This window comes from Candidatus Nitronereus thalassa (assembly GCF_032191465.1).
GTDB classification, from domain to species: domain Bacteria; phylum Nitrospirota; class Nitrospiria; order Nitrospirales; family UBA8639; genus Nitronereus; species Nitronereus thalassa.
On record NZ_JAQOUE010000001.1, the window covers coordinates 1 to 57,671 of the forward strand.

At 51.7% G+C, this 57,671-nt stretch carries 50 protein-coding genes and 1 pseudogene (1 of these 51 running past the window's edge); 38 read left to right on the plus strand and 13 right to left on the minus strand.

Features of this window, described 5'->3' with window-relative positions; all coding sequences use genetic code 11:
• Positions 1-16 precede the first annotated feature (16 nt).
• The 3 genes from PPG34_RS00005 to PPG34_RS00015 form a co-directional block, all read right to left on the minus strand.
• The gene (locus tag PPG34_RS00005) at positions 17-1,270 is read right to left on the minus strand and encodes a TolC family protein (RefSeq protein WP_313831066.1); all 1,254 of its coding nucleotides are present in this window, start codon (positions 1,268-1,270) and stop codon (positions 17-19) included.
• 977 nt (positions 1,271-2,247) lie between these two features.
• On the minus strand, positions 2,248-2,427 hold the full coding sequence (locus PPG34_RS00010) for a hypothetical protein (RefSeq protein WP_313831068.1): 180 nt from the start codon (positions 2,425-2,427) through the stop codon (positions 2,248-2,250).
• Positions 2,424-2,852: a heavy metal-responsive transcriptional regulator gene (locus PPG34_RS00015; protein ID WP_313831070.1), complete on the minus strand. Its 429-nt coding sequence runs from the start codon at positions 2,850-2,852 to the stop codon at positions 2,424-2,426. Before PPG34_RS00015 ends, PPG34_RS00010 begins: the two co-directional genes overlap by 4 nt.
• Before the next feature lie 146 nt (positions 2,853-2,998).
• Between PPG34_RS00015 and PPG34_RS00020 the strand changes: the two genes are divergently transcribed.
• From PPG34_RS00020 to PPG34_RS00145, 26 genes and pseudogenes are all read left to right on the plus strand, one after another.
• Complete coding sequence (locus tag PPG34_RS00020) at positions 2,999-3,358, plus strand: hypothetical protein (protein WP_313831072.1); 360 nt, start codon at positions 2,999-3,001, stop codon at positions 3,356-3,358.
• A gap of 157 nt (positions 3,359-3,515) precedes the next feature.
• Entirely contained in the window at positions 3,516-4,787 is a 1,272-nt protein-coding gene (locus tag PPG34_RS00025) for a TolC family protein (RefSeq protein ID WP_313831073.1), read from the plus strand.
• A gap of 16 nt (positions 4,788-4,803) precedes the next feature.
• On the plus strand, positions 4,804-6,153 hold the full coding sequence (locus tag PPG34_RS00030; protein WP_313831074.1) for an efflux RND transporter periplasmic adaptor subunit: 1,350 nt from the start codon (positions 4,804-4,806) through the stop codon (positions 6,151-6,153).
• Positions 6,150-9,284, plus strand: a complete 3,135-nt coding sequence (locus tag PPG34_RS00035) for an efflux RND transporter permease subunit (RefSeq protein ID WP_313831075.1) — start codon at positions 6,150-6,152, stop codon at positions 9,282-9,284. Before PPG34_RS00030 ends, PPG34_RS00035 begins: the two co-directional genes overlap by 4 nt.
• Positions 9,285-10,011: 727 nt before the next feature.
• Positions 10,012-11,283 carry a TolC family protein gene (locus PPG34_RS00040; RefSeq protein WP_313831076.1) on the plus strand — a complete coding sequence of 424 codons (1,272 nt, stop codon included), beginning with the start codon at positions 10,012-10,014 and terminating at the stop codon, positions 11,281-11,283.
• Entirely contained in the window at positions 11,276-12,649 is a 1,374-nt protein-coding gene (locus tag PPG34_RS00045; protein ID WP_313831077.1) for an efflux RND transporter periplasmic adaptor subunit, read from the plus strand. Before PPG34_RS00040 ends, PPG34_RS00045 begins: the two co-directional genes overlap by 8 nt.
• A gap of 24 nt (positions 12,650-12,673) precedes the next feature.
• Complete coding sequence (locus tag PPG34_RS00050) at positions 12,674-15,835, plus strand: efflux RND transporter permease subunit (RefSeq protein ID WP_313831078.1); 3,162 nt, start codon at positions 12,674-12,676, stop codon at positions 15,833-15,835.
• Between the two features lie 202 nt (positions 15,836-16,037).
• Positions 16,038-16,292 (plus strand): tetratricopeptide repeat protein, encoded by a 255-nt coding sequence (locus PPG34_RS00055; RefSeq protein ID WP_313831079.1) that lies wholly within the window; start codon positions 16,038-16,040, stop codon positions 16,290-16,292.
• 66 nt (positions 16,293-16,358) lie between these two features.
• On the plus strand, positions 16,359-18,230 hold the full coding sequence (locus PPG34_RS00060) for a copper resistance system multicopper oxidase (protein WP_313831080.1): 1,872 nt from the start codon (positions 16,359-16,361) through the stop codon (positions 18,228-18,230).
• Positions 18,137-19,057 (plus strand): copper resistance protein B, encoded by a 921-nt coding sequence (locus PPG34_RS00065; RefSeq protein WP_313831081.1) that lies wholly within the window; start codon positions 18,137-18,139, stop codon positions 19,055-19,057. Before PPG34_RS00060 ends, PPG34_RS00065 begins: the two co-directional genes overlap by 94 nt.
• Before the next feature lie 32 nt (positions 19,058-19,089).
• Entirely contained in the window at positions 19,090-20,454 is a 1,365-nt protein-coding gene (gene gdhA, locus PPG34_RS00070; protein ID WP_313831082.1) for an NADP-specific glutamate dehydrogenase, read from the plus strand.
• Positions 20,455-21,266: 812 nt separating this feature from the next.
• A complete protein-coding gene (locus tag PPG34_RS00075) occupies positions 21,267-21,881 on the plus strand; it encodes an RNA polymerase sigma factor (RefSeq protein ID WP_313831083.1) in 615 nt (204 codons plus the stop codon).
• A gap of 84 nt (positions 21,882-21,965) precedes the next feature.
• Positions 21,966-22,106: a hypothetical protein gene (locus PPG34_RS00080; RefSeq protein ID WP_313831084.1), complete on the plus strand. Its 141-nt coding sequence runs from the start codon at positions 21,966-21,968 to the stop codon at positions 22,104-22,106.
• 94 nt (positions 22,107-22,200) lie between these two features.
• Positions 22,201-22,617 carry a hypothetical protein gene (locus PPG34_RS00085; protein WP_313831085.1) on the plus strand — a complete coding sequence of 139 codons (417 nt, stop codon included), beginning with the start codon at positions 22,201-22,203 and terminating at the stop codon, positions 22,615-22,617.
• Positions 22,618-22,791: 174 nt separating this feature from the next.
• Entirely contained in the window at positions 22,792-23,949 is a 1,158-nt protein-coding gene (tal, locus tag PPG34_RS00090) for a transaldolase (RefSeq protein ID WP_313831086.1), read from the plus strand.
• A gap of 108 nt (positions 23,950-24,057) precedes the next feature.
• The gene (gene gnd / locus PPG34_RS00095; RefSeq protein ID WP_313831087.1) at positions 24,058-25,041 is read left to right on the plus strand and encodes a phosphogluconate dehydrogenase (NAD(+)-dependent, decarboxylating); all 984 of its coding nucleotides are present in this window, start codon (positions 24,058-24,060) and stop codon (positions 25,039-25,041) included.
• Between the two features lie 68 nt (positions 25,042-25,109).
• On the plus strand, positions 25,110-26,645 hold the full coding sequence (gene zwf / locus PPG34_RS00100; protein WP_313831088.1) for a glucose-6-phosphate dehydrogenase: 1,536 nt from the start codon (positions 25,110-25,112) through the stop codon (positions 26,643-26,645).
• Positions 26,642-27,676 (plus strand): annotated as a pseudogene (gene glk, locus PPG34_RS00105) (glucokinase). Before zwf ends, glk begins: the two are co-directional and overlap by 4 nt.
• Positions 27,658-28,659: a class 1 fructose-bisphosphatase gene (fbp, locus tag PPG34_RS00110; protein ID WP_313831089.1), complete on the plus strand. Its 1,002-nt coding sequence runs from the start codon at positions 27,658-27,660 to the stop codon at positions 28,657-28,659. Before glk ends, fbp begins: the two are co-directional and overlap by 19 nt.
• A 126-nt stretch (positions 28,660-28,785) precedes the next feature.
• Positions 28,786-29,139, plus strand: a complete 354-nt coding sequence (locus PPG34_RS00115) for a hypothetical protein (protein ID WP_313831090.1) — start codon at positions 28,786-28,788, stop codon at positions 29,137-29,139.
• A 71-nt stretch (positions 29,140-29,210) separates the two neighbouring features.
• On the plus strand, positions 29,211-29,585 hold the full coding sequence (locus tag PPG34_RS00120; protein WP_313831091.1) for a hypothetical protein: 375 nt from the start codon (positions 29,211-29,213) through the stop codon (positions 29,583-29,585).
• A gap of 78 nt (positions 29,586-29,663) precedes the next feature.
• Entirely contained in the window at positions 29,664-30,575 is a 912-nt protein-coding gene (locus PPG34_RS00125; protein ID WP_313831092.1) for a hypothetical protein, read from the plus strand.
• Positions 30,576-30,926: 351 nt separating this feature from the next.
• Positions 30,927-33,323 (plus strand): glycoside hydrolase family 15 protein, encoded by a 2,397-nt coding sequence (locus PPG34_RS00130; RefSeq protein ID WP_313831093.1) that lies wholly within the window; start codon positions 30,927-30,929, stop codon positions 33,321-33,323.
• A gap of 406 nt (positions 33,324-33,729) precedes the next feature.
• Positions 33,730-34,095, plus strand: a complete 366-nt coding sequence (locus PPG34_RS00135; RefSeq protein ID WP_313831094.1) for a hypothetical protein — start codon at positions 33,730-33,732, stop codon at positions 34,093-34,095.
• A 200-nt stretch (positions 34,096-34,295) separates the two neighbouring features.
• A complete protein-coding gene (locus PPG34_RS00140) occupies positions 34,296-36,359 on the plus strand; it encodes a 2Fe-2S iron-sulfur cluster-binding protein (protein ID WP_313831095.1) in 2,064 nt (687 codons plus the stop codon).
• A gap of 15 nt (positions 36,360-36,374) precedes the next feature.
• Positions 36,375-37,139: a hypothetical protein gene (locus PPG34_RS00145; RefSeq protein ID WP_313831096.1), complete on the plus strand. Its 765-nt coding sequence runs from the start codon at positions 36,375-36,377 to the stop codon at positions 37,137-37,139.
• A gap of 347 nt (positions 37,140-37,486) precedes the next feature.
• Here PPG34_RS00145 and PPG34_RS00150 read toward each other — a convergent pair whose 3' ends face one another.
• From PPG34_RS00150 to PPG34_RS00190, 9 genes are all read right to left on the minus strand, one after another.
• Positions 37,487-38,881 (minus strand): energy transducer TonB, encoded by a 1,395-nt coding sequence (locus PPG34_RS00150; RefSeq protein ID WP_313831097.1) that lies wholly within the window; start codon positions 38,879-38,881, stop codon positions 37,487-37,489.
• Positions 38,882-39,107: 226 nt separating this feature from the next.
• A complete protein-coding gene (locus PPG34_RS00155; RefSeq protein WP_313831098.1) occupies positions 39,108-41,381 on the minus strand; it encodes a TonB-dependent receptor family protein in 2,274 nt (757 codons plus the stop codon).
• 539 nt (positions 41,382-41,920) lie between these two features.
• Complete coding sequence (locus PPG34_RS00160; RefSeq protein WP_313831099.1) at positions 41,921-42,295, minus strand: ExbD/TolR family protein; 375 nt, start codon at positions 42,293-42,295, stop codon at positions 41,921-41,923.
• Positions 42,285-42,710, minus strand: a complete 426-nt coding sequence (gene exbB, locus PPG34_RS00165) for a TonB-system energizer ExbB (protein ID WP_313831100.1) — start codon at positions 42,708-42,710, stop codon at positions 42,285-42,287. The genes PPG34_RS00160 and exbB overlap by 11 nt, the downstream gene beginning before the upstream one ends.
• A gap of 8 nt (positions 42,711-42,718) precedes the next feature.
• Positions 42,719-43,153, minus strand: a complete 435-nt coding sequence (locus PPG34_RS00170) for a hypothetical protein (RefSeq protein ID WP_313831101.1) — start codon at positions 43,151-43,153, stop codon at positions 42,719-42,721.
• Between the two features lie 324 nt (positions 43,154-43,477).
• A complete protein-coding gene (locus tag PPG34_RS00175) occupies positions 43,478-43,774 on the minus strand; it encodes a YkvA family protein (RefSeq protein ID WP_313831102.1) in 297 nt (98 codons plus the stop codon).
• A 146-nt stretch (positions 43,775-43,920) separates the two neighbouring features.
• Positions 43,921-44,103, minus strand: coding sequence for a hypothetical protein (locus tag PPG34_RS00180; protein WP_313831103.1), 183 nt, complete (start codon positions 44,101-44,103; stop codon positions 43,921-43,923).
• A gap of 12 nt (positions 44,104-44,115) precedes the next feature.
• Entirely contained in the window at positions 44,116-44,691 is a 576-nt protein-coding gene (locus tag PPG34_RS00185) for a redoxin domain-containing protein (protein ID WP_313831104.1), read from the minus strand.
• A gap of 442 nt (positions 44,692-45,133) precedes the next feature.
• A complete protein-coding gene (locus PPG34_RS00190; protein ID WP_313831105.1) occupies positions 45,134-45,829 on the minus strand; it encodes a helix-turn-helix domain-containing protein in 696 nt (231 codons plus the stop codon).
• 322 nt (positions 45,830-46,151) lie between these two features.
• On the opposite strand from PPG34_RS00190, the gene PPG34_RS00195 reads away from it, so the two are divergent.
• The 11 genes from PPG34_RS00195 (at position 46,152) to PPG34_RS00245 (ending at position 56,486) form a co-directional block, all read left to right on the plus strand.
• The gene (locus tag PPG34_RS00195; RefSeq protein ID WP_313831106.1) at positions 46,152-46,952 is read left to right on the plus strand and encodes a cytochrome c3 family protein; all 801 of its coding nucleotides are present in this window, start codon (positions 46,152-46,154) and stop codon (positions 46,950-46,952) included.
• 614 nt (positions 46,953-47,566) lie between these two features.
• On the plus strand, positions 47,567-48,679 hold the full coding sequence (locus PPG34_RS00200) for a flippase-like domain-containing protein (protein ID WP_313831107.1): 1,113 nt from the start codon (positions 47,567-47,569) through the stop codon (positions 48,677-48,679).
• A 70-nt stretch (positions 48,680-48,749) separates the two neighbouring features.
• A complete protein-coding gene (locus tag PPG34_RS00205) occupies positions 48,750-49,145 on the plus strand; it encodes a hypothetical protein (RefSeq protein WP_313831108.1) in 396 nt (131 codons plus the stop codon).
• 139 nt (positions 49,146-49,284) lie between these two features.
• A complete protein-coding gene (locus tag PPG34_RS00210) occupies positions 49,285-49,716 on the plus strand; it encodes a tetratricopeptide repeat protein (protein ID WP_313831109.1) in 432 nt (143 codons plus the stop codon).
• Positions 49,717-50,395: 679 nt separating this feature from the next.
• On the plus strand, positions 50,396-51,157 hold the full coding sequence (locus tag PPG34_RS00215) for an RNA polymerase sigma factor (protein WP_313831110.1): 762 nt from the start codon (positions 50,396-50,398) through the stop codon (positions 51,155-51,157).
• 233 nt (positions 51,158-51,390) lie between these two features.
• Positions 51,391-52,395, plus strand: a complete 1,005-nt coding sequence (locus PPG34_RS00220; RefSeq protein WP_313831111.1) for a sugar phosphate nucleotidyltransferase — start codon at positions 51,391-51,393, stop codon at positions 52,393-52,395.
• A 33-nt stretch (positions 52,396-52,428) separates the two neighbouring features.
• Complete coding sequence (locus PPG34_RS00225; protein ID WP_313831112.1) at positions 52,429-52,641, plus strand: DUF2934 domain-containing protein; 213 nt, start codon at positions 52,429-52,431, stop codon at positions 52,639-52,641.
• Positions 52,642-52,762: 121 nt separating this feature from the next.
• Entirely contained in the window at positions 52,763-53,275 is a 513-nt protein-coding gene (locus PPG34_RS00230) for a QcrA and Rieske domain-containing protein (RefSeq protein WP_313831113.1), read from the plus strand.
• Positions 53,276-53,302: 27 nt separating this feature from the next.
• A complete protein-coding gene (locus PPG34_RS00235) occupies positions 53,303-54,619 on the plus strand; it encodes a cytochrome b N-terminal domain-containing protein (RefSeq protein WP_313831114.1) in 1,317 nt (438 codons plus the stop codon).
• 40 nt (positions 54,620-54,659) lie between these two features.
• Positions 54,660-55,169, plus strand: a complete 510-nt coding sequence (locus PPG34_RS00240) for a c-type cytochrome (RefSeq protein WP_313831115.1) — start codon at positions 54,660-54,662, stop codon at positions 55,167-55,169.
• Between the two features lie 96 nt (positions 55,170-55,265).
• Positions 55,266-56,486 carry a hypothetical protein gene (locus PPG34_RS00245; protein ID WP_313831116.1) on the plus strand — a complete coding sequence of 407 codons (1,221 nt, stop codon included), beginning with the start codon at positions 55,266-55,268 and terminating at the stop codon, positions 56,484-56,486.
• Between the two features lie 135 nt (positions 56,487-56,621).
• On the opposite strand, the gene PPG34_RS00250 is transcribed toward PPG34_RS00245, so the two are convergent.
• Positions 56,622-57,479, minus strand: coding sequence for an SHOCT domain-containing protein (locus PPG34_RS00250; RefSeq protein ID WP_313831117.1), 858 nt, complete (start codon positions 57,477-57,479; stop codon positions 56,622-56,624).
• A 77-nt stretch (positions 57,480-57,556) separates the two neighbouring features.
• Between PPG34_RS00250 and PPG34_RS00255 the strand changes: the two genes are divergently transcribed.
• A protein-coding gene (locus PPG34_RS00255; protein ID WP_313831118.1) for an NAD(P)/FAD-dependent oxidoreductase crosses the window boundary here: on the plus strand, positions 57,557-57,671 show its 5' end (the start). The gene runs 860 nt beyond the window's last position; 115 of the gene's 975 nt are visible here — the first part of the coding sequence; its start codon is at positions 57,557-57,559; the stop codon falls past the right edge of the window.

Below are 57,671 nucleotides of genomic sequence, written 5' to 3' on the forward strand. Positions count from 1 at the left end.
TAAATTTTCCTCTTGCTTACGGCTGTCCCCCAACCGCTTGCGCTAAATTCGTCTCTGCCGCACGGAACTGTCCTAGGGAATCCACATACGAAAGTTGGGCGGTGATCAGGTCATCTTGTACCACGATCAATTGCAGTAAACCGATTTTCCCCTCCCGGTAGGAAATTTCGATAAACCGGAAATTTTCATCGATTCGATCGAGCACCTCGGCTTCAAATACCTCTACAGATTGAAGAGCCGCCTGGTACGCTTGAAAAGCCGTTTCCACTTCCCGCTCGATATTCCGAGTGACGGCGACAACTTGGTGCCGGCTTCGATTGAGCTCTCCACCCTGCGTGACGAGTTCGCCTTGCTTCCGATCGAATAGGGGAAGAGGAATGCTGACCCCTCCGCCCACGATTTTGCTGGCGCCTTCAGGTCCCTCGGTTTCGGTCTGATAGAAACCTTGAAACGTGGGATTCGGCACGATAAGCCGACGGGTCAGATCCATGGCGGCTTTTACCCGGGCCACCTCCCTTTTCGCGGCTATCAGATCAGGCCGCTGCGCCTGTGCACTCTGAAGAAGGTCAGGCAATAGAACGGCTTTGGGTGAATTCCGGAGTTGGCCGCTCAACTCGATCGAGCGATCAGGCTCCCATCCCAGCAACCGCCGGAGGTCCACCAAGGCATTTTGGAATAAGGCTTCGGCCACGAAGGTCTCCTTCCGTGACTGGCCATAGCGGATTTCCGCCAAGTTGGATTCCATAATAGGCGCCACGCCGGCTTTGAACCGCGCTTTGGAGGCATTGCGGATACGCAGGTTTAATTTCTCGATTTCCTTCCTCAATTCAAGGCGTTTTTTCAAGGTGAGCGCTTGGAAGAACGCGCGTGTCACCTGCCCGGTGATAACCCGCTCGCGATCCTTGACCTGGGCTTCGACTCGGGTCACACTTCGAGTTGCCGCCTCTCTTCGGAGTCCACGTTGCCCGGCAACCTCCACTTCTTGTGACAGCGTAACCTGAAAATCCGATTCATTCCCTGATCCCGGATTATTTCGATTCCACGCCTGACCATTGAGACTTGGATTAAACCGATTGAAGAGCCGGGACCTCACTTCACGCCCTCTGGCCACTTCCACCTCTTGTCGGATAGCCAGGAGATCGGGATTGCGCTCAAGAGCAGTCTTGACAGCTTGCTCTACGGTCAACGACTCCACAGCATCGACGGGATGACTCCCCAAGCTCAGCAAGAGAAGCACAAGGAATAGGTATCTCAATTGTTTTCGCGTCATGATGTCTGTCCCTCGTAAGCGGCGGACCAATCTGCAGAATGAAAATGCCTTGACCTGTCCAAACGTCTGTTGTAGCTGCGCCATCTCATGGCGCCTCTCTCTGGCGCGCGGGAGAGGCAGCATGAGATGCTGCAGCTACAGGAGAACGTTATTTTCTACATAAAAATGAAAGGGAAGAAATGATTTTCCCTCTTGTACCATTTCAGACTTTTGAAGATTTGTTCGAGTCAGAAACTCAAAAGGAAATTAAGCGGAGAGAATTGGAGGAGCGCGAGGGGAACGTGTTGGGGGTAAACTCGAAAGTGGTGTTTTAGCGGGGGACCTGTCAATTCGAGAAATAACAGATAAGAACGGTGTTTCCGCTTCACAAGCAACAACACCATCACTAGTTGAATCCGAAGTTGAATCCGACACACAACCTTCAAGAATCGGATCGATCGAGGAATTGAGAACAGAAAAGCTGTAGGTAGAGTGCTCAAGGCCATGTGAAAGGTGGGTTGAGGAGTCAGGAGTTCCAAACGGTTCCCCTGGTGAAAAAGAATCATGATGATGTTGATGATCTTCATAGGCACAAACGGGGGTGTTAGATAAAACCGTGTGGTAGGTTCCACCATGAGTGTGACCCGACATCCCATGAGCATGATCGGCTTCAGGATGGATGTGAACCCAAGGTAGGATAACTACCCAAAGAATCAACCATGCTCTCAGAAACGTGTTAAACATTTCTTTTACCCAATATTCCTTACTAAACCTGCCAGGAAAGCCCCTTGCTTTGCATGGGGATGAATGGCAGCCCGGAGCGAACGAAAGCAATAGTTTGTTTTAGGTTTTTAAGAAGCCCCGCCCTTTGGGCGGGGAGTTTCACTTTATATCTAATCGGGTTTTCCGGCTCAGTAATTTAGACTACCACACATTGTGGAATAAAACACACAAATAAAATTCAACAAGAATGGCTGGATTTTTTGGGATCTGGCCAATCACATCTCTGCCAACTCACCTGCACGAATTTTTTTCACCAATGTGTTCCAGGCCTCTTTGTTTAGCTTCGTCAAATTTCCTTCTTCCCCAATTAAAACTTCTTCTGAACTTTGGTTGAGAACAACTTCAGGGCATGCTCCACATGCTGGACATAATGAGACTTTCTTCGATTCAATCATCTCACGACCCTCCTTTGTTTAGTTTTACGTTGTATTTTGGGGCAAATAGCTGATCCGCTTGGTTTGAAATCCGGTGGACACTTCTGACGCATGGCACCCACGAGCTTCTTTTCGATTTCTTTCAAGTCGGCAATCTTCCGACGAAGTCCTTGAAGGCTTTGCTTGAGTGTGTGTTGCACATGGCCGCATGGACAATGTCCCCGGTCAGCCAGGTCTAAGAAGGTTTTAATATCCTTTAGCGTGAGCCCAAGGGTTTGGGCTTTCTTTATAAACATCAGACGGTCAATTATGGGGAACGCATAAGTCCGATATCCTGCTGAAGTGCGTACTGGTTGGGGAAGCAATCTTACCTCCTCATAGTATCGGATGGTTTTTATGGGTACCCCCGCCTGTTTAGCGATAGTTCCAATGAATAAAGTCTTCATATTTTTGTAGTATAAACCCTCCAGCTAAGTGGAGAGTCAAGGGCGATTTGGAAAATAATTTTCCCGAGGGTTTCGACATAGATTGAATTGGACTCCTTCATTTTTCCTTGCGGAAGCAGCGTTGCGGGAATATAATGAAAAACAATATGAGAAACTCACGAAGAATTTTAATAGTGTTTCTTGTTGGTCTCTTTCTTTCCCTCAGCTTCAATGCCTATGCTTGCCTTGTTCCGATTTATGGCGGCATGAAAGTGAGCCACGGGAGTGATTGCACCACCCCGGGGGAAGAACCAGCTTCGCAATTTTGTCAGGGGTTTAAATCCCTCGCGGTCCAATCCGGACCGGATATTTCCTCTCCAGACATTCCAAATTTGGTACTTGCTGAGAAAGTTCCTTTTTTCTTTCCCGGTTTTGTTACGAGTAGTCAATTCTTACCCATAGCTACAAGAGGGCAAGTTGTGCCCCCGAAGGATACTCTTGTCCTCATTTCAGTTTTTCGTATTTGATACCCTCCTCGTTTTCTCTTCACACCCCCTAATTTTCTGAGTTAACAGATTAAAAGGCAATCTTTCTGTTGTATCAGGAAAGATTGTCGAGCCTAGTTTTCTCTATCTCCCCATTCTTTTCATAGAAGAGAAGGGCTGGTTCGGATTGGAGAATCATATGAAACCAGTAAGATTTTACTGGCAGTGGTTGTTGCTCAGCACCTTTTTGCTTGGACTGCCTTGGCCCATCTCGGCAGGGGCTCAGATTTCAAGCAAAGAGATCATACAACTTGGTCCGCTCATTCAAGAAGCGCTTGAAAACAATCCGGAATTGGTAGCGGAACAAGCCCTGGTTGAAGCGATGATTGAGCGCGTTCCGCAAAGTAAATCATTGGATGATCCCGAATTAACCCTTAGCCTATGGAATACACCAAACTCGTTGGATGTGACACGGTCGGACCGGACCATCTTCGGACTCTCACAACAATTTCCTTATCCCGGCACCTTATCTCAGCAGGAACACATTGCCGAGAAAGTCGTGGCGCAAGCGCAACAACGTTTGACGGGAAAGAAACGAGAAATCATTGCGGCAGTGAAGACAGCGTATTATGAACTGTTTTATGCCCACCAGGCCATTGAGGTTCACCATCAGGAGGCCAAGCGTCTCAAGCAATTTTTTGATGCGGCGACAGCCAAGTTCCGTGTCGGCAAAGGGACCCAAGTGGATGTATTGAAAGCTCAAGTCGAACAGTCGAAGTGGTTTCAGCACCTTCCTGTTCTTGAACAGCAAAAGCAGACAGCTCAGGCTCACCTCAACACGATTTTAAATCGTGATGCTGAGGCTTCGTTGGGTGTTCCTCTCGAACCGATGAGTGAGCCCAAGACCCTTTCATTGGAGCATCTTCAAAACCAAGCTGTTCAGCAGCGGCCGGAAATCCTCGAAGCTGCGTTGGCAGTGCAGCAATTTGATGCCACGATCAAACTGGCAGAACTCCAAACCTATCCCCACCTTCGAGTTGAGGCGCAGCGCTGGCTGAACCGCAATGAAGAAGATGGATTCGGCGGCATTGTGTCCATCAACCTTCCGTTTGCCTTTTGGACGAAGCCCAAATATGAGGCTGGCGTTCGAGAAGCCAAGGCCCACCGGGAAGTCGCACAATTCAAAAAAAGAACGTTGGAAAACCAGACGCGGTTCCAGATTCAAGACCTGATGGCACGGATAACGGCAAAGAGAAAGATTCTCGACCTGTATCAGACCACCGTTCTTCCTCAGGCCAAGCTCACGTTGAGGGCAGCTATTGCCGGCTATCGAACCGATCGCAACGACTTTTTGGATCTCATTGAAGCTGATCGGGCCTTGCTCACTTATCAGTTGGAATTTGTCCGAGCGTTCGTGGATTGGGAACAGTTGCTGGCAAAATTGGAACGAGTCGTCGGGACGGAATTATGAAAAGGAAGGTTTGGTCATGAAGACGCAAGAACGCTCTCTGAACCAAATCCGTTGGATGGCCATAGCCCTCGGGATAGTGGCCCTAGTTGGGGGTGGATGGTGGGTAAACGAAAAGCTGGGACTTTACCCCCGTGGCACTGCGACAGTGATTTCTCAGCCTGGCACTCAAAACATGCCGAAGATGGCAGGCATGGAAATGAATACCATGTCAGATCAGGCTGCTATGCAGTCTGCGCAGGCCTCACCGATGGTGTCATCTCTCAAACAACAAATGATTGGCGTGCAAACCGCACTGGTGGAGAAACGTCGTCTTTCCACGACAGTTCGAGCCGCCGGGCGTGTAACGTATAACGAACAGCACATTGCCTATGTCAATCTTCGGATTTCAGGTTGGATCGAAGGCCTTTACGTGGATTTCACCGGCAAGGCAGTTCACAAAGGCCAGCCACTTTTTACTCTGTACAGTCCTGAGTTGGTCGCCACACAGGAGGAATATCTGCTGGCCTTGCAAGCCATAGAAGAGGTTCAAGCAAGTCCAGTCCCTGATGTCCACCACCAGGCCCAACAAGTCCTTGAGGCGGCAAGAGATCGGTTGCGCCTGTGGACGTTGACTGATGACCAGATCGAGGATTTGGAGTTTCAAGGGACACCCAACCACGCCGTGACGATATTTTCCCCCATCAGCGGCCATGTCATTGACAAAACCGCGTTTCAGGGCATGTTTGTTCAACCTGAAATGACGATGTATACCATTGCCGATCTTTCCACGATTTGGGTTCAGGCTGATGTGTATGAATATGAACTGCCTTTTATCCAAATGGGACAATCGGCAACGTTCACCCTGGAAGCCTTCCCGGGAGAAACATTTTCCGGACGTGTGACCTATATTTACCCCTATCTCAACAAAGAGTCCCGCACGGTGCAGATACGCCTTGAATTTCCGAATCCACATATTCGGCTCAAACCTGACATGTATGGCACGGTTCTCATCCAAGTGGAGCGAGAACCCAAGCTAGCCATACCGGACCAGGCTGTGCTCGACTCGGGACTTCGACAAGTCGTGTTTGTCGCACAAGAGAAAGGGATGTTTGAACCGAGAGAGGTCACGCTCGGGCCAAAGGTGGGTTCCTTCTTCGAGGTGACTGACGGTTTGAAAGAAGGGGAGCGCATCGTGACATCCGGCACATTCCTCTTGGATTCGGAAAGCAAGCTCATGGCCACGAGTAACATGATGGGAGCGTTGGGGATGGGCGGTGTCAAAATGGAACAGGCCCAGATGGGCGAGATGGACATGGGCAACATGAATATGAGTGGGATGGATAAGAAGATGGATATGAAAAACGCCGAAAGGAAAGCTCCCCAATGATTGAACGAATCATAGGTTGGAGTGGGCGCAATGGTTTTTTGGTGGGGTTGCTGGTTCTCTTTCTCATGGGTTGGGGAATCTGGGTCGTGGCTCGAACGCCTCTTGATGCCTTGCCCGATTTGTCAGATGTCCAGGTGATTGTGTTTACCGAATGGCCAGGTCGCAGTCCGGATTTGGTTGAGGATCAAATCACCTACCCCATTGTCACCTCCATGTTGGGAGCCCCAAAGATTAAATATGTGCGAGGACAATCCTTCCTTGGTCTCTCCTTTGTCTACATCGTGTTTCAAGATGGGACCGATATGTACTGGGCAAGAAGTCGTGTCGTGGAATATATGCAAGGCGTGACGGATAAACTCCCTGAAGGAGTCGCTCCCACACTAGGCCCTGATGCCACAGGAGTTGGCTGGGTCTTTCAGTATGCCCTGGTAGATGAGGGCGGCCAACACAGTTTAGCCGATCTGCGATCATTTCAAGATTGGTATCTGCGCTATTGGCTCCAAAGCGTGCCAGGTGTCGCAGAGGTGGCATCGATTGGTGGGTTTGTGAAGCAGTATCAAGTGCAGGTGGACCCCGTAAAACTGCAAGGGTACGGCATTGGCCTGTCCGAGGTCATCCAGGCGATCCGCCGAAGCAACAACGAGGTCGGAGGACGGGTGATTGAGGCCAGTGAACGGGAATACATGGTGCGAGGACGAGGGTATATCCGTTCCCAGGATGATCTCCGAAGCATACCCCTTGGCACGGACCAGCACGGCACGCCGATTACCGTTCAGGATGTTGCTCACGTCACGATTGGGCCAGATATGCGGCGAGGCATCGCAGAACTGGATGGAACGGGAGAGGTGGTGGGGGGCATCGTCATCATGCGCTACGGAGAAAATGCCCTTGAAGTGATTGACCGGGTGAAACAGAAATTGAAAGAAATTAAACCGTCTATTCCCGAAGGCATTCGGGTGGTTCCCGTGTATGATCGGTCTGACCTGATCCTTCGCGCCGTCGCCACATTAAAAGAAAAGCTGATTGAAATTAGCATAGTCGTCAGCCTAGTCAGCTTGGTCTTTCTCTTTCACCTTCGGTCAGCGCTGGTGCCGATTCTTTTGCTGCCCGTAGCCGTGTTGCTGTCTTTCATTGCGATGTATTACCTGGGGATCAGCTCGAATGTGATGTCACTTTCAGGCATCGCGATCGCGATTGGGACCATGGTCGATGCGGTCATTGTCATGGTGGAAAATGCGCACCGGCGTTTAGAAGAGTGGGAGCAACAGGGTCAAATCGGGTCCCGAGAGGAAATTATTATTCGGGCGGCCCAAGAAGTAGGCAAGCCCCTCTTTTTTTCCTTGCTGATCATCACAGTCTCTTTTCTGCCCATATTCACCTTGGAGGCACAGGAAGGACGACTGTTTAAGCCGCTTGCCTATACGAAAACGTTTGCCATGTTTTTTGCCGCTCTGGTCTCGATCACCGTGGCTCCCTTGTTGATGTGCTGGTTCATTCGGGGTCGGATTACCTCAGAACGTCGAAATCCTTTAAACCGATTGCTTATTTGGATGTACCACCCCCTCGTGAAAGGCGTGTTACGTATCCGATGGCTGGTGGTAGGACTCGCGATTGGAAGCATGATCTTGGTAGTCCCCCTCTATGAAAAGCTTGGAGCTGAATTCATGCCCCCATTAAACGAAGGCACGATGTTGTATATGCCCACATCTCTTCCGGGCCTGTCAGTTCAGAAAGCCAGTCAGATTCTTCAAACTCAGGATCGATTGTTGAAGGAGTTTCCCGAGGTGGACCGGGTGATGGGGAAAATGGGCCGGGCGCGCACCGCTACAGATCCAGCTCCATTAAATATGGCCGAAACCATTGTGGCATTAAAACCCCAGGAAGAATGGCGGCCAGGCATGACATGGGACAAGCTAATTGCGGAAATGGACCAGCGGGTAAAACTTCCTGGAATGCCGAACATTTGGTGGATGCCGATTCAAACCCGAACAGAAATGCTCGCCACCGGTATCCGCAGTAGTCTGGGAATAAAAATCTTAGGACCTCAGTTGGAGGCACTGGAACGGTTGGGTTTACAGATTGAAGGCCTCCTTCAATCCCTCGCCGGAACCAGGAGTGCCTATGCCGAACGGGTCACCGGAGGATACTATTTGGACATTGACGTGAATCGCGTGGCAGCAGCCCGATACGGGTTGACCGTGGCAGATGTTCAAGATGTCATTGAATCGGCTATAGGCGGAAAAAATATTACCTGGACTGTGGAAGGCCGTGAACGCTATCCCATTAACGTTCGGTACCCTCGCGAACTGCGCCAGGATGTTGATGCCCTCAAGCGTGTTCTCGTGACAACACCCCAAGGAGAACATATTCCACTCGCACAACTGTCTACCATCTCTAAGACAACCGGTCCACCATCAATCAGGGACGAGAATGGATCTCTTGCCAGCATTGTATTTGTCGATGTCGCCGGGCAGGATCTAGGAAGCTATGTCCAGAAGGCCAAGGCACTGATTCAAGAACACGTGACACTTCCAGATGGGTACTCGTTACAATGGGCAGGGCAATACCAATATCTCGAACGGGCTCAACAACAACTTCAGATCGTCATTCCCTTAACACTATTTCTCATTTTCATGTTGTTGTACCTTATTTTTCGGTCCATACCTCGCTGCCTGCTGGTCCTTCTTTCTGTCCCATTCTCCATGGTTGGTGCCATCTGGTACTTACATTATCTTGGATATAATCTTAGCGTGGCCGTCTGGGTAGGACTTATTGCTTTGGCGGGTGTGGCAGCCGAAACCGGTGTGATCATGATCATGTTTCTTGATAACGCCTGCGCTCGTCGGCAACAGGAAAACCAACTTCAAACATTGGCCGATTTACGTGAAGCCATCATTGAAGGCGCGGTGCTTCGTGTCAGACCAAAACTCATGACCGCTTCCGCGATTCTGTTAGGCCTGCTACCTATCATGTGGAGTCAAGGGACGGGTGCGGATGTCATGAAACGCATCGCCGCTCCCATGATTGGTGGGATGGTGTCAACAATTATTCTCACGCTGTTGGTGATTCCAGCCATCTATTTTCTTTGGCGGAGTTGGGGATTGAGGCAGAAAAGAGCAGATGAGATTTAGGAAAGAAAGATTCATGTGGTATCAAAAAAATTGCGATGGTGCAAAAAAACCTGGAAGAGAAATGAGGCGTTTTGGTACGTTAGATTTTTAAAGTCTTGAGTAGAATGGCAACATTGGCTAAGGATTTTAATCACCACTTGATGTTACAACATATTGAAATGGTTCTCATGATGAACTTTGGCATTTTTTTTGCTGAATAAATTAAACATAAGGTGTAGGCTGTCCGATTAAATAAGTAACACCGTATTTTGTCAGTAGGCATTTCAATGAATAGAAAAATAATACAAAGAGTTCGGCTGATTGTTCCTTTCCTCCTCGTGGCCTTTCTGGTGTGTGGGAGTGGGTTATTCTGCCCAATGACAGAATCACCAGCAGGCACCCATCACTCCCCATCCAAATCCCACCAGTTGCCTCCCACGCCTATCAATTCAAGTGATGACTGTCTGGATCAGTTCAAAAATGCTGAAATTCAGTCCAAAGATTTAACCTATGACGTTTTTTCTCTTTTGCAATTTAAGGGATTAGACAATATCTTCGAATCTCCTTTTTCCAATTATCTCTTCACCAGCATTGCTCCCCAAACCTCTTCCTATCCCTTGCTCTTCCTCCTCTTCTCTGTCTTTCTGAATTGAGCTCCCACTACCTAGTTCCTTGCAGGGCAATGAAACCCGTCGGGTTCTGCGTCCAGTGGTCCCATTTTTTCCACTATCAACTCAGGGTGAAGGCCATGATGAGAATATATCTGCACCAGCGTTTCCACGTTCGATCCCTTGTCCTAGGGGTGCTCTTGTTCGGCGTTACGGAAATGTCAGCTCTTGCTGCGGAGCCTCCTCTCAAACTTCAAACCCTTGTCCAGGAAGCCTCTCAGCAAAACCCGGAGATCCAATCAGCTAAACAGCGATGGGAAGCGGCAAAGTCAGTTCCGTCTCAGGTCGAATCATTGCCAGACCCAATCGTGGGGTTAGCCTATCGTGGACCGGATATCATGAGAGAAGGACGCGTGGCCGTGCAGCAAGAATTCCCGTTCCCTGGGAAACTTGATCTTCGCGGAGAGGTGGCGGCCAAGGGAGCGGATCGGATTGGTGAGAGATATGAGGGAATCAAACTCCGGATTATTGCCCAACTCAAGGAGGCCTACTTTTCTCTACACTTCGTTCACAAATCTATTGAGATCGTCAGCAAGAATATTAAAATTCTCGAAGAGTTTGAGAAGACAGCCGAGGCTCGGTACAAGGTCGGCAAGGGAATTCAGCAAGACCTGTTCCGGGCACAGGTTGAGCTTTCCAGGGAACTTGAGGAACTGACGACGCTCAACCAGGAGAAAGAGACTTTGCACGCGGACATCAATCGAATTTTGAACCGACCTCCTGCCGCCCAGTTGGGGGCACCGGAGGAGCCGCAACTCACGCCCCTTCTTTACACCTTGGACGAGTTGAATGAATACGCCACGAAAAATTCGCCGGTCATCAAGGCGCAAGGCAGGGCTATTGAACAAGGACAATCCGCGGTTGACCTGGCCAACCGGGAATTTTATCCCGACTTCTTTGTGGGCCTCGGAGCCATGCAATCATTTCGGTCAGATGAACAACAAGATGCCTTTGGAATGTTGGGAATCAAAGTTCCTCTCTACTATGCGACTAAACAGCAATTCGGGGTGAAGGAATCCCTGTCTAGCCTTGAAAGCGCACGGAAGGATCATCGGACTGCAACTCAAGACGTTTTGTTCAGGGTAAAAGACAGCTTTGTCCGTGCCGAACGTGCGAAACGACTGGTCAAGTTGCTGGGAAAAGCCATCATTCCACAGGCTTCTCTGGCCCTGGAATCATCGATAGCCGGCTATAGTGTGGGAAAAGTTGATTTTCTCACGATGCTCGACAACCTTCTCAGGCTTCAACGGGATGAAATCGATTTGCATCGTGAAAAGGTTGCTCATGAAATCGCCATCGCCAAGCTGGAAGAGGCCGTCGCTATACCATTGCAAGGTGGAAACCATGAGTGAATTTAAAAAAATATCGCCTCTTCGTGAAGAGGATAATGATCGAGCTGAAACCCCGGATGACATCCGGCCATTCAGGCAGGACGAGGCGCACAGCAAACATTCCAAACGGTTCTGGATAATCATCGGAATCATCGCCGTTGTTCTAGGCTCAGGCATTGGTTTTTACTACTGGTCCACCGGCACTGAGAAACATACTGCTCATCTTCCTGGCGGGGAAACTCAAACCGCCAAATCAGAGCATCAGGGCATGGACATGTCTTCGACTGGCGGGGAAGCAGGCATGAAGCCAGAGGAACCCGAGTCGGTCATGATCAATGCTCGGAAACAACAGCTTATCGGGGTGAAAACCGAGAAGGCTAAATCACTGACAATCACGCACACCATTCGAACTGTAGCCCTTGTAGATGTAGATGAACGGAACCTGGAACATGTGAACATTAAGCTGGAGGGCTGGGTGGAGAAGCTGTATGTCCGCTTTACGGGGGAAGATGTCAAAAAAGACCAAATGCTCTTCGAGATCTATAGCCCGGAGCTGGTCTCCTCCCAGGAGGAATATTTGCTAGCACTCAAGGCCGTTCGCACACTCGGAGATAGCGAATTCTCTGAAGTAGCGGACAGCGCAAGAAGGGTATTGCAATCCACCCGAGAGCGTTTTTCTCTTTGGGACATTACCCCCGATCATATTGAGGACCTAGAGCGAACAGGCAAAGTCTTACGAACCCTTCCTCTTCATGCCCCCATTTCGGGGTATGTCCTAACGATGAATGTCCGCGAAGGCGGATACATTACGCCTTCCACAGACACCTTTGTCTTGGCGGACCTCTCCAACATCTGGGTGTTGGCAGATCTGTATGAGTTTGAGATTCCCTACGTCAAATTAGGGCAGAAAGCACAAATTACCCTTCCCTATTTTCCAAACGAAATATTCAAGGGAACCGTGACCTATATTTATCCGGTCCTTGATCCTAAAACCCGAACGGTGAAGGTCCGGTTCGAATTGCCCAATCCCGGCTGGCGGCTCAAGCCTGACATGTTTGCCAATGTGACGCTGGAAATCCCGCTGGGGGATCGACTTGTGGTTCCTAACACGGCGGTATTGGATTCCGGTACGAAGCAGGTGGTGTTCGTGGATACAGGCCAAGGGATGTTTGAGGCCAGGAACGTCACTCTGGGCGTGAGATCCCGTGAGTGGTATGAAGTGCTTGAAGGGGTGAAGGAAGGCGAGATGGTCGTCACGAGTGGCAACTTTTTGATTGATTCGGAAAGTGCCCTTGGGTCAGCAACGGGTATGATGATGCCGGGAATGGATATGGGGCCCAAAAAGGGTGACGATTCCTCGGACGCAATGTCAGATATGAAACCATAAGCGAAATTTTGAGAATGGCTTATTATGATTGAAAAGATTATCGGTGCCAGTGCGAGAAATGGCTTTTTGATCGGGCTCATGGTGGTGTTTCTGACCGCCTGGGGGATCTGGGCCATCAAAAATACCCCACTCGACGCGCTCCCGGATCTGTCTGATGTGCAGGTGATCATCTTTACCGAATGGCCGGGACGCGCCCCGCAACTCGTCGAAGACCAGATTACGTATCCCATTGTCACCACCATGCTGGGCGCTCCCAAGGTCCAAGTCGTGAGAGGGTTTTCCTTTTTTGGCCTCTCCTTCATCTACGTCATTTTCGAAGATGGCACGGACATGTACTGGGCTCGAAGTCGGATCCTGGAGTATATGAATGAAGCGTTGAAAGCCTTGCCAGAGGGCGTCCTTCCCACCCTGGGTCCAGACGCGACTGGCGTTGGGTGGGGATACGAATATGCTGTGATCGATAAGACGGGCAAGCATGATTTGTCGGAACTCCGAACCCTTCAAGACTGGTATATCCGGTATTGGCTGAAGGCGGTTCCCGGCGTATCGGACGTGGCCAGTGTCGGTGGGTATGTGAAGCAATATCAGGTCAATATCGATCCCAATGCCATTCTGGCTTATAACCTGCCGTTAGATTCAATTGTGAGTGCGATTCGAATGAGCAATAACGATGTCGGTGGCCGGGTGGTGGAATTCACCGGTCGGGAGTACATGGTCTGGGGACGCGGGTATGTGCAGTCCGTGGCAGATCTCGAGCAGGTGGCCGTGGGAACGAATGCCAAAGGCACCCCCATCCTCCTCAAGGATGTGGGGCGAATCGAACTGGGTCCTGATATACGGCGGGGGCTCGTGGAACTGGATGGCGAAGGGGAAGTGGCCGGCGGTATCGTGGTGATTCGATTCGGGGAGGACACGCTTGGGGTCATTGAACGGGTCAAGGCCAAAATTCAGGAAATGACCCCTTCGTTGCCTGAAGGTGTTGAGATTGTTTCCACCTATGACCGGTCTGAATTGATTCTGCGATCCATTGATACCCTCAAGGAGAAGCTGATCGAAGAAAGCATCATCGTCAGCTTGATCACCATTGTGTTTCTCCTTCATTTTCGAAGCGCCTTGGTCGCCATTCTGACGCTCCCTTTAGCCATCCTCATGTCAATTACCGCCATGTACTACCTGGGCATTAGCTCAAATGTCATGTCCCTCGGTGGTATTGCCATCGCCATTGGGGCGATGGTGGATGGCCCCATCGTCATGATCGAAAACGCGCACAAGAAGCTGCAGCATGGTGGTCCCGGAGGGGATCGTGTGAGTCTCATTATTGAAGCCGCAAAGGAAGTTGGTAAACCACTCTTCTTTTCCCTCCTCATTATCACGGTATCATTTCTACCCGTCTTTACCTTGGAAGCGCAGGAAGGACGGCTGTTCCAGCCACTCGCCTACACCAAGACCTTCTCGATGGGGTTTGCGGCGCTACTGTCCATTACTCTTGTCCCCTTATTGATGGTCTTGTTAATCAGAGGGAAAATTGTCAGTGAAGAGCGGAACCCAATTGCTCGCTTCCTCATCGCGATCTATAAACCCGTGGCCCATCTCGTGTTCCGCTTTCGGAAAACAACGTTACTCTTGGCCGTGTTGGGCTTGGTCGCCACTGGACCGACGTTTCTGAAACTGGGATCCGAGTTTATGCCGCCGCTTTATGAAGGGACTCTCTTGTATATGCCGGTGACGCTGCCGGGCGCTTCCATCACGGAAATGCAGCGAATCCTCCAGGTTTCCGACCGAATCATCAAACAATTTCCCGAAGTGTCCCAGGTATTCGGGAAGGCCGGCAGGGCTCGGACGGCCACGGATCCCGCTCCGTTGGAAATGATGGAGACCGTGATCAACCTGAAGCCCGAAGATCAATGGCGCCCGGGAATGACGATTAATCGTTTGGAAAACGAGCTGGACAAGGCGCTGCAAATACCCGGAGTGATTAATGCCTGGACGATGCCCATTAAAGGTCGCCTCGACATGCTCTCAACCGGCATCCGCACCCCCTTGGGAATCAAAATTTTTGGGACGGACTTGGAAACCATTCAAACAATCGGCGGGGATATCGAAAATGTCTTGCGGGATGTTCCGGGCACACGAAACATCTTTGCCGAGCGCACGGCCGGGGGGTACTACGTCTATTTCAAGGTCAACCGAGAAGAGATTGCTCGGTACGGGCTCATGGTTGGGGACGTGGAACGGGTCATCGAATCGGCAATCGGCGGAACGAATATCTCCACAACCATCGAAGGACGGGAGCGGTTCCCTATCAACCTGCGATATTCCCGTGGATTCCGCAACACGCTGGAGGACTTGAAACGAGTCTTAGTGTCCACACCGAACGGACAGCAGATTCCCATTACCCAGTTGGCGGAGGTCAGCCTGATCTCGGGGCCGACAGTTGTCAAAAGCGAGGGATCGATGTTGGTCGGGTATGTCTATGTGGACATAGCCGGACGAGACCTCGGGGGCTATGTTGATGAGGCCAAAAAGATCGTGGCTCAACAAGTCCAATTACCTAAGGGGTACTATCTGGGTTGGAGCGGGCAGTACGAGTATATGCAACGGGCCGCCGCTCGGTTGATGTATGTGGTACCCCTGACTCTCCTCATTGTCTTTTTACTGCTCTATCTCAACTTTCGGTCCATCGCCAGGAGTCTCATCGTCCTTCTCTCGGTGCCCTTTGCTGCAATCGGGGCTATCTGGTCGCTATACCTTCTCGAATACGACTTGAGTGTCGCCGTTTGGGTTGGGATTATTGCCTTGGTTGGAGTGGCAGCTGAGATTGGGATTATCATGATTGCCTATTTGGATCAGACCTATGCCAGCTGGACTGCTGAAGGCCGGCTTACCGATATGAAAGATCTGGTCGATGCCGTCATAGAAGGGAGTACGAAGCGAGTGCGTCCCATCCTCATGACCGTCGGGTCGACGATTGCCGGGTTGCTTCCCATTATGTGGACCCATGGCAGTGGGGCCGATGTCACGAAGCGGATTGCGGCCCCGATGATTGGGGGCATGGTGACGACCTTGCTGCTCACGCTCCTGGTTCTGCCGGCTATTTACATCATTTGGAGAGGATGGGAGTTAAGGAAAAAGGCAGCCATGCCAGGGTTGGAAGAACATCCCATACCTGAACATCATGAACCTTAAGGAAGGAGTTGCGATTGATCATTCACATAATGAACTCAATAAACCGGTTATTGGTAGCGTCCCTACTGGGTGCGCTGGCGGTAGAGGGATATGCTGGCCCATCGCATTCCACAAAAGAAGCACCGCTGTCCCCACCCAAGCATGCCAGTCCTTTGGGCATGCCATTGATCATCGAAGGCAATCGCCTTTCTGCTGAACGCACGTGGATGGTAGCGATCGGAAATACGAAGAAGCGATTCAATCCCAGCCCAAACTCGCAGAGGCTCATTACCATCTGGGACTGACGCTCTATCGGAAAGGGTCGCTGTTAGCAGCACAACCTCACTTTATTGAAGTGGCCAATTTAGCGCCAGGCCACCCTGCGATTTGGAATGCTCCACCATTTCGTCAATATGGAACGGTGGAACCAGAGACTCAAGAACCAGCTCAGGATGGGCACACGGGGCATCAACATTAAACCCTAGTAAAAAATCTGCAGGATGAAAAAGTCAATAACCTGGAAAGAACACAACGGAGTCTTAAAATGAGCAATCAAAATAATGTGGTGACACGGCGTACGTTATTGCAAGGCATCGGAGCTTTGGGACTGACCACGGCCATGGCTCGCCTCATTCCTTCATATGTCTGGGCAAGCGGGACACGGGCAACCCTTCCCTCACAGTTGGATGGAAACGTTATGCATCTCACCATCGCCGAGACACCCTTTCAAATTGGAGAACGAACTGGAATTGCGAAAACCATTAACGGCACATTACCCGGCCCTTTGCTCCGCCTGCAGGAAGGCCAACCAATCCGCCTCAACGTTACTAACCGTTTGAGAGAAGATACCTCCATTCATTGGCATGGATTGATTCTTCCACCGGATATGGACGGCGTGCCGGGTGTCAGTTTTGCCGGCATCAAACCAGCTTCTACCTTTTCCTACAACTATCCTGTTCAGCAGAACGGGACGTATTGGTATCACAGTCACTCTGGGGGTCAGGAGCAGTCGGGCGTGTACGGGCCGATCATTATCGATCCGATTGAACCGGAACCATTTCACTATGATCGCGATTATGTCGTGGTGCTCTCGGATTGGACGTTCGAGTCGCCGGAAGCGGTGTTCTCCAAACTCAAGAAACTAAGCAATTACTATAACTTCCAGAAACGAACGGCTTACGAGTTCCTTTCCGACGTTGGACGCCTGGGGTTATGGCCTGCACTTCAAAATTACCTGATGTGGGATGGGATGCGGATGGACCCGACGGACTTCGCGGACGTCACCGGATATGCCTACACCTACTTGATGAACGGTCTGTCACCCTCCGGTAATTGGACAGGCCTCTTTCGACCTGGCGAGCGGGTGCGTCTGCGTTTCATTGCTGCTGGAGCCATGACCTTCTTTGATGTGCGCATTCCCGGTGTCAAGATGACGGTCGTTCAAGCGGACGGACAAAACGTCCAGCCTGTGGTGGTGGACGAATTCCGCATCGGACCGGCAGAAACCTATGATGTCATCGTCGAACCCACAGAGGCTCGGGCCTATACCCTATTTGCCGAAACCTTGGATCGAAGCGGCTACGCACGCGGCACGCTGGCTCCACGCGCGGGAATGACCGGCCCGCTTCCCGAACGTCGTCCGAGGCCGCTCCGCACCATGGCCGACATGGGCATGGTCATGGAAGGAATGAACATGGGAAGTATGGACATGTCCAGCATGAGCAAACCCACTCATGATGGGGGGAGCCACTCAACCCATCAGGAAATGGGGATGCACGGGAACCAGGCTATCCAACATATGCCAGACATGCCCCATAAGTCAGCGAGAGGGTCGGACGATCCACAGCACGGGACGATACCCGGCAGTACGCCCGTCAGGCATGGGCCCGATCATCACGGAACCGGCAACCAATCCGTCGCAGAGTATTCGTGGAATCAAAGTGGGAACCCCGGCAGAGGGTTGGATAACAGCGAGTGGCGCGTGTTGGTCTATACCGATTTAAAAAGCCTGGAACCCTACCCCGACCAACGGGAACCGCAACGGGAGATCGAACTCCACCTCACGGGCCACATGGAGCGATATATGTGGTCGTTCGACGGCAAGAAATACTCGGACGCAAAGGAGCCGATCCACTTCCGTTACGGCGAGCGGCTACGCCTGACCTTCATCAACGACACGATGATGGAGCACCCCCTGCACCTTCACGGAATGTGGATGCACCTGGAAAACGGCACGGGAGCTTACCTGCCACGTAAGCACACGGTCGTGGTCAAACCAGCCGAACGGGTATCCGTCGCGATCACGGCTGACGCCCCTGGACGGTGGGCCTTTCACTGCCACTTGCTTCTCCATATGGAAGCGGGGATGTTCCGAATCGTGGAAGTAACCAGCCAAGAAGCAGAGGTGCAATCATGAACACGTCTCTTCGCCCCATTCTATGGCTGGCTGTGCTAGGTCTTTGGACAGTGCTACCTGACGCCTCAATCGTTTTCGCTCAGACCATCCCCGGGGGTTCAACTCAAGAGGAGCACACTGTACCACACGTATCACCCAAGCCTGTTTGGCCCAGTCCGGTTGCGGATCAGGAAAACCACCTGTTTTTTCTCGCCGACGTTCTCGAGTACCGTCCAAACATAGGGGGAACGGGAAGTGATAGCGATTACCGATGGGACATCGAAGGTTGGTATGGCGGGGACTACCACCGCATCTGGTTCAAAAGCGAAGGACAGCAAAACAGTGCCTTTAAAGCAGACTACGATGTCGATTCACAACTGCTCTATGGCCGTTTCATTCAGAAGTATTACGACTTTCAGGTGGGCCTTCGCCTGGAAACGCAATCATTCGAGGGAAGCAACGTCACGCGCGGGCTGGCGGTGATCGGGCTGCAGGGCCTTGTGCCTTATAACTACGAAATCGAGTCGGCCCTCTTCATTAGTCAGAGCGGCGACGTGTCCGCCCGCTTAACGGGGACCAAAGATTTGTTGTTGAGTCAACAACTGATCCTCCAGCTTCGTCTTGAAACGAATCTTGCGATCCAACGCGTCGAACGGTTCACGACAGGATCCGGACTCAACAACCTCGAAGGGGGAGTGCGCCTGCGCTATGAAATCCGACGCGAGTTCGCGCCCTACGTGGGAGTATCCCTGGAGAGAAGTTTTGGAGAGACCGCCGCTCTCGTGCGGCAAGAGGACGGAGACCCGAGTCAGGTTCGATTTGTGACAGGCGTGCGGATATGGTTTTGAATGAGAATTCTATCGCTTATGGAGAGCGCACCGTGACAACATTAGCCGAAGATATCCAAGCACAGATCGACCGATTCAACGCCGGCATACAGGAACGCAATCCCGCGGAGTACGAATTTCACCAGGCTGTTCAGGAATTTACCGAAATGGTCATGCCCTATGTACTGGAACATCCAAAATATAGAGATGGCCATATTCTGGAACGCATGACCGAGCCTGACCGTATCGTCATTTTCCGAGTCTGTTGGGAAAACGATGAAGGCAGCATCTGTTGCAACCGCGCCTGGCGGGTGCAATTCAATAATGCGATTGGTCCTTACAAAGGTGGCATGCGTTTTCATCCCAGTGTGACGCAAAGTGTGTTGAAATTTTTGGGTTTTGAGCAAGTGTATAAAAACGCGTTGACCGGCTTGCCGATGGGGGGCGCTAAGGGAGGCAGTAACTTTAATCCGAAGGGCAAAAGCGACCGCGAAGTGATGCGGTTTTGCCAATCGCTCATGACGGAACTTTCCCGTCATATCGGTGAGGATACTGACGTGCCCGCCGGCGACATTGGTGTCGGGGCAAGAGAGATTAGCTACCTATTTGGTCAGTACAAACGTCTGCAAAACCGCTTTACTGGCGTGTTGACGGGAAAGGGAGTAGCCTTTGGCGGCAGCCTGATCCGTACTGAAGCCACGGGCTATGGAGTGGTGTATTTCACGAAACATATGTTGGCTCGACACCATAAAACCCTGGCTAACAAGACCGCCATTATTTCCGGTTCGGGTAATGTGGCGTTGTATTGTGCTGAAAAGTTGGTCCAGGAGGGTGCCAAGGTATTGACCCTCTCTGACTCAAGCGGATTCATTCATGATCCGGACGGCATCGACCAAAACAAACTGGCTTGGGTTATGACCCTGAAGACGGAACGCCGAGGCCGGATCAGTGAATACACCGAACAATATCCGACATCGACATTTTATCCGGGCCAACGTCCTTGGTCGGTCTCGGCGGACTTGGCATTCCCCTGTGCGACACAAAATGAGCTGGCGGAAGGGGACGCAAAGCTTCTGGTGACAAACGGCATTCAACTCGTTGCCGAAGGGGCCAACATGCCCTGCACAATGGAAGCCGTCCGTTATATGTGCGAAGCGGACCTCCTATTGGCACCGGCCAAAGCGGCTAATGCTGGAGGGGTAGCGGTATCCGGTCTGGAACAAAGTCAAAATGCACAACGTCTCCCATGGACGCGTGAAGACGTTGATCATCGTTTACAGGACATCATGGCCCATATCCATCAACAGTGCGTGGTGTACGGTGAGGAAAAGGACGGGCATATAGACTATGTGAGGGGCGCGAACATTGCCGGTTTTGTCAAGGTCGCCGATGCCATGCTGGCGTACGGCATCGCATAAGCGTATGGCATTGCAATAATGAATGTTGCCGTGCCGACAAAAAGAATTTCAGAATTTGCTCATTGAAGAATTGAAAAGCATATAGGATTTTTTGGGGGGAAGCCCCGCCAAAAGGTCGGGGCTTCCACGTTCGTTTCGGTGATAGTTATAGTATTTTAACTTTCAAATGAGACGAATGAAGACTACTTTTTTTCAAAAGCGAGAGGTCCCGTGTTGCCTTTCTTTTGTAGCTGCACGATCTCATCGTGCCCTCTTCGAGCATTTTCATGGGTCGGGGATGCAAACGAAGAGGCGGCATGAGATGCCGCAGCTACAAATTTCATGTCCTGTCAAAGACCAGGATTCGTACGCATATTTAAATGGAGTGTATGAACGAAAAGTTAAATTACTAAACCTGCCAGGAAAGCCCCGTGCTTTGCATGGGGATGAATGGCAGCCCGGAGCGAACGAAAGCAATAGTTTGTTTTAGGTTTTTAAGAAGCCCCGCCCTTTGGGCGGGGAGTTTCACTTGCTATAGTGTGTCGTGGCATGTTCAGTTTGCCGCTCCCATTGGGAGCGGAGCCTTTTCGTTTTTATGGGGTGTCTCCTGAGCTTTGTTTTGATTTTTGCCGTACTAGCTGGTTAAGTCCGATTCGGTGAAATTTCGTCATTCGAGGAAAGTAACACTGGGGTTTAGTGACTCCTTTTGACCTGCGATTTTGCACGCAATGTTTAACAGTGTGCACTTTTCTGAGAGGCATTAAAATAACAATTATCGAAGACTTATCATGCGATTTCTTTCCGAGCTCGACCCTAAAGAAAGGTTGATACACATGCAGGTAAATCCCCTCAACAAACCTTCGAAGAACATAGCCCCAGCCGTAGCAGCAGTGCTCACGGAAAATCGGCAAGATTTCTTCCGGTTTCTCACCCATCGCCTGGGAAACCTGGATACGGCGGAAGAGGTCATTCAGGAATTCAATCTTCGCGCCATCAGCAGGGCCTCGGACCTGAGAGACCCGGACCGCGCCATCCCCTGGCTCTACCGAGTCCTGAACAGCACGCTGGCCGACTTTTTTCGCAGGGAAATCACCCGGCGTCAGGGTGAGGCCGAATATGCTCATCTGCAACCCGAATCTCAAAAGGCCTTTGATGTAGATACCGAAGCCGTATGCGCCTGCTTCCATGCGCTCCTCCCCGCGCTCAAACCCGAGTATTCCGAAATTCTGCAGAGAATTGATCTGGGCGGGGAATCACGTGAACACGTCGCCAAAGATCTGGGAATCACGGGCAATCTCGCCAGGGTGCGTCTGCATCGAGCCCGACAGGCTCTCAAGCGGGACCTCCTCCAAGCATGCGGGACCTGCTGCCAAAACCACGGATTTATGGACTGTGAATGTACCCATTCTAGTAATCTCGTGAATGTATCTCCGCCTCGCTCCCTTTAGCTGTAATGCGGAAGGCCAAATTCCGTCTTTAATCTAAAACAAGAAATAAAACGTGATGAGGCCCACCATACAAGGAGCAACGCCATGACATACAACATTTCATTCTTCATCCCCACCTTGATCACCACGACAGTGTTGATGAATACCTCTGCGGTTTTGGCTCACGAATGGAAGGCCTACTCGGCCAAGGGATTTTTCAAATTGACCAACTGTCCCAAGGAATAGAAAAAGAAAGTCGTGCAGCCAAAGCAAATAAACTTTTGGCTGAATCTGGGAAACCTCAAGACCCGGCCAAACAATGAGAGGAGGAAAACAGATCATGGATCCACTACTTTGTAAAAAATCCAAATGTAAAAACTCGATCGTGTCCATGGCCTGGATATTGGCTGCCACCTTCAGCCTGTTACTCACTTCGCCGGTGCCGGCATCAGCGCAAGAATTATTTGTGCTGTCAACGGAATCAGGATTGGAGTTGTACCAGGCTGGAAATCTGATTGAGCCGGATTTGCCCATCAACACATATCACTCAGCAGTTCCGCCCAAGATAAAGGCGGGAACGTTCAGCCTTCAACCAATCTTGGTACATTCCGGCCTTCAGACAACCCTCAACGGTCGAATACTCACAATGGCAGGCCGGATCGACTGGTATCCATCTTCAGGCGAAAATCCTTTAAGCCATGATCTTGTGGCTTCCTTGACCCTAGAAACGGCAGGTGGGCGCAAAAATGACCCGTAAGATATTGGGGTGCATCGTGAAAGAGAAAAAATCCGTGGTCACCTCGGTGGTGATAAGACAGTTTTTTATTGTGCCTGGTGCCCCAAGAGCTTGCGCGGACTTTTGTGATCCAATGAATAGTTCCCTGACCGTATGAACGTTTTGCACAGGAATATTATGAAGGAGATTCACGCCATGGTTGCTTCGCGGGTCAACACCAATCCCCTAGTCATGCTAAAGGAGTTCGGGCAATCTGTTTGGTTGGATTACATCCGGCGTAGCCTTATTACTAGCGGCGAGTTGGAACGTCTCGTGAAGGATGATGAGCTACGAGGTGTCACGTCGAATCCCGCGATTTTTGAGAAGGCCATCACCGGAAGCTCCGACTACTCAGAGGCACTAAAGAACATGGACATGCGGAAGGGGTTGGATGCCAAGGCCCGTTACGAACGGTTGGCGATCAAGGATATTCAAGATGCCGCCGATGTGATGCGAGCTGTGTATGAGCGCACGAAGCGGCGAGATGGTTATGTGAGTTTAGAGGTTTCTCCACACCTTGCCCGTGACACCGACGGCACGGTTGAAGAAGCGCATCGCCTTTGGAAGGCGGTCGGGCGTAGCAATGTGATGATGAAGGTCCCCGCGACGTCAGAAGGTATTCCCGCCATTCAACAGCTCATCAGTGAAGGGATCAACGTCAACGTCACACTGCTTTTCTCCCAAGGTGCGTATGAGCGTGTTGCTGATGCCTACGTTTCGGGATTACAAAAATTAGCAGCCCGGGACGGTGATGTGAACAAAGTTGCCAGCGTGGCGAGTTTCTTCATCAGCCGAATCGATACCGCCATTGATGCGCTCATCTCAACCCGCCTCCAAGCCTCGACAGACCAAGGCGAGCAGGCCTTACTTCGAAGTCTCATGGGGAAAGTCGCCATCGCCAACGCCAAATTGGCCTATCAACGTTACCAGGAGATCTATTCCAATCCGAGCTGGGAGGCCTTGGCAAAAAAGGGAGCCATGACCCAGCGGGTTCTTTGGGCAAGCACAAGCACGAAGAATCCGAATTATCGTGACGTCCTCTACGTGGAGGAGCTGATCGGTCCTGATACGGTAAACACCATTCCCCCCGCGACATTCGATGCCTTCCGCGACCATGGACGTCCGCGTGCAAGTCTGCTCGAGAATGTGGAAGATGCGCACGACACCATGGACACGCTCGAACGAGTTGGCATTTTCATGAAAGAGGCAACGGATACGCTCTTGGAAGAAGCGTTACGCCTCTTCAATGAACCCTTTGACAAGCTCCTGGCCGCGGTCGACCGTCAGGCCAGGAGCTCGCGTCTCTCAAGGTGAACCGTGAAAGCGATGTGGTGCCAACAGAGAGAGAATAGTTCGATTCGCACTCTGCGGGTCCTTGGCATCAAATGTGAGCTGACAGTTTTTTAAAAAGGAGTCTTAGTCATGCAAATTGGAATGGTTGGGCTTGGACGAATGGGAGCCAACATGGTACGACGGCTCATGCGGAATGGCCATCAGTGTGTCGTGTTCGATCATAATCCGGAAAATGTGAAGCAGCTTACTCAAGAAGGCGCCACTGGGACCGGTTCGCTGGAACATTTTGTGAAGCACCTGACTAGGCCGCGTGCCGCGTGGGTCATGGTGCCGGCTGGAACACCCACCGAACACACCGTGATGGCTATCGCTCGGTTAATGGAATCGGGAGATGTCGTGATTGATGGAGGAAACTCGTATTTCAAGGACGATGTGCGGCGAGCAGAAGCCCTCAAAGAGCTGGGGATTCAATACATGGATGTCGGGACCAGTGGTGGAGTCTGGGGACTGGAGCGAGGCTATTGCATGATGATTGGAGGTTCCGAGCTGTCCGTCAAACGCCTTGATCCGATCTTTAAAACCCTCGCACCGGGTCGTGGTGAAATTCCGAGGACACCCGGTCGAGAAAAAATGGGTGGCACGGCGGAGGAAGGCTACATGTATTGTGGTCCCGCCGGGGCAGGCCATTTCGTCAAGATGGTACACAATGGCATTGAGTATGGTCTCATGCAAGCCTATGCGGAAGGCTTTGACATCTTTCGTCATGCAAACACCAAAGAACTCCCGGAAGAATTTCGGTATGACTTGAACCTCCGTGACATTGCTGAAGTGTGGCGTCGTGGCAGTGTCGTGGGATCCTGGCTGCTCGATTTAACGGCTATGGCGCTTCTGGAAAATCCTACGCTCTCTACCTACACGGGGTCTGTCCAGGATTCGGGCGAAGGGCGTTGGACCGTCATCGCAGCCGTGGAAGAAGCTGTTTCCGCTGATGTCCTCACGACTTCACTGTATACCCGCTTCCGCTCACGTCAGGAACATACCTTTGCCGAAAAGGTACTCTCTGCCATGCGGCACAAGTTCGGGGGACATGTTGAACGACCCACTGGGGGTTAATCCTGAACGAAAAGTGATCAGGCCAGAATAAGGGGTTTTTTATTGTTTGAATCGAAAAGTGTGACACAATGACCACAGCAGGGACAGAGATACAGGCAAGTGAGGCGGGACCAGTTGGTCCGGCGTGCGTAATGGTTATCTTCGGCGCTTCTGGAGATCTGGCAAAGCGTAAACTGATTCCGGCTATTTACAACCTTGCCAAAAGGAATTTGCTGCCTCGAGAGTTCGCCATTGTCGGAGTGGCCCGCGAGGAGATGAGCACTGATGGCTTTCGTCACAAATTCAGGAGCGAGATTCAAGAATTCGCCACTGCCTCGATTGAGTCGGACATTTGGGAGTGGATCGAGCAGCGGCTTTACTATTTGTCCGGAGACTTCGACAATCCACAGATCTATAATTTACTCGGGGACTCTCTCGCCCATGCGGATAAACAACATGGGACACAAGGCAATTATTTGTTCTATCTCGCCACGGCGCCAAGCTTTTTTTCACGGATCATTCAACAGCTTGGCGTTGCCGGGTTAACTCATGAAAAGGATGGCTGTTGGCGACGGGTGATTGTGGAAAAACCGTTCGGACGGGATCTTGAGTCTGCCCGCTCTCTTAATGAGGAGATCTTACAAGTCCTGCATGAGCGTCAGATTTACCGCATAGACCACTATCTTGGCAAAGAGACCGTTCAGAACATTCTGGCCTTTCGATTCGGGAATGGCATTTTTGAACCCATCTGGAACCGACGGTACATCGACCACGTACAAATTACCGCGTCTGAAACCGTTGGCGTAGAGCAACGCGGGGGGTACTATGAAGGGTCCGGGGCTTTGCGAGATATGGTCCCCAACCACCTCTTCCAGTTGGTGACCCTCATTGCCATGGAACCGCCCCTTTCGTTTGATGCCGATCCAGTCAGAAATGAACAAGCCAAAATCTTGCATGCCATTCCGCAACTTACTCCTGAAGAGGTTCTCCATCGTTGCGTGCGAGGCCAGTATGAAGAAGGCAAGATGGACGGCGTGCAGGTGCCGGGATACCGCACGGAACCCGGAATTGCCAGTGATTCCAATACTGAATCCTTTGTCGCATTCAAGCTGAATATCGACAACTGGCGTTGGGCTGACGTGCCGTTTTATATTCGCACCGGCAAACGTCTGGCCAAACGCATCACGGAAATCGCCATCCAGTTCCGTCGCGCCCCCTTTATGCCGTTCAGAAAAACGGCCGTGGAGAAGCTCACGCCGAATCTGCTGGTTCTCCGCATTCACCCCGACGAGGGAATCTCATTGCGGTTTGGGGCAAAGGTGCCAGGTCCTGTTGTACGTTTGGGCGCTGTGGACATGGCCTTCGAGTATGCGGACTATTTCGGGTGTACTGTCAGCACAGGGTATGAGCGGCTCTTGTATGACTGTATGTGCGGTGATGCAGCTCTTTTTCAGCGAGCCGACATGGTCGAAGCAGGCTGGAGGGTCGTGACATCAGTGTTGGACGTCTGGAAGGCCTTGCCACCTCGCTCTTTCCCCAATTATCCAGCGGGCACATGGGGCCCCCCGGAATCTGATCAATTATTGGAGCGCGATGGCCGGCATTGGAGGTTGAACGACGAATGATTCTTGCAGGGGACATAGGAGGGACCAACACGAGGCTTGCCATCTTTGAGCCCAGAGAGGATCGGCTCAAACCGGTTGCGGCGGAAATCTTTCCGAGCCGCCAATACAACAGCCTGGATGACATTGTTGAAAAATTTCTACTTCTTCACGGATGGCCTATTACGCGGGCCTGCTTTGGCATCGCGGGACCTATCAAGCAGGGACGCTCCACCACTTCAAACCTTGCCTAGGTCGTCGATGCTGGTCGATTAGGTCGAGCGCTTCATTTGAAAACAGTGGATTTGATCAATGACCTGGAAGCCAATGCTTTTGGGATTGCTGCTCTTACGGCAGCGGATTTCCTGGTTCTTAAAGAAGGGGTTCCGGATTCTGCTGGCAACGCCGCCATTATTTCAGCCGGGACTGGTCTGGGCGAAGGCGGGCTGTACTGGGATGGCCACCAACATTGTCCGTTTGCTTCCGAAGGGGGGCATGCGGACTTCGCGCCGCGAAACGAGCTGGAGATTGAGTTGTTACGTTATTTACTGACCCTCTATCCACGCGTTAGCTATGAACGGGTGCTGTCCGGCCCGGGCCTCTATAACATGTATCAGTTTTTTCGCTTTTTGCGCCACGGGCAGGAACCAGACTGGCTCCACGAACAGTTGCGTCAGCGGGATCCTGCTGCTGTCATTTCACAGGCCGCCCTCGAAGGGAAGTGCCAGGTCTGTGTCGAATCCCTTGATCTCTTTGTTTCCATTTATGGCGCGGAGGCCGGCAACTTGGCACTCAAAGTCATGGCCAGGGGCGGAGTCTTTGTCGGTGGTGGCATTGCGCCGAAAATCGTTCAAAAGATGAAAGGCCCGAAGTTTCTGGAAGCGTTCGTTGAGAAGGGTAGGATGAAAGCATTGCTTGATGACATACCCGTACGTGTCATTTTGAACGACAAGACAGCTCTCATTGGCGCCGCTCGTTACGCCATACTTCGGGGTGAAGGGAAACTGTTTCTGGACAACATGGCAGGAGGCTTCGCATGCACACCAAAGCAATGACATTCAGCCGTCACATCCTGGAAGAGGCCAAAGTACAACAGGATATGACCGCAGAGCTTTCCAGTCTGCTGATGCAGATGGGGTATGTAGGCAAGATCCTTTCACGAGAGATTGCTCGTGCACCACTGAAGGGCAGATTGGGACTTGTTGGTGAGACCAACCCCACGGGCGATGCACAAAAAAAACTTGACGTGTACACGAATGACATCATGGTTGAAGCTTTTTCCGAAACGGGCCCGGTCGCTGGCTTGGTTTCCGAGGAGTTGGAGGAATTAAAAATACTCTCCCTCGGGCGTGAGGCCAAATATATCCTCTGTACCGATCCCCTTGATGGTTCATCCAACACGGATATCAACGCGCCTATTGGGACCATTTTCGGCATCTATCGCTGTAGCGGAAATAATCACCGTGAACTGGAGCAGAACCTCCTGAACGAGAGGATGAAACAGATTGCGGCTGGATATGTGTTGTATGGCGCAAGCACGATGTTGGTGTACACGTGTGGCCACGGTGTCTACGGCTTTACTTTAGACTGTGATCTTGGTGAGTTCTTGCTTGTCCATGAAAATATCTCGTGCCCTGCAAGAGGCCATTATTGTAGCGCAAACCTTGGCCGCTATCACGAATGGTCTTCTGATATTCAAAATTTTATCGCGCATTTGACCGTACATGACCCTTCCACGCGACGTCCTTATTCATTGCGGTATACTGGCGCACTGGTCGCGGATTTTCATCGTAGTTTGCTTGAGGGTGGGGTTTACTTTTATCCACCCGATGCCGACCACAAAAACGGCAAACTTCGATTTCTGTACGAATGCGCGCCTCTGGCCTTTGTTGTTGAGCAAGCGGGTGGTTGTGCCAGTACAGGCACACAACGACTTTTGGACCTCAAGGTGGAGTTGCTACATCAACGAGCGCCCTTTGTGATTGGCAGCACCGAAGAGGTGGCTCTCTATGAGAAATTTTTGACCGGAGGCACTTGAGTGACTTAACAGCATCATGAAAATTTATGACGACGAGATTCCCTAATACCACCTGGCTAGAAAGCCTAGATGTTTTTAACTCACAAAGATCCCTTCAGCATACTGCGGGATACTACAAGGAGGCCTATGAGCTGCAGGATTCGCATACAAATCTGGTTGACGGGAATGCTTTTTCTTCTAACCTTGACGCTGACGGCCTGCGGAGATTCGGCTCCCCCTCCACAGGCCTCTTTGATTGACCGGGCGTTGGTGGATACTTCTCTTCGAGAACAACTCATTGAACGAGGAGCCGCCGATGAAGAATTTGTCCATCAAATTTTAGAGAAGTTCAGTCTGAGTCCGGGGGGAGACGAAAAACTCTCTGAAATCCTGGCAGCACATTTCGAACACCACCCTGAAACAGGCAAAGCGGTACTCAGAAGACTGAAAACACAAAAGAATTTTCAGAAATGGCTTATTGAAGAATTGAAGGGCGGGTAGGATTGTTGTTGACGATAGTGCTTAGCTGTTCCGCCTCATGGTATCATTTGAAACGAAAAGGAAGGTTTAGGATGAAACGAGCCTCGATAGGCTTTGGCCTGATGTTCATCTTATCTATGACCGTCTTGACCGGCTGTGCTTCGAGCCATCCGAAAGAGTTGGTGGAACGCAACGATCACGCTGGATTGAAAACGTGGTATCTGGTAGAGGCGGCTACGTTGCGGGGAAAGGCAGAAGAGATGCGACAAATGGCGGCTGAATACCGAACACATCAGACCCAATCAAACCCTACATCTGAATTAGCTCAACATTGTGAAAACTTGGTTGAGCGGTACACCAAGGCCGCGGAAGACGCCGAGACTTTGGCCAACGTTCATGCCAAGCATCCTGTAAGTGGCCCAGGAAATACCCAGCCGCCAGAAGCTTTTAAACTGTTTTCTTTTTAAAAGGAGGAAATAACCATGCGATTTTTGAATAATCTTCTTGAGCCTAAAAGAAGCTTCAGATTTACATTGGTTCTTTTCATGGTTGTAGGTCTCACACCACTTACGCCGGTATATAGTCAAAACACAATACTTGGCCCTCAACAACATCAAGGCAATCAGGATATTGATACTTCAATGACCATCAGTCAGCAGTTGGTAGAATTGCGTGGCAATATTGCCCGCCTGGAAGCCGCGTTGGAACAAGATCACCGAGGGTCGGTGCCTTTGGCAAACACTCAGATGGGAATGGGCCCCATGGGGTGTGGAGAAGGAGGCTGCGGCTCACCCGGCTTGGGGATGAACACTGGAAAAATGAGTGGTATGGAGCAAGGCGGAATGGGCCCCATGGGAAAGATGGGAATGGGTTCCCAAAAAATGGGCATGGGAAGCGGTTCAGGCATGCCAGGAATGGGAATGGAGAATATGGGGATGATGGGGAAGATGGGAATGGGTTCCCAAAAAATGGGCATGGGCAGCGGCCAAGGCATGCCGCGAATGGAAATGGAGAATATGGGAATGATGGGAAAAATGGGAACACGGAAAGGCCGAATGTCGGGGTCGGCCCTTCCTGGTTTTCCCGGAGCTTCCCACCTGTATCATATCGGGGCGACCGACTTTTTCTTAGATCATGGTGAGCACATCACGCTCACGTTGCAGCAAGAATCTGCCCTCAATCAAATCAAGGAACAAGCCCTGCTATCCCAAGCGACCTTTGATCGCCAACTGGAGCAAGCCGAGCAAGAGCTGTGGGTCTTGACGAGTTCGGATCAACCCGAAATGCAGAGGATCGAGCCAAAAGTCCAGCACATCGAAAAGTTAAAGGGGGATCAACGACTCGCCTTCATCCGTGCCGTGGGCGAGGCCGCCCAAGTGTTAACCGCGCAGCAGCGACAGGTGCTGATTGGAACGGGATCGCCTCAGCCGAAGGCGCAGGGGGCTGAACAGAAATAATTTTGCGAAGGCTGAGGATTTGGAAAAACCCTCATGAGCGAATTGGAAAAATTGGATTGATAGTCGATAATAATTGGCGAGGCATCTTGTCTAGGAAATTGGAGATGAATGACGGGTGTTCCGCATCAAGCAAGCTGAGCAAAGGTTTTTCATGTTGATGGGCGTCGATTAGCCTGATACATCATCAGAGATGCACCAAAATAGCCGAGATCGAGAAACTGTTGGACTGACACGAGCACAACCTCGCCGAAGAGACTGCCATCGTCTTGTGGAACGCAGTCTCGAGCAGCATGTTCGACGTGGTCCCTTCACCTGCTCAGAATTGAATGAAGCCTGGAACGAGTGTGACCTATGAATAAGAATTCCATCGCATTTGGGGCGCCAGGGATTGAGCCACGCTGGACGTCCAGCGCCAAGGATGGCATCGGCACGGCATATCACAGCAGTGCCTGCATCTGGTTCACGCTCAGCCATGGCATCATCAACGAGATCTACTTCCCCCATGTCGATACGCCCAATACGCGCGACTTGCAGTTCCTCATCACTGACGGCGAATCGTTCTGCCACGAGGAACGGCGCGATTTGCTCCACCAAACCGAATACCCGGAGCCAAATGCGTTGTTGTACCGGCTCACCAACGCCGACCGGGCGGGCCGCTATCGCCTCGTCAAAGAAATCGTCGTAGACCCGCACTCGTCGGTGTTGTTGATGCACACGCGGCTGGAAGTCCTGGACCCGAAGCTGCGCGGCAAACTGCGACTGTATGCGCTACTCGCCCCGCATATGAAGGGCACCGGCAAGAACAACTCGGCCTGGTTGTGTGGATTGGGTGGACGGAAGCTCATCGAGGCGCAGCGCGAGGGCGTCGACCTGTCTTTCGGGTGCGCGCCTGATTTCACGCGGCGCTCCGTCGGCTACGTCGGATTCAGTGATGGCTGGCAGGACTTGATGGACAACTTCACCATGGATTGGGAATTCGACGAAGCCGCGGACGGCAACATCGCATTGATCGGGGAAGTTGATTTATCGGCCGGACTGGAGTTCACGCTGGGCGTCGGGTTCGGGCGCAGTTCGCAGAGCGCGTGCGCCCACCTCCTGCAAGCGTTGGCCACTCCTTTCGCCGACCAACGCGAGAAGTATGTTCGCCAATGGCAGCGCACTTGCGCCAAGGTCGATTTGAGCGCGCACACCAAAGACGGCGGATCGCTGATGCGCGTGAGCCAGTGTCTGTTGCTGGCGCATGAAGATAAGATTTTCCAGGGCGCGTTCGTCGCCTCGTTGAGCATTCCCTGGGGCGATACGAAGGACGACAGCGATCGCGGCGGGTATCATCTGGTCTGGACGCGCGACATGGTGCAAACCGCCACGGCACTGCTGGCCTGCGGGCAAACCGAATCGCCGTTGCGCGCTCTGATCTGGCTGGCGTGCGTTCAGGCAGCCGATGGCAGCCTGCCGCAAAACAGTTCGATTCGCGGTGAGCCTTACTGGAAAGGCATGCAACTGGATGAAGTGGCGGTGCCGATTCTGCTCGCCTGGCGCTTGCAGCAGGCGGACGCGCTCCGGCAATTCAATCCCTGGACGCTGGTCTCTCGGGCCGCGCGTTATTTGATCCTGCACGGGCCGGTGACAGCACAGGAACGGTGGGAGGAGAATTCCGGTTACTCGCCTTCGACGTTGGCGACCATCATCGCAAGCGTGGTATGCACGGCGGAATTTGCGCGCGGCAGGAAAGACCACCTCGCGGCGGACTTTCTGCTCGATTATGCGGACTGGCTTTCGGCGCACCTGGAAGACTGGATGGTCACCAGTCGCGGCGAATTGGTGCAGGGCAAACCGCGACACTACGTTCGCATCACGCCCGCCGATCCGAAACAAGCCATGGCTTCGCCGGATCCGGATCACGCTGAGTTAGTGATCGCCAATGGCGGCGGCACACATCCGGCACGGAACATCGTGGGTGGCGATTTTCTCCACCTTGTCCGGCTGGGAGTTCGCGCGGCGGATGACCCGCTGATCGTCGATTCCCTCGCGGTGATTGATCACGTCCTCAAACGCGACCTGCCGCAAGGGGCGGGCTGGCGGCGCTACAATCATGATGGTTATGGACAGAAGGCCGACGGCAGCGCTTACGACGGGACGGGTGAAGGACGCTGCTGGCCGATTCTCTCGGGCGAACGGGCTCATTACGAACTGGCCGCCGGGCGCGATCCGATGCCGATCATCGAAGCGATGGAAAAATTCGCCAACGAGGGTGGCATGTTGTCGGAACAACTCTGGGACGACGACGATTTGCCGGAGGGAAAGATGATGCGCGGCAGCCCGACCGGCGCGGCCATGCCGCTGTGCTGGTCGCACGCGGAGTATGTGACCCTGGTGCGCAGTCACAAGGATGGGGTGTGTTTTGACCGCATCGAGCCTGTGTATCAGCGTTACGCCAAAGATGGGACTGGCAGCACAATTGAAATGTGGACGCTCGCTCACCAGTCGCAACGGATCGCCCACGGGAAAACCCTGCGCATTATCACTGGAAAGGCGGTGACGATCCATTGGAGTGCAGATGGATGGGCGACGGCGAATGACCTGGCAACCCGGGATGCGGGTTTCGGTTGCTGGTTTGGAGATCTGCCGTCGGCCCAGCTCTCGGCCGGCGTCCGCATCGTCTTCACAATTGTGTGGCAAGAGGGATGGGAAGGGAAAGATTTTCAGGTGGAGATTGCTGCCTCGAATCAGACCCCAATAACGGGATGAACACATCAATCTGGCTGCCTGTATCGAGAGAATCTAACCATAAATATGCTTGCGATTAAAATTAAGTGGAATGCGCGTCAACATCCTTGCGACCGGAAAACCACGAATCGGAAGTTTCTTTCTAGGTGGACGCTGAGGACCAAGTAATAGACTCACCTCAATAAATTGGAAAGCCTTTTATGAAAAAGAACACAACCATGTTGACGGGCGTCGATCAGCCTGATACTGCGTCAGAGATGCACCAAAATAGCTGAGATCGAGAGATTGTGGCCCGATTAACACATGAATGTCCGCCGAGCGGTGGGGAAAACCGCCAATGTCCTCACGCAGGATCAACATCGGGTCTTGCTACGAACGTTGACTCCCCATCAACAGTAAGAACCGAACCATGAAAGGAGCACGTGCCATGTTAACCAAAAGACAAGTTGTTTCAGGTATTCTTGTATGTTTCACTGTGGGTCTTTCTGCGTTGAGTTTCGCGGAAGACACGTCGCAGTCCACAATGGGGAACACCGCCAGGAAAGGGGCTGCGATGAGCCAGATGTCGCCTGAGTTGCGAAAGGACATGGCCGATATGTATCAGAAAATGGCGGATTGTTTGAGGACCGGCAAGTCGAACGAGGACTGCCAGAAACAAGTGGCAAAAGATTGTCCTGTCATCACCAAGACAGGACAATGTCCAATTCTCGAGGGTATAGGAACCATGGGAGGTTCTCGTGGCATGGGGCCTAAGGGCATGGGATCCATGCGAGGCCCTCATAAAATGCGCTAGCACATTGTTAGGGTCGCCACTATACCCAAACTAAGCGAATGGTATCTAATCGAGAAAGATCATCGTCCTCGACGGGACACTTCTTCAAGTTGTGAAAGGAACAGCCTTATGTCCACCGCCAAAACGAAGTTGGTTGAGATTCGTTCTCACGCGCCCAACGACTTCGACGCCATGAACCGCATGATCGGGGTTGCGTTGCTATGACAGGCGGCTCTCTCGCAAGATCTCACCGCCAATGCTTTCTTGCTGTCGCGGCCATCGTTGCGTGGTTTTTAATGTTGGCGGGCATGGGTTACGCGCAAATCTCGCCAGAGGAACATGCCAGCCATCATCCCAATCAAGCCATGGGCTCAGGCGGAGTAGCAAGCGCCCAAAGACAAGAGGGCGGCCCCGGCAATATGGTTGGCGGTCCTTCAGGAGGAAAGGATGGAAGCCCAGGCGGCATGATGGGCGGGGGCATGGACAAAATGATGGAGAAAATGGGTGCGCCTAAACCCAAAGCCTTATACCCCACACTCATGAGCCTTCCTGATTTGCCTTTTGAACAACGTGCCGAGGTCCAACAGCAGGCACATGAACGCATGAAGCAGGGGACAGCCTTGATGGCGGAAGGGATGAAATCTTTATCCCAGTCGGCCTCCACAAACGATTTTTTAGCTATGCAGGTAGCCTCTAGGAAGTTGCATGAGGGGCTGTCCCAATTCGAAAGTGGTCTGGCTGCCCATCGAGCATTGGCAGAAGGCACATCCCCGCGCAATGTCGCTCTGCAATGGTTCAAGCAGGAAATGAACCTGCTTCCTCCAAATGAGGGTAAGCAGGACCATGGGATTTTAGGATTATCTTGGTTTCATTTCTCCGTGATGCTGCTCTTGGTCGGGTTTGCCGTGGCCATGTTATTTCTCTACTTTTTCAAAATGCGCCGGGCGGCCGCGTTACTGAATCGGCTCGCTGAAGATTCCGGCCCTGTGAATTCTCCACCAGCCGCTGCTCCTGAGAAACCTGCGGCTGCCGCCGGCGAAACGCCGTCATCTGCTGGAGAGGATATACCATCAAATTTCCAAACAACATCTGCCCGTCCGCCTACGTCACAAGAGGCGAAAAGTCAGGCAACGGCTTCTGCCGAGTGCTGCGATGACTCGACGGAGGTGTGCGCAAACGAAGAGGCCCCATCAACAGATCAACCCGATATCTCGAAGGGACTCCTGCCCGTCGCTAAGAAGAAACTCTGTAGACTTCGGGTTGCCCAAATCTACCAGGAAACTGTGGACGTCAAGACTTTTCGGCTCGTGGCCTGTCATGGAGGGGGCATTCCCTTCAGTTATCTGCCTGGTCAATTTCTCACGTTAACCATGCCGACCGGCGACAAGCCGATTCGTCGGAGCTATACAATGTCCTCTTCCCCGACTCAAGGATACTACTGCGAGATCACGGTTAAACGTGAAGAGCAAGGTGCCGGATCGCGCTATCTACACGACGCTGTCAAGGTAAACGACACGCTTGAGGTTCAAGCCCCGAGCGGGAAGTTTGTGTTTGCCGGGAAGGAAGCGGACAGCATTGTACTCATTTCCGGCGGCGTCGGCATCACCCCGATGATGAGTATCACCCGGGCATTGACCGACATGGGTTGGAATGGTGACATCTACTTCATCGCGGCGTGCCGCGATCCCGAACACCTCATCTTCCAGTCCGAATTGAAACGGCTTCAAGCGCGTCACCCCAACTTACACATCTTTATCGCCATGAGCCGTCTGGAAAAGGATGTCGACAGCTACCATCGCGGGCGGATTGCCAAGGATTTACTCGCGCAGTGGGTGCCCGACATTGCCTCGAAATGGATTCATCTGTGCGGGGCGCCGCCCATGATGGAGGCAGTGAAGCAGATGCTGGCCGAGTTGGGCGTTCCTGGGGAGAAGGTCCACACTGAAAACTTTGGCTCGCAGCAAAAACCACAGGTTAGAGCTGCAGAACGCGAGAAAATACAAAAAACGACGCCGGTCGAGAAGGCCGGGACCGTCACCTTTCAGAAATCGGATACATCGACAGAACTCATGCCGGACGAGACGGTGCTGGAGGCGTCCGAGCGGGTCGACGTCAACATCGACTATTCCTGCCGAACCGGCTCGTGCGGAGTGTGCCGGGTTAAACTCTTGTCGGGGTCAGTGACTATGGAGGTCGAAGACGGCCTGGATCCAGACGACAAAGCCAGTGGAATGATTCTCGCTTGTCAGGCCAAGTCCACAGGAAACGTGGCGGTCGATGCCTAGAGCATGTGAAAACTGATGAAGGAACGTGAAGCCGTCACGATTACTGGTCTGGTACTCTTTCTGGCCCTCTTCTGGCTCGGGTTTCTTTTCCACCAGTCGCCACGGTTTGCAGGGAGTTTGTGGGGTGGGGTGTTTGGCGTGAGCGGGGCGACGCTGATGCTTGTTCCACTGGCATACCTCATCATCAAACGAGTGAAAACTTTCAAACAGGCAGTGACTCGACGTGTGTCGATGCGTACGCTGCTCGCATGGCACATCTATGCCGGTGTCGTGGGACCCATTCTCGTGCTCTTCCATACGGGCCATAAGTTTGAAAGTCCCTTAGGAATTGCCTTAACCAGCATGACAGTCATTGTCGTGTTGAGTGGATTCACCGGCCGCTATCTCATGGGTCGGATTTCTCAAGAGATTAAAGAAAAACGAACCATGCTCGACGGGTTGAACGCCTCGTACCAGGAGACGTTGCAACGGCTGCGAACCTGCTGCGCGGATAAAACGGCTCAACTCAAACCCTTTGATGGCTTTTTCTCCAGGTTGTTGGGAGGGGCATTTTTCAGTGTGCAGGAACAGGAGACGGAAACAATGTCCATCGGCCTCCGTGCCATTCGGCTTTCTGATGCGATTGCCGACCTGGAATACGCCATCAAAACGCATGACACCATCAAACACATGTTTACCTTGTGGCTGAGAATTCACATCACCTTATCCATGGTACTCTACACGCTCCTCGCCTTCCATATTTGGGCAGCCATTCACTTTGGATTGCGGTGGTTTTCATGAAAACGGACTGTGTAGAAAATAACCTCTTGTCTGTAGCTGCGGCATCTCACTAGCTTGGGCGAACCCTTAGTTCAGGGGATCTTCCCGGTGTTTGGGCTGGTTAATGGAGCATGGTATATCCATCTGCAGTAGATGATCCCTTTTGCATCGGCGGCATTTGACTTGTATGCCGGTCGGAAGGATCTTTGCCAAAAGGCAACCACAGGAACAACGAATTTCACTCGGGTCTTTTTCTGGAAGATTGGAATTTCCGTGTTTTTTCACTTTGCCCTACTTAAATTTTGAAGATCGCGACAATGCCTTCTTGCTCCACGGAACGTTATACGCTGCTCAGTTCCACCTGCCGTTTATCTGAGCCAAAACTTAATAGGGACTTCGATGGACAATCCCTCAAGCTCCACGGCATCCGGTGGATGAAACGGAAGGACCTTCCTAATGGTTGCCAGAGCGGCAGCGTCCAAGACGGCATAACCTGATGGCTCCGCGACTTGGAGCGACTGGAGCTCTCCATTCGGAAGCAGCGCAAACCGGACTTTCGTTGTTCCTTGCAAACCCATCCGTCTCGCACGGGAGGGATAAACCCGGGCTTGTTCGATTTCCAGACGAAGGAGCTTTAAGAAGGCCAGGACTTCAGGGGAGAGCCCTTTCGTGGGGGATTGTTTCGTTGCCGGAGCCTCCTTCCGCATGGCTGCCGTCGGCCGACTGACAGGAACATTCCTCACAAGCTCGTGGTGGGGCAGGGCCGTGACGTTGTTGACAGCCTTTTCTTCTTTTGCCGTTCTCTTTTCAATGGGAGTTGACCTCACTGTGGACGATGACTTCGTATCAATGGCTCGATGTGCAGTGAGGACATCACGGGTTTTCACCGGCCGGCTCTTGGTGAAAGACTCCTGCTTGACGACTGCGGCCATGCGCTTTGGTCTGTCCTGACGCACTGTGGTTACCGCGCGGACAGGCTCGGGAAAGCCTTCCGGTGCCGGTTTCCCTTCAACAGCCGGTGTAGTGCGCGCGACCTGAGCTGTGACAGGTGCGGCTTTCCGGTTGTCCTTGATAACAGGAGTGTGGAGTGGTGTTTGTTTGCGAGCGACTCTTGTTGGTTGCGCCTGAACGGCGAATGCTTCGCGAGCCACTGGCCGGCTCTTCGCGGATGGTGCGGATGTAGCAGTCTGGCGCGTTTTCCTGGGCACGGATTCGTTTCGAGATTGGCGAAGGGTTGTAGGGACCGCATGGGCAACGGGTCGAGCGGATTGACGAACTGGTTTGGGCATCTCCTGCTGCTGTGCGATTCGAGGGGAGGGCGTATGAGCGAGGGCTTTGATAGTCCGGGGCACAGGGGATTCGGTTTGTACTTGAGATCGATGCTGAACAGACGCCACCGATTGAATGCGTTGGGTTTGGACAATTGAGCGCGTTGGTTGAACCGATTGCCGGGTCTGTTGCCGCCGCTGCTCAACCCGGCGAGTAACAGGTTGCTGATGGTGGATGGGGCGCGCCTGAATGACGGGTTTGTTGATGGGGGCAGGCGATGATTTGCTCACGCGCTGAACCGGGGTCTCCGGCGAAGGTGGCGGGCTGACCAAGGAGACTTCCCAGCGGAAGGATTCCTTCTGAGGAGGAGGCGTGACATTGGCGGTGAGAAGGAACGCGAGACTGATAGCAATGGCGTGAACAATCAGGGACGAACCCCACCCCTGCCAAGAGGGTGATCCTGTCCATGAAAGCTGAGAGAAAAAGCCTGTCATAACCTTGCATCATCTCCATTGGCGGCGGACATGCATCAGAAAGTTGCGGACGAGAATCAACATCATCATTGAATACCATAAACAGTCATTTCTTCTGAATGTTCATTGACCGGAAATTTATGGTGAATTGCCGGATTTTCTCTTCTAGCCCATGACGTGGAAAGTGAATCATCCCTCTCTTACAGGATAGGCGCGGCGAGCCTTATGTGGCTCGCCGCCGAACCGCTTACCACAACGCCACTTCCATGCCGCCGTACGCGAACCGTGGCATGCCGGGACGCGGCCCGTGTGGCTGCCGTGAGACAAGGTATTCCGCATCAAATAGGTTTTGCACGCCGCCAAGGACTCGGATGCGATCGGTCACCTGGTAGAAGCCTGAAATATCAGCGACAAAATAGCTGTCGGTCTTGCCGAACCGGGCATCGGGATTGCCAGTTCCATTGACCTGGCCCTCCACATTGTTGGCGCTGGTAAAGGTCTCGCTTACGTAGGTGCCTGTCAAGAAGGCGCCCCACTGGTCGGTTTCCAATCCTGTGCCGAAGGTGAACTGGACCTCGGGAATGTAAGGCACCTTGTTGCCCTTCTGGCCGAAGCTGAAGATGGACTCCGCATCGGTGGATCTCGCATCATTCTGTTGCTCCGCGTTCGTGTAGGTCAGCGTCGTGTACCAGGGATTACGCCATGTCCAACCGTTGGCGATACCCGGGTCATACTGCGCCGAAAACTCAAGACCATAAGCATGCACCACGCCAAAGTTTTCATCGAGGCCGGTGCCGGTGCCGCCGATGTTATCGATCACGATCAAATCCTCGAAGCGCGTAAAGAAAACCACGGCCTCGGCTCCCAGGGCCTGGCGAGGATTCTTGTAGCGTGCGCCCGCTTCAACGGCCGTGCTGGTTTCTTCTTTGAGGCCGTTGGTCACTGCACCGTTAGGGCTGGGTGGAGAGAAACCGCGATGCACGCCACCGAATCCGGTCCACCATGGGTTGAATTGGTAGACCACACCCACGCCGCCAGCCACCATGTCCTGGGTCGCAGTGCCCGAATTGGCCGGGGTGGCGACATCCTTAAAGGTTTGATCCAATCGCTCGTATCGGACACCTGGAATCACGGACCACTTGTTGATCGTAATCGTATCCTGGGCATACAGAGCGAGGGCTTTGGTTTTTTGCTGGCGGTTGCCGGCGCCGCCAGGCATGCCAAAGGTCAGGTTGGAGATCGTGCCGGTGGCGGCTTGAGTGAAATCGTCATTTCGTTGGAAACGCCGGACCTGGTCCTGATGATAACGGATACCAGTGGAGACCTCTTGCTGCACAGCACCCACGCCGAAGCGGTAGTAGGCGACCGATTCAATGCCCTTGGTGTAATACGAACGGTTGTTGGCGCGCACACGCAAGGTACACGCCAGATTGCCTTGCAGACACGCAAGCCCTTCACCGTTTTGCGCGCCGGCCAGCGCCGCAGACAGTCCAAGCGTGTTGCCGTTCACGTTGCGAATGTCCTGAAGCTTGTACCAATTCCGCTTGAATCTTGTGTAGTACAGCGTAGTGATGATGTCGAGATTATCCGTGGGCGCGATCCCGTAGCGCAAGTAGGTGCGCCTCTGCGTCGAGGTGATATTATCAAAGCGCGAGGCTGCATAACGCCGGAAAGGATTCGCCTGGAAGTCGGCCTCGCTCAACCCCAGGTATGTTTCATTGGCATCCAATTCGGTTTGGCCGTACTGGAATTCCAGGCGCTGATGGAACGCTGTGGGCGGTTCCCAGGAGAGTTTGATCATCGGCTCCGGTTTGGTAAAACCGGTGTCATCGCCATCACGGAAATCCGGTGTTTGGTCGATGGTTTTGAAGCCGTCGTTCATGCGGGCATATCCCTCGAACAGAAATCCGAACCGCCCGGCTTGTGCGGTCTCGATGGTATTGCCGACGTACGCGTGGGCGCGCAACTCGTTGAAGTCGCCGTACTGTGTTTTCAGGTACGCGGTTTTCTTAAGCGGAATCGGCGTGGCGAGATAATTGATTACGCCGCCGGTGATGTGCGGGCCGTATTTGATTTGGCTTGATCCCTTGAGGACTTCCAGGCCGCTCATCCGTCCCACTGTGGGAGAAAAGTAGGCGGCTGGCGCGGAGTACGGCGCCGGCGCCATCAGAATGCCGTCTTCCATAATCGTGACCTTAGCGGAACGGGTAGTGTCCACACCTCTGAGACTGATATTGGGAAACAGCCCGAAGCCGTCTTCCTCCCGCACATACACTCCTGGCACCTTCCGCAACACGCGATTCACATCGTCGTAACTTTGTTGGCGAATTTCCTCCTTGGTCACCACATGGGCGGAGCCCGGCATCCCCTCGGCATCGGCCGGGCTGCCGATCACCATCACCTTGTCGAGTATGACCACGTTGGCGGTTGACTCATCATCCGTCTCTTCAGTCCACCCCTGTTGTGGAAAAAAGATAAGCGTGCCAGTCATGAACAGGGCCAGCATCGATCGTGTTCGCATTTCCAAAACCTCCTAATTAAGCAATTGTCCGTCGTGATGTATTTCACGACAATTTCGTTGTCAGGCTCTGGTTCGCAAAGGATCTCTGGCCATGGTGGTGAGCCGGTTGACTCCCGTTTTTCCGTTCCGTCACCTCCTTCCCCTTGGCTAGCTATATGATAACGAGACTCAACATCATGCAAGAACAAATATCACAACCCGTGGTTTCTCCTGAATGCTTATTGTCCGGAGATTTATGTTGATTGGCCTGAAATGGAATTTGAGAAGGAGGCTGCGAAGTGTTGTTGGGGCATCAAGAACACAGGAGAGGCGGCTTCGGATCTGTCGCTGATGCGATCAGGGCCTGTTGAATTTCTCACTCCAATAGCCAATAAAAGGTTCAGATGAGCCAAGCATCGTCGATGGGAGGGAATGTTCAAAAAAGTTCGTCCAGCAAGGCCGCAGCCCTTTTGGCGCGCGGAGCGTACTCATAGTACGTGAGCACGGCAAAAGGGCGAGAACGCCGCTGGCGGCTTTTTTCAACATTCCCAATCAGGAAATTACTGGCGGATCACTTCCAGGCTTACCTGGTCAAATCCGAGACCGCGAACTTGGTCCACGACTTCGACGAATCGTTCAAGAATCGTGACACGATCCGCACGAACAACGACGAGGGAGTGAGGCGGGTGTGTTTGAAGCCGACGTGTGAGTTCCTCGTGGGTCACCGGATCTTCATTCAAAAACAGTTTGCCGTTAGAAGTCATAGTGATGACTAACGGAACATCTTTCCGGTCGCCGGCTTCAGTTGCTTTGGCAAGGTCCACGGGAATCTGTCCGGTGGAAATGAACGTGGCGGTGGTCAAAACGATCACCAAGAGAACCAGCATGACATCCACGAGGGGAATGACATTGATTTGATCCATTTCATTTTGCATGGAGGGATGTATACTCGGTCATCAGTTCGGCCACTCGGCGGCGCAGGGCATTGTTCAATACCACACAGGGAATGGCCACAAGCAGTCCCACGGCCGTCGCTTTCAGGGCCAGACTCAAGCCAATCATGATGGTGCTGACAGCGATGGTCTTTGAGGTCCCCATCGTCTGGAACGTCAACATGATCCCCAGGACGGTCCCGAGCAGGCCGATGTAGGGGGCATTGGCTGCAACGGTGCCGATAATCACCAACCGTTTGGTGAGCGCAATCTCGAAACATTGCTGATCGGGGAATTGAGAAAGCTCCACTCGCCGGTAGAAGAGCCACCGTTCCACAGCAACGGCTACCGCCCAGACACTCAAGGCCAGCAGCAACCCGATCACACCAAAATCGACGAGGTTTTTCAGGTTCTCCATATCGGTGCTTACTGGAATTCGATCCGTTTCAGTTCCGTGAACGGCACTTTGATATCTCCAAAATCTGACATGCCGATGAGGCTCATCTCACGGGCTACTGGAAATTCGCCGGATTTGCCATTGGTCAGCGTGATCGTGAGTAGCGGAGTTCCCGGAGTCTTGGCGTCGGGTGCTACGTCGATCCGTTTGATGTTCTGGAGTTTGATTTTCACAGTGGCTTTGCCTCGCTTCACCGGGACATGCCGGATTTCATGGGGGACAAACGAGGTTTCGTCCAGCTTCTCTTCCCAATAGAGTTTTGCGTTTTCAATCGTGGTTTCAATGCCTTCGACGTCAGTGACATGCGCGTTGAATGTCTGCTGGCCTTGGTCCTCCGCGAGTGCAGTGGAGCCGCCTAAGGCCAATCCGGCTATAAGAACCGACAAACAGAGCCGTTTGAACATCGTATGGTTCCTCCTTTTCCCTTGTTTGCTTGGGACCGTTGAAAATTTCAAAATTCTCATCACACTGGTTACCTCTGACACACTCGATGTGAGCCCCCAAAAGGACAAGGGGCTGTTTCAAACCTGTCCTGAATCTTTCCGAAGGAAGACCAGCTTGCCGGTTTAGAAAATAGCCATCTCCCTGTAGCTGCAGCAACAGGAGAAAAATATACCAAATACGCTGGTGCCTCAGGGAATGTTCAACAACCTGAAAAACATGTTCATTTTCTGGAAATGGACCGCGCTCCTTCTTATCAGGCTCGCGGTCCAATCGAAGGAAGAAAATTAGGCTTGATTTCGATCCATGTCGACTTTGTTTCCGTACTCATTAAGCAACTCTGTGGGGATCAGTTTTAGCGCTATGATCACCAAAGTGGGCACAATAATAAAATCATCGATAAACCCCAACCCAGGGATTGAATCAATAATAAGATCAATGGGCGATAAGGTATATCCAATGGCCATGGCGAGAAACCATTTTGCCAATCTGGGGACACGTCTATCTTTAACGAGGAGTTGATAGACTTTAATTTCACGTTTAAATTTTTTAGCTACCGCCTTCACCCCCTGCCCAAAAGCCATGGCGTCTCCCTCATAAAAGTTTTTCGCATACCCATCGGCGATTTGTTACCCCTGCCTCTATTGCGGGCGTAATCCTCAAGAGCCCTGCGCACACGGCCGAACTTAATAGTCGCAGATCATTTTCTGGAAATGGACCGCGCTCCTTCTTAACAGGCTCGCCGTCCAATCGAAGGAAGGAAATGATGATCCGTCTTCAAACAGCCCGCCAACTGGTTGATCTGGCGAGCGAATACCCGAAATTCCTCCCGTCCGAAGTGCAAAGTAAGAAATCCATATGTGAGGTGCAGGTTGCCACACCCACACACGTTCAATTTGACTGGTCTACTCATTCCCGTTTTCCCTCATGAAACGCTTCCTCCTGTGCATGGGCTTGGCAATATGGGAGAATCGGGTGTGTTGGTGAACTCGGAAAACGTGAGAGGCGCGACAGCTGCTGGCTCATGGTTCATTTCGCAGGCAGGCTGGTGTGTTCCTTCCTGGCAATATTTCAGCATTTCTATCACAACCGCCATCCCACGAACATCCAACCTATGGACCAAGCAATATCGGACGATCCCTTCCGGATCGAACACGAAACTTTGGCATCGGTCTGGAGATTTTTGACCAAATAATCCCAAACGTCGAAAAAGGCGTTTTGAAGGATCGGTAAGAAAGGGAATCCGAAGTTTGCCGATCTTTCGAATGGAGGGGTCATAACATGCATCGGGTTCCCAAAGAAAGCTCAGTAGAACGGCGCCCTGTTCAGCCACGGACTGGCTTTGTTGGTTAAGAAAAACGGCCTTGTCCAACGCCAGTCGTGGCATACAGCATACAACGCTCCATTGGCCAGTGAGTTGGGCAAGATCAAAAACAATTATTTCCCCCTCAACTATGGCCGGAATTCTGATTTGTGGGAGTGTGGAATAACCAATTCGCATGGTAATCACCTCATTCAGTAGGTTAGGGTTTATTCTTGTTGTTAAAGGGGCGGGGGCGCCCCGGAGAATGGAAGGCGCCCCGCCAAGGAGGCGAAGGGTTGAAATTCGCTCCCCTTTTTTCGCATGGGATTTTCGGTTTGCTATCGGGACCATGGGAAAAATCCAAAAAAGGGGTTTTGAAATCAAGCGAATAAAAATGATTCCCAATATCATTTTCATAAAGGTAACAATTTGTTTCTCTCATTGGAATGTCCACCCTCCAGAGAAATTATGCGCAGAGAACGGATTTCAAAAGATTAATTTGGCTCAGGGAAGGAGAGAAGGATGAGGGAAAAATCGTCCACGACTTTCATTCCGAACATCATGCTTGATTCTCCAAAACCGGGTGCGCATAAGTTTGGAAGGGGTCCCTTGCTTCCAGGGTGGCAGGGGGCCACGGCTCCTAGCCGTAGGGGAGTGCTCTTTTGTCCGATGGGTTCCGCAGAGCGGATGAGGAAAATGCCACGGGCTCTGTCCGTGGGAATCCATGCTTACGCTGGTGAACCTGCTCCCTGTATTTCCTGGGAGAGTGGCCGGTCGCTTTCTTAAAAAAATGACTGAAGGCGAATTGGTCCTGAAATCCAAGACGTTCCGCGATATCCGCTATGGGGGCGAATCCTTCCTCCAAGAGGACTTTGGCCTTTTCCAATCGATGTCGTTTCAAGTAGCTGGAAAACGCTTCTCCCATTTTCACCTGAAAGAGTTCTGAGCAATACTTTTCTGAGTAGCCGAGAAATTTAGATAATTCCTTCAACGTGAGTCCCTTGTGCAAATTGGTGCTGATGAAGACTTCAATTTGTTGAGCCAAGTCGGGGGTAGGGCGGGGCGGGCCCTCCATCTGTCGGAGACATTCATTAAAAACGTGAGGAGCAAGGTGCTTGAGCTTTTGCTCCATTCCAACCTGCTTGACCCGTGTGGTCCAATCAGTAAGATACTGCTGGAATTCGACAATGAGGTCATTCATTATTCCATGCGGACCAAAGGATTCCTGTGGGTAGAGTTTCCCGCGCAGCATGCCCCGCAACTCCAAATCCGATCCTTCAGAATTCAGTTTTGAGGGACCGTCACGGAACGTAGAAGGCTTGAAGAATTGTTCCATACGAATCGTCCTAATCCCCCCTGAGTCGTTTTTTCTTGCGCGTAACGCCGCAATGGCCATGACCCGATAAAAAAAAGCCCAAGGTCAGGTTCGTTGACCTTGGGCTCGGGGATCGCATCCCTTGGGCCTCTAAGAAAAGAGCCAGCTGATTTAATTAAATTTTATCAATTATAATGAAAACCATAATCATTTTCAAGTATGCGGAAATCTACCTATCTTCTCTTCCCTTGTCCATGATATTCTTAATTTTTCTCGCCCTCCACGTTTGGGCGGCCATTCACTTTGGATTGCGGTGGTTTTCATGAAAACTGGGTGGTGATTTATGGGTAAGCTGGGAATTGTTGCTATCACGCTACTCACGATCGTAGGGGGATTAGGCCTTGTCTATACCAGCGTCGGAACCCCGATGGCTGCCAACACCTGGCAGCAATTGGTCAATCCAGGGGAACTCTCCGTTGTCCATGCTTCTCTGGAACAGAATTGCGCAGCCTGCCATACCGCGGTCATGGGAGTGGATGCGACGAAGTGCATCCTTTGCCATGCCAATGAGGAATCGCTCCTGCAGCGTCAGCCGACGGCCTTTCATGCCGACGTCAGAGAATGTCGATCCTGCCACCACGAACATCGAGGGCACGTTCGAAAGCCCTCGAATATGGATCACCGGGCTCTGGCCAAGATTGGCTTACTCAACCTCCCGAGTGATGAAAATTCATTCGGCGAAGCAGAAATGGTGCGCTGGAACCTGACGAATTGGCTTGAGCATTCAGAAGTGCTATTGCCTTCACCGCTTGCCAATCATCACGTCGCACCAGAAGAAGCCATTTTGAACTGTGCCACTTGTCACAAAAACGATGACCGGCATTTTGAACTCTTTGGCCAGGATTGTGCGGCCTGCCATGCCACCCAGGCCTGGACCCTTCCCGAATTCCAGCATCCCCCCGGTAACTCAATGGATTGCGTCCATTGTCATCAAGCGCCACCCAGCCATTATATGAAGCATTTCACCATGATTTCGCAAAGAGTGGCTGGCCAGCCACAGGCCAGAGTGGATCAGTGCTTTTTATGCCATCAGACCACCTCATGGCCGGATATTAAAAGAGCCGGGATGTATAAACATCATTAATCTTGGCAATATTGTATCTCCGTCCGGCCTCATTCCATGAATCGTCTCATACGAGCGACTCTACTGAAAAGGATGTTTAATGGAGGGTATTGTTAATTTAAGTGATCTTTTTATTAAAAAACCCAGCGCCTGACCTAAAAGCGTGGGGCATCCTGTTCGAGAATAAAGAAGGGGAGAAATCTTACGCTAATTTTTTCTTGTTTTTTTTGCTCCTCTAGCCTATGTTTAACCTATGTCTCGGGTATTTTTTATTGGCGTGCTCATTATTTCTCTGTTCTGCATGGGCCAGGTGATGGGAAGTCATGGCAGTTCAACGGGCCATTTCCACCATCACAGCTCGATTTTTTGTGCCACTTGCATGGGACCGGTAGATGTACGTTTTACTCCTTTCTTTTTAACTCTGGTTGGCGCCATGACGATGGCCATTCCAAAGTCACTTCCTTATTTATCAGTGCGAGAATATTTCCGCCCTCCTCGCTTTCAATAGCTCTCCGTTCACCATTCTTAAAAAATTGTGATTGAACATCCTGTCATTCTGACCAGCGTGTCTGGGTAAATTCCAGGTGATTTGGACATCCTGTTATTACAATTTTTTGTCTCCTCAAGGGAGAGACATGATAATGCGAGGCAGAACGCTTCGGCTATTTTTCACAAACAATTGCAGATGCCTTCTTGACGAGGAACGTGGATTCTTATGTGTTGATGCTCGCCTCCTGAAGTGGGCCCTGTTTCTCGTGGGTCTGCTTACGCTCCTGGGCCTCGTTGGGCATATTGGGCCTGAGCGGATTCTGGAGACGGCGGCAGCTCTGGGCCCCATCGCCCTTCTCATCATCTTCTTGCCCTCAGTCCTTATGTATGGACTGGATACGTTGGGATGGCGATTCACACTGAGCCGATACCTCTCTTTCCTGCCGTTCTGGCGGCTTTGTGCCGTCCGAATGGCCGGTGAAATGGTGAATATGACGACCCCCACTGCATCTGTGGGAGGGGAGCCGTTGAAAGCCTACCTGCTCAAGCGGAGCGGCGTACCGATGGAGGATGGACTTGCCTCTGTCGTCGTTGCCAAGACCACGATGACGCTTGCCCAAATCGCGTTTATTCTCCTAGGGATCACCCTGGGGATTTGGATCCTTCCGTCGTCAGGAGGGGCATGGTCATTTACCCTTCCGGTACTTGGGGCTTTAGTCAGTGTCGGCCTCTTGCTGTTTGGAATAACCGTCTTTGTCGTAATTCAACGTCATGGTTTGTTTACGAGTCTGTTGGGCCTCCTGAGAAGGTGGCGGATTCAGTTCAAGTATTTAGAAGTCCGGGAAAAAAAGCTTCTGGCTTTGGATCGATCGATCCAAGCTTTTTATATCCGTGACCGGCGTGCCTTCTTCCAGTCCACCGGTACCTTTTTCCTAGGCTGGTTGACGGAGGCCCTAGAGGTCTACGCGATTCTCTTTTTCCTGGGAGTGCCAATAGACCTTCCGACAGCCTTGGCCATTGATGCTTTGTCCACTTTTATGAAAGGTGGGACCTCTTTCATCCCCGGAAGTATTGGTGCCCAAGAAGGCGGCAATATTCTGCTGCTGGTGACCTTCGGCTTTAGCGAACTGATCGGGATCCTATTCGCGCTAGTGCGGCGCTTTCGCGAGTTGGTTTGGATTTGTGTCGGTCTGATTTGTTTGGCAGCGATGGGAGGACAGAGCCGGGAAATGCCGGAGGCAAGTGCCAAGGGCAACTAATGCGGGACCCTAATATTTGGTTGACCTATTTATAGTGACAGAACGCTAGATTCAGAGGAACTAGCTCTTCATGCCCGGGACCAGAATTCCCGACGTTTTAGTGGAGGACATACTAATGGGAAAACGTATGACTATACCTTGGACTGGCAACCCTATCCAGGACAAGGAAGAGAAAACCGCGAAGCCAGAGCGAACGATCATGCAAATCATTGCCGCCGAGGGCTGGCAGGCCGTGTATGCGATTAAACCTGAGACCAACCGCCATAACCCTGTCTTCGTCTCTCCCTTGGCGTGCTGGGCCTTAGTCCAGGAAGAAACACGTCGATATGTCGTGGGGTTGGATTGCACTTTATCCTACTGTAACCAAGGTGACAATTTCTTAGGCTACTTGGCTCCTGGAGAAAACCCCAAAAAATGGGAGGATACAGCAATCAGAAATCTTCATGTATACCCACAAATAGAGTAACGCCTAGAAGACACCCGCCATCTATATTTTTTTGGGTATTGAGGTAGAAGAGTATAGTTGCGATTTAAGAACGAAAGATTTAATGGAATGTCATAAAATTAAGATAAGGTATCTAAACATCCAGAAAAGGAGTTGAGAGATGAAAAGAAGTGGCTTGGAATGGAAAAATTTTCTGTTGCTGATCTTGGCATTGACGTTTGTTGGGTGTGCGACGAATAGCCACCATCATGAGGAACAGACTCTTCGCCCACCGGCAAACGCTGAGCCTGTTGCAGCGCAAGCCCTTCTTGAAGGGAACAAACTCTTTGCCGAACATCAATGGACCGCCGCAAAGAGAAAATTTATGGCCGCCATTCAAGCCGAACCGACTTTGGCAGAGGCCCATTACAACCTTGCGCTGACCCTAGAAGAACAAGGTCGTCTTTCAGAATCCCGCGTTCATTATAAGAAGGCCGCGGATTTGGCCCCTGGGAATAAGGTGATTTGGAATGCTCCCCCTTTCCGTCAATATGGAACGGTTGAACCAGAGACTCAAGAAGCTCCTGCTGGCCCCAGTGGGCATTCCCATTAAGAAAGTCTGGCTGCAATGCTATTGGGGTCACAATGAATTCAAAGTCTTTTTACTTCCGGGAAAGCGCAAAGAAACATATGTGGAAATTTGGGGCAACCAGTATTTTTTTATGGGGAAATTAAACCACAGGTCTGAATGCTAATTACGTGGATCATTATCTTTAATTTCCTGATTTTTTTGCTCTTTTAGTTATGGCATTTTTTTTGCTTAGGGTATGTGTAAATGGGATTAGTTTTCTGGGGAAAGCCAAGACCTTTTACTAACGTGTAAAATTCCAATGAATCCTCAAACGGGGAAGATGAAATTAGCGCTTACGTCTTTTGTACTCTTGGTCTTTTTGGCATGCGGGGTCACGGGCGTATTCTGCCCTATGGCCTCTTCGGCCACTGAAACACACCACTCTCAACCAGCATCTCACCATTCCACTAATGGAGATTGCCCAGATCAGCTCAAAATTTCTGAAGAGGCCTCCAAGCAATTAACCTTTCCCTTACTTCAGGTTATAGCACAGGACAAACTTGGAGATTTGTCTGACTCTTTCGAACCTCGTATCTCTAAGATTTTTTTCAAAGAAAGCATGGTCACCCCCTCTTCCTATCCTCCCCCGTTTCTTCTCTTCTCCGTCCTTCTAAACTAAATCCCAGCACCACCTACGAGTCAAAAAGTCCAGAAACAATTTTTGTTTCTGCGCTCTTATCTCTCGTATGAAAAATTTGAAAACACGTCAGAAGAACAATCTTCTGCTGGACTCCTCGGGCAACACCATTATCAAGGATTTAACGACAGGCAAGCGGTCACACGAAAGATGGCTCTCAGAATGAATAGCCAAAAAGGAACACCAAAAGGCGTATCCCATTTGGGGGAACACAAATTGGACCAGATTTTACAAATTGCTCTTATTCAGAATCGTAAAAAATTCCTTCAATTTCTCAACCAACGGGTCGGAAGTAAGGAATTGGCCGAGGACATACTCCAACAATTCTGCTTAAGAGCCCTCAATAAGGAAAGCGCTCTCAAAAAACCTGGCAGCGTGGTGGTTTGGTTGTATCGAGTGCTAAACAGCACGCTGATAGACTTTTATCGTCGTGAAGCAAAGAGACATCAAGGTGAGGCCGAATATGCTCGCTCTCACAATGATCATGTACAAGAATGTGATGTAAATCCTGAAACCGTTTGTATGTGCTTCTATGAGCTCATCCCAACCCTTAAAGGTGAGTATTCCGAAATCTTGCAACGAATCGATCTCAATGGAGAATCACATGCAACCGTGGCCAGGGATCTAGGAGTCACCGTCAACCTTGTGCGAGTACGTTTGCACCGGGCTCGACAGGCCCTGAAACAAGTTCTGCTGATGTCTTGCTGTAAATCCTGCCATGAGGAAGGTTTCATGAATTGTGAATGTACGCACGGAGGGAAAGAGCACTCAACCTGTATTCATTAAATCAACTGTAATGTGGAGAGGTCTTTACCGTCTTAAGAATGATCGGTTTTATCAAAAATCGGGTTAAAAGATTTCTGTGTGGCTATAGGGATTCAAAGTAGATGGAGATCATGGCTCAAAAAATCGCAGCAGAGTGGTCGGTTGGGCATTGGCCTTAGAGACTTGAAGGAAAATAAGGCCTTTTTCATCCCTAACATAAACATGGATTTTACCTTGAAACAGGGAGGGACATCATGAATACCCCAAATAAACCTTGGTCAATTGTTCTAGCCGGCGGTGAAGGAGAGCGTGTGAGGCCATTGGTGCAATCCTGGCTGGGGCGGCACAGGCCCAAACAATATTGTACCTTTGTGGGAACCCGGTCCATGTTTCAGCATACGCTCCATCGGGCAGCCAAACTCACGACTCCCGATCGTATGGTCACCGTAGTGGCTCATGGACATGGGAACGAACCTTGGACCCAGTTTGATGGCATTCAAGGAGGCCAAATTCTGCGTCAACCGCTGAATCAGAACACTGCGGCTGGAATATTCCTTCCTCTCGCCTACATCCGCGCGAGAGATCCGAAAGCGACGGTGGTCCTTTTTCCATCCGACCACTTTGTATACCCGGAAGACCGATTTTTAAAAGTGGTTCAGTTTGCCGTGCAGGCTGCAGAGCATCCACCCTGGCGTTTGGTCCTGCTAGGCGTTCAACCGGATCACCCGGAGCTGGAATATGGCTGGATTCAACCAGGGGCCACGCTCAATCATTCTCCTTTTGGTCAAGTACGGGCCGTACAGGCATTCCTGGAAAAACCGGATTTCGCGCAAGCCAGCCAAGCGATGGCATCGGGAGCCTTGTGGAACACCCTCATCCTGGCTGCAAAGTTGCAAAAGTTGTGGGAACTTGGCTGGTACTGTTTTCCTGAGATGATGCCTCTCTTTGAGCGGCTGTGCGAGGCCATTGGAAGCCCAACAGAAGGCGAGGTGTTGGATCGGATATATAAAGTCATGCCAGCCAGAAACTTTTCCTCAGGGTTGCTTCAACAAGTCCCTGAACACATAGCCATGATCCAAATGGCCGGCGTCTTGTGGAGCGACTGGGGCAAACCGGAACGGATTGTCGAGACCCTGCGGAAGATTGGAAAGGAGCCTGCGTTTCCTTTGGGACTCCTCTCAGGTCTGCCACCCGTACACGCAAGGAGTTTAAAAGTCGCCCCAATAGGGGTTTCCGTTAAGAAGCACGTCTCAGTTTAGGAAAACAGCAAACCTACAGTAAGGAGAATCATTATGGCGAAGCAGCAACTCTTAAAAAAGAACCGTGGCAATGATGAAGTGCCAGATCCAACCCAGGGCAGTCAGGACGTACCAGGAGTCGATGATCTTCAAGTCTGCATCGCCCATCGGGCCTATGAGCTTTATGAGCAAGAAGGATGTTGTCACGGACATGACCTTGATCATTGGCTGAAAGCAGAGCAAGATGTTTTGAGCAGTAACCTATAATGTAGGCAACCTGTTTCGTTTGAAGGCATGGGAAGTAAATGACGAAGAATTTTACTGGTGAAGAAGGATGAAGTGACCTCTCTTTGTGAAAAAGTAAGACATTTTTAAGAAAGGAATACTCATGAACTCTTCCGAAGGCGAAGGCCGCCGAACATTTTTGGGATGGGTGAGTGGAGGTATTGCTGCGGCAATTGGCCTGGTGGTTGGAATGCCCCTCGTGGGTTACACGATTTTGCCAGCCCTGAAGCGACGAGAAGCGGAATGGAATGATGTGGGCACAGTGCAATCCCTCCAACCCGGGATTCCCAAGGAAATGGATTGCATTCATTCCATTGCCGACGGATGGCAGAAAACCGCCACCAAAAAGTCGCTTTGGGCTGTCAAGGACGATGCTGGAGCGGTGACGGTCTACTCGCCTCTCTGCACTCACCTCGGCTGTGGCTATCGGTGGGAGGCGGATCAGCAGAAGTTCCATTGCCCTTGCCATCATAGTTTTTTTGCCTTGGATGGGAAGGTCCTATCAGGGCCAGCGCCTCGCCCCCTGGACATACTCCCGGCAAAAATTGAAAAGGGCCGGCTGTTGGTGCTCTACAAAGAATTTAAGGCGGGGACGGCGGCGAAGATTGAATTGTAATAGTCATCTTGAGGCAAGGAGGGCTGTGTGGGACGGCGAATTTTTCGATGGCTAGATGAGCGGTTAAACCTAGGACCGGTAAAGATCGCGCTCTTGAACGAACCGATTCCCGGGGGGGCGAGCTGGATCTACGTCTTCGGCAGCATCACGCTGTTTTTCTTTCTGCTCCAAATGGTCACTGGCATGTTTCTCGCCATCTATTACTCGCCCTCGACCGAACATGCGTATATGAGTGTTCGCTACATCATGGACGAAGTTGCATTCGGCTCATTCATCCGCGGGCTTCACCACTGGGGAGCGAGCGCCATGATGGTGGTCATTGGGCTACACATGTTGCAGGTGTTCTTGTACGGCGCTTACAAACGGCCACGTGAGTTGATGTGGATTGTCGGGGTGGTGCTGTTGATCCTGACGTTGGCGTTTGGATTCAGCGGCTACCTCCTGCCGTGGGATCAGCGGGCCTATTGGGCCACCCAGGTTGGAATCAATATCGTGGGAACAATCCCGTTGGTTGGCGATTCACTCGTTCGAATCATCCGTGGAGGCCAAAATCTTGGCGCCATGACTCTGAATCGGTTCTATGCCCTGCACACACTCTTTCTTCCCTGGCTGGTGATGGCTTTGGTTGCCCTTCATCTTTTTGTTTTGCGTAGAGTTGGACCGGCAGGACCCTGGGATGAAGTTCGTGCAGCTCGACTCCAGGAACCTTTCTGGCCGAAACAAGTGGCCATGGATGCCGTGGCGATTGGCCTGGCATTTCTCATCGTGGTGGCCTTTGCCATCGGAAGCCCTGCGCCGCTCGCCGATCCGGCTAATCCCTCGGATACCAGTTTCATGCCATTACCTGAATGGTACTTTCTCTTTTATTACCAGCTTCTCAAATACTTGGAAGGTCCCTGGGAGATCGTGGGAACTCTTGTCCTTCCGATTCTGTTTTTTGCGGCTCTCTTCCTGCTCCCTTGGCTGGACCGCCGAAGAGAACGGCGGCCTTTTTCGCGATCAGTGGTGATGAGCGCAGGTGCCGGCTTTCTCGTGTTGGTTTTTACGCTCCTGACCATCTCGATCTGGGAAGTGGCGTCTCTTCCCAAAATTGATCCCTCGGTCCATCGGGGGAAAGTCTTGTACCAAGAACTTGACTGTGCAGGTTGCCATCGCATCCATGGGGAAGGCGAGGCCTTTGCCCCGGACCTGTCCTATGTTGGGGATTATCGAGACAGGGATTGGTTGATCCGGCATTTCAAGGATCCACAGGCGGTAGTTCCGGACTCGGACATGCCGGAATACGGGCTGAATGAGCAGGAGCTGAATGACCTCACCAACTATATGTTGGTATTGAAACGGTAAGGATACAGCATGGCTCGCTCACGAGGGATGAGCGATGAGAATGAAATTAGCTTTTCACAAAGGAGGCGTGATGAGTAAGGCCGGCAAGATTATGAAAGGTATTCTCACCCTATCGGGTCTGGTTATGACCATGATCCTCTTCAGTTCGGGTGAGGCGCTCCCAATCTTTGGTTTCTCCGAGGATGAGAAAAAGCTTAAAGAGCACTCTGTTCAGATTCCCCCTGAATATCAAGGCAAACAAATGCCGAACGGATGGTTGACGGATCCGAAGGTGCTTGCTGTAGGAAAGGCCATTTATGAAGGCACCGGGAATTCCGACGTCAACTGCGCGGGATGTCACGGCATTGACGGCAAACCCACTAGGAAAGGAAAAGGAGCGCCCGATCTTTCCGATCCTCAAGAAGCTCAAAAAAGTAATGCCCAGTGGTTTTGGGAAATTTCTGAGGGAAAGCGTCGGACCAAAATGCAAGGCCATGCGAAGCACCTCACCGAGGAGGAGCGTTGGCAGGTGATTGCCTACATGCGGACCTTTGCTCAATCAGCAAAGTAAGTAAAGTCGGGTCTGTTTGTGGCGGAAGGCCGGTCCGCCCTCAACCATCAATGTTTACAGTGCTATCAAAACCATTTTTCATTCAAGGAGGATACCATGAGAAAATTTCTGGTCACCATGCTGGCACTAGCGACGATCTGTGTCAGCCTGGCAATTCTGGTTCCACCTAATCCGGCTTCAGCGGTTCCATCTTTTTCCCGGCTGCATGGCTTGCCATGTAATGAATGTCATTCCGCATTCCCCCGTCTCAATCCGTTTGGGATGGACTATAAGCAGCGCGGGTATCGACTTCCCGGAGAAGAGGGGCTCTTCATTTGGGATCAGAAAACGCTTCCGATTTCAGCATTAGCCGTAGGCCGACTTCGCATCAGCCATCAGGACAATCCCGTAACCGGCGCGCGAACGCGCACCCGGAGCCGGTTCGAACTCGAAGAAGTGGAGTTGATGGTTGCCGGTACTGCTGCGCCAAAAGTGGGATATTTATTGGAGTTTGCACAAGAAGTGGCTGATGGTGAGGAATTTGGCACGGAGCAAGCCTGGGTTCAATTCAGCGACCTGCTACCCGCAAGTCTCCTTAATCTACGAGCGGGAATGATGCTCAACGAATTTTATTTCATCTCCCAAAAACGGCGGTTAACATTCCAGCGATACCTTTCTCCGATTACGTTCAACGTCACTGGGGTGGAACTCAATGGAACGTGGAGACGCTTGCGATTCGCCGGGGGAGTTGTCAACGATGAGCGATCATCCAGCACGAGTACACCTCCCAATACTCCGGCAGTCAATTTGGAAACTAGATTGCAGGGCTATTACGTGTGGGGAACCTATACCATCGCGGATCAGACTCTCGGCATCCGCTATATCAATACCAAATCCAATTCCGACAATCCTTCGCCGGTCATCGATGGCCGAAATCGTCAGCAACTGGATGCCACAGTGAATCTGTGGTTTGCCCCGGTCGAAGTGATTCTCGGGTATTTTCATAATTTTGATATAGGCGGGGTCAACAGGCAACAACGGCGAAGTTTTTTGGCGGAAGGAATCGTGGAAGTTATACCGGAAAAACTCTTCCTCGACACACGGTTTGAATTACAAGACACGGCTTTTGTGACCGGGAGTCCGAATAATCCAACGACCGCGAATGGGACGCAGGTGACAGCGAATCTCACATACTATTTACTTCCGAACATACGGTTGATCGCCGAATTCGACAAAGTCAGCGGAGAAGGATTGGGGGTCTTTGCGTTTGCCGGTCCCAACTCGAGTGCCACTAACAGTGAAGAAAGATATATGGTTGGTTTTCAGATAGGACTTTGAGTGTGTGACCGGGGGGCCATCCGTTATCTCCTGTAGCTGCGCCATCTCATGGCGCCTCTGGCACACGGGGAAGCAGCATAAGATGCTGCCGCTACAGGAAGACGTCTATTTTCTAAGCAGCAGGGAGGAATATTTTCAAAATGAGCCAAGAATTTCTTTCCGTTTCTTCTGGTATTCCGGCTCACTGATCAGCCCCTCCTGGTGCCAGGATTTGAGCTGACGGAGTTTGTGTTCCGCTGAAGAAGGAAGGGGTTCCGAGGGTTGGGAAGGTGCTGCGATAACAGGTTCCTTGGAATCTTGTGCAGGACCCAGAAACTGGTCGTACCCGATCAAAAGTGTCAATGGAGAGAAACTTTGGGATAAGGCGACCGATGATTCTCGATTTGTGAGAATGGTTTGATGGGGGCCTGGCACGATGTGGAAATCTGGTTTAGCAAGCGGCTTCAGTGGCGTTTCTCTCGCTTGCTCTCTTTTTCGCTCACCTGCGGCTGGTCTATTCACGTTGGCCAGTACGACGGCAAGTTGTGTTCCTTGTACGAACAGAGCTCCTGAGGTGATGACTGGGATGCCATCTTCTCGTGGCCGGTTCACCAAAAAGACGACCATTTCCTCAGGCTGGGCTTTGGCAAAGGCTGTCTTTATTTGAGGAGCAAGAAGCTCGGCGATGTCGGGAGGAAAGACCGATTGGGGTTGTGTGTCCTCTCGGAAGACATAATAATCGAGCAGGCTGACCTCTTTCTGGAATTTTATGGACTGCAAAATCAGAGAAAGATCCTGTGACGTGAATTCAATAGGATGGCTATTGGGCTCGGCTCGCGTCTCTCCAGGAAATAAAGGACTGTCCAGCCTGACCATCAGAACGGGATCCTGAAAAACAGATCGGGAAAACGTAGGAGAGTTGCCGCAACCAGACAGAAGGACAGCGATGAATAAAGCGATAATCAGAAACCCCTTGCACAATGTCGTTTGGTTTGCGGCTATTAGAAATCGCATGGCGAGATTATAGGGTGGGGTAGGAAAGAGAGCAACCAGCGGTTGCGAAATGGTCTCTTGTTTAATGGTTGGGAATAATGAACAAGCCTGAGCTTGAAGAACAGCGAAGCGCCGTGCCCGAACGGGACCGATATGACCTCATTATTATTGGGGGTGGTCCAGCCGGTTTGACGGCTGCAGTCTATGCCTCGC

Excerpts from the sequence above, each read along its gene's own strand:
- PPG34_RS00020 (WP_313831072.1), top strand. The coding sequence starts at position 2,999 with ATGAGAAACTCACGAAGAATTTTAATAGTGTTTCTTGTTGGTCTCTTT.
- PPG34_RS00025 (WP_313831073.1), top strand. The coding sequence starts at position 3,516 with ATGAAACCAGTAAGATTTTACTGGCAGTGGTTGTTGCTCAGCACCTTT.
- zwf (WP_313831088.1), top strand. The coding sequence starts at position 25,110 with ATGACCACAGCAGGGACAGAGATACAGGCAAGTGAGGCGGGACCAGTT.
- PPG34_RS00015 (WP_313831070.1), bottom strand. The coding sequence starts at position 2,852 with ATGAAGACTTTATTCATTGGAACTATCGCTAAACAGGCGGGGGTACCC.
- PPG34_RS00050 (WP_313831078.1), top strand. The coding sequence starts at position 12,674 with ATGATTGAAAAGATTATCGGTGCCAGTGCGAGAAATGGCTTTTTGATC.
- exbB (WP_313831100.1), bottom strand. The coding sequence starts at position 42,710 with ATGGAGAACCTGAAAAACCTCGTCGATTTTGGTGTGATCGGGTTGCTG.
- PPG34_RS00005 (WP_313831066.1), bottom strand. The coding sequence starts at position 1,270 with ATGACGCGAAAACAATTGAGATACCTATTCCTTGTGCTTCTCTTGCTG.
- PPG34_RS00160 (WP_313831099.1), bottom strand. The coding sequence starts at position 42,295 with ATGCAAAATGAAATGGATCAAATCAATGTCATTCCCCTCGTGGATGTC.
- PPG34_RS00085 (WP_313831085.1), top strand. The coding sequence starts at position 22,201 with ATGGATCCACTACTTTGTAAAAAATCCAAATGTAAAAACTCGATCGTG.
- PPG34_RS00175 (WP_313831102.1), bottom strand. The coding sequence starts at position 43,774 with ATGGCTTTTGGGCAGGGGGTGAAGGCGGTAGCTAAAAAATTTAAACGT.
- PPG34_RS00130 (WP_313831093.1), top strand. The coding sequence starts at position 30,927 with ATGAATAAGAATTCCATCGCATTTGGGGCGCCAGGGATTGAGCCACGC.
- PPG34_RS00250 (WP_313831117.1), bottom strand. The coding sequence starts at position 57,479 with ATGCGATTTCTAATAGCCGCAAACCAAACGACATTGTGCAAGGGGTTT.
- fbp (WP_313831089.1), top strand. The coding sequence starts at position 27,658 with ATGCACACCAAAGCAATGACATTCAGCCGTCACATCCTGGAAGAGGCC.
- PPG34_RS00150 (WP_313831097.1), bottom strand. The coding sequence starts at position 38,881 with ATGACAGGCTTTTTCTCTCAGCTTTCATGGACAGGATCACCCTCTTGG.
- PPG34_RS00135 (WP_313831094.1), top strand. The coding sequence starts at position 33,730 with ATGTTAACCAAAAGACAAGTTGTTTCAGGTATTCTTGTATGTTTCACT.
- PPG34_RS00115 (WP_313831090.1), top strand. The coding sequence starts at position 28,786 with ATGAGCTGCAGGATTCGCATACAAATCTGGTTGACGGGAATGCTTTTT.
- PPG34_RS00125 (WP_313831092.1), top strand. The coding sequence starts at position 29,664 with ATGGTTGTAGGTCTCACACCACTTACGCCGGTATATAGTCAAAACACA.
- PPG34_RS00120 (WP_313831091.1), top strand. The coding sequence starts at position 29,211 with ATGAAACGAGCCTCGATAGGCTTTGGCCTGATGTTCATCTTATCTATG.
- PPG34_RS00240 (WP_313831115.1), top strand. The coding sequence starts at position 54,660 with ATGAAATTAGCTTTTCACAAAGGAGGCGTGATGAGTAAGGCCGGCAAG.
- PPG34_RS00040 (WP_313831076.1), top strand. The coding sequence starts at position 10,012 with ATGATGAGAATATATCTGCACCAGCGTTTCCACGTTCGATCCCTTGTC.
- PPG34_RS00230 (WP_313831113.1), top strand. The coding sequence starts at position 52,763 with ATGAACTCTTCCGAAGGCGAAGGCCGCCGAACATTTTTGGGATGGGTG.
- PPG34_RS00225 (WP_313831112.1), top strand. The coding sequence starts at position 52,429 with ATGGCGAAGCAGCAACTCTTAAAAAAGAACCGTGGCAATGATGAAGTG.
- PPG34_RS00210 (WP_313831109.1), top strand. The coding sequence starts at position 49,285 with ATGAAAAGAAGTGGCTTGGAATGGAAAAATTTTCTGTTGCTGATCTTG.
- PPG34_RS00200 (WP_313831107.1), top strand. The coding sequence starts at position 47,567 with ATGATAATGCGAGGCAGAACGCTTCGGCTATTTTTCACAAACAATTGC.
- PPG34_RS00195 (WP_313831106.1), top strand. The coding sequence starts at position 46,152 with ATGGGTAAGCTGGGAATTGTTGCTATCACGCTACTCACGATCGTAGGG.
- PPG34_RS00220 (WP_313831111.1), top strand. The coding sequence starts at position 51,391 with ATGAATACCCCAAATAAACCTTGGTCAATTGTTCTAGCCGGCGGTGAA.
- PPG34_RS00075 (WP_313831083.1), top strand. The coding sequence starts at position 21,267 with ATGCAGGTAAATCCCCTCAACAAACCTTCGAAGAACATAGCCCCAGCC.
- PPG34_RS00035 (WP_313831075.1), top strand. The coding sequence starts at position 6,150 with ATGATTGAACGAATCATAGGTTGGAGTGGGCGCAATGGTTTTTTGGTG.
- PPG34_RS00180 (WP_313831103.1), bottom strand. The coding sequence starts at position 44,103 with ATGAGTAGACCAGTCAAATTGAACGTGTGTGGGTGTGGCAACCTGCAC.
- PPG34_RS00245 (WP_313831116.1), top strand. The coding sequence starts at position 55,266 with ATGAGAAAATTTCTGGTCACCATGCTGGCACTAGCGACGATCTGTGTC.
- PPG34_RS00140 (WP_313831095.1), top strand. The coding sequence starts at position 34,296 with ATGACAGGCGGCTCTCTCGCAAGATCTCACCGCCAATGCTTTCTTGCT.
- PPG34_RS00190 (WP_313831105.1), bottom strand. The coding sequence starts at position 45,829 with ATGGAACAATTCTTCAAGCCTTCTACGTTCCGTGACGGTCCCTCAAAA.
- PPG34_RS00155 (WP_313831098.1), bottom strand. The coding sequence starts at position 41,381 with ATGCGAACACGATCGATGCTGGCCCTGTTCATGACTGGCACGCTTATC.
- PPG34_RS00205 (WP_313831108.1), top strand. The coding sequence starts at position 48,750 with ATGCCCGGGACCAGAATTCCCGACGTTTTAGTGGAGGACATACTAATG.
- PPG34_RS00185 (WP_313831104.1), bottom strand. The coding sequence starts at position 44,691 with ATGCGAATTGGTTATTCCACACTCCCACAAATCAGAATTCCGGCCATA.
- PPG34_RS00170 (WP_313831101.1), bottom strand. The coding sequence starts at position 43,153 with ATGTTCAAACGGCTCTGTTTGTCGGTTCTTATAGCCGGATTGGCCTTA.
- gnd (WP_313831087.1), top strand. The coding sequence starts at position 24,058 with ATGCAAATTGGAATGGTTGGGCTTGGACGAATGGGAGCCAACATGGTA.
- PPG34_RS00080 (WP_313831084.1), top strand. The coding sequence starts at position 21,966 with ATGACATACAACATTTCATTCTTCATCCCCACCTTGATCACCACGACA.
- PPG34_RS00145 (WP_313831096.1), top strand. The coding sequence starts at position 36,375 with ATGAAGGAACGTGAAGCCGTCACGATTACTGGTCTGGTACTCTTTCTG.
- tal (WP_313831086.1), top strand. The coding sequence starts at position 22,792 with ATGGTTGCTTCGCGGGTCAACACCAATCCCCTAGTCATGCTAAAGGAG.
- PPG34_RS00030 (WP_313831074.1), top strand. The coding sequence starts at position 4,804 with ATGAAGACGCAAGAACGCTCTCTGAACCAAATCCGTTGGATGGCCATA.
- PPG34_RS00045 (WP_313831077.1), top strand. The coding sequence starts at position 11,276 with ATGAGTGAATTTAAAAAAATATCGCCTCTTCGTGAAGAGGATAATGAT.
- PPG34_RS00060 (WP_313831080.1), top strand. The coding sequence starts at position 16,359 with ATGAGCAATCAAAATAATGTGGTGACACGGCGTACGTTATTGCAAGGC.
- PPG34_RS00010 (WP_313831068.1), bottom strand. The coding sequence starts at position 2,427 with ATGATTGAATCGAAGAAAGTCTCATTATGTCCAGCATGTGGAGCATGC.